Here is a 57,671-nt window from a genome sequence, read left to right on the forward strand (position 1 = left end):
GTTGTACCAGATTTCTATATATTCAAACACAATTAACGCTGCCTGCTCTTTATTGATGAATTTATGCTGATACACGCACTCTGTTTTCAGCGATTTAAAAAAACTCTCAGCAACTGCATTATCCCAACAATTGCCTTTGCGTCCATGCGTGATAGTGTTCTTTTCTATGAGAAATTGAGAAATGACCGCTTAGAAATGCTCCGAATAGCGACCGAACAAGAACATTCCGCCAAAGTTCTGAGGAAGAAAGCTGGTGGGATGGACCGGTAGGTGTCTGCACCGCAGTACCATTAAAACGGGAAGAAAAGTAGCGGTGATCCCGCCACTTTTCTTCCCGTTTTATGTATTCGTTACAAGCCAAAAGTCTTCTGCAGGCCCCACGTTATTTGGTAAGCTATAATCAATATAGTCCTTTAATACCTTATAGCAGATAATGAATATTACCGTCATAGCCTCTCCAGATCAAATTCAATACCATCCAGCGGTATAACCCTTTCTAACTCCGAATCATTATCGATGATAAGTACATATTTAAACTCTGGTTCCAGAGTATAAAATCCGTCTTTAAAACCTACAAGCTTTTCAAATGAAACTCCTTTTAAGATAACAACTTCGTCATTCAATACATCATAAACACCAGGTTTACTATTTGATCTTATAATAACTTTAAAATTTGGCAGTGCATTGGGATCTGTGATTCTACTGCTAGCGCCATTAAAGTCGGCACCTTCACCAAATACTTCTAAATACTCATTGAGCTTTAATACTTTCCGTTCTACAAGTATTTCCCAATTGCATTGTAGCCAGTCATTTATTGAATCTTCATCAGAAGTATAGTCTCTATCAATGAGCAATGGGTAAGCTACACTCCAACTTCTATTCAAGAAATCGGCGAATTCCCTAATTGCTTTATCTATATTCATATTCTATTCTTTATTTTAAGAAGTTTTTTAGAAAGTTAATTTCGCCCTCTGTTGGGGCACGTTTAAATCCTTTTGAACCTGGCAGGAAATTATCGAATTTAACTTTTTGAAGTATACCAGCTGGGGCATCAGGGTGGGACTTAGGAACCCATTCCTTTACCCTGGCTGAATTAATATCAATTTTACTACCGTCTTTGAACATAACTTCCACTGCCTTCCCATCTCTTCCGGTTCTAGTTGCGGTATTGGCGATTTCCTTTCCAAAGATATTTGTGGTTCCCTTCGCTGCTTGTTCAGCGATATTGACTCCCTCATTTGCAGCCGTTGGGCTTACTTCGGCAGCAAGCATCGGTCCATTCAAACCAGTAGCCTTTCCTGCTGGTGTTAAAGATGCGACAGCAACTGCACCTTTAGCCACACTCCAATTTAGAAATCTACCACTTGATCCTTTGTCAAAAGTAAAATTCTGAGAAATCTCGGCTGTTCTTGCTCCAAGATCATCAGTAGTTTCTTTTACACTATAGACGACACGAGGCCCCATTCCATTGATCGAAGTTATTTGACTAAATAAAGCAGAAATAAGATTTTTTATACCTGCTTTAATTTCGAGAATGGCTTTCCCATTATCATAGCCTCCTCTGTTTGTTTCCACAGTTAGAGGATCGCCTGGCCCGGGTCCAGGTTCGTCGCCAAGAAAGTCATTGTAGCGAATAGGATTATCATAATTCGAGGCAAACGGACTCCACATCTCCATATTCTCAATCTTGGGGTCTATCTGATTCCATCTCCCTATTTGAGGATCAAGATTCCTAAACTGGGCATCATACATGTTAAGATCCAGTTCAGTGGTGAATTCTATCCCATTATATTTCTTGCGATTTTCAGGATAATTAATGCCTTTCAGTGCATTAGCACTTATCCCAGCCATTGTCAGGCCGAACGGATAGTAATGAGTTTCCTCTAATAAAGGGCCTGGATTATGATTAACAACAATATTGTCAAAGAACACATCTTGTGCGCTTTCATTGCTGGTATATACATAGAAAAAGCCAGATTTATTAACGATTATCTTATCAGTAGCTAGTATTTGCAATTCATCTGGTGAACCCTGCACTTGTTTCACACCACTATTCTGGTCTACTAATTTAAACTGATCGTCGAAAAAAACAAAGTTTAGATACGACTTGGGTTTATCTGGTCTGTTCTGATCCGGATCTTTTTCTTTCAGCTGCTGATAATTAGCACTGGTGAAATTTGAAGTAATGGGAGAGCCCGGACCAGATCCACTACCATGCACTCCATCTGCAGCAATGCCAGGAGATGCAAATGTCTGTAGTAATGCTGTGAGCATATCTGAAGAAGATGCACTGGAAGTGTTTGTGCTAGTGGATTTATAAAATGCTTTGGTACCTAGCTGGATGGTGTCTCCTGCCATTACCCGCAATACAATCGATGGGCCAATTTTGGGGCCGTTACCTTGAGCATTGAGTTTCGATACATACTCATTAGGACTGGTAGTATTATCCTGTGGATAGCCTACGGGTTTAGGAGCACGGGTATTGTCAATATTACTGAAAAGGGCATTTTCCCGTGGAGATGCTACCGTTTCCATACTGGCACCATAGGAGTTCAGGGTAGTCTGATCACTGAGAACCATCCGAATATTACCCAGATGATCTTTTATAAAGTAGTCATATACATAACTCACAGGTTGTCCGGTTATATATACTGGACGGATTCGGCCTTCTTCATGATTTATATACTGGAGGGTATCGTTTACGTACAGGAAGCCACTACTATAGTCAGTAGTGGTTGTTTTACCACTGCCGGTAACATCGGTAACTTTCTTGCTTAACTTATTACCGCCTGCGTCATAAGTATATTCTATATATCCTATTCCTAGTATGGTTATGCTATCAGGGAGATTCAGGTGGTTGTAATGATTTACGATTAATTGTTTGTTCAGATCCCTAGTGAGGTTCCCGTTGGCATCATAAACATAGTCCTGCCCCTCATTATTGATCACCTCTTTAAAGTCACCTAATTTGCTTTGTGGGTCATTTGCTCGATCCGTTACAAAGAATAGCTTATTGGTGTTGGGAATGTATTGGTATTTTAGGCTATCAATTGTTTTAACAAGGGTACCATTTAAGCCGCGTTGATTCATAAAAAGGATATTCCCATTTGCATCGTAGGAAAGCCCTCTTACTGAAAAATCTGCCTGATCACTTGTCCAACCAGCATTATCAGTGTTTTGTTGAGTGAAATCGGCAACGGTAATACGATTAGCTTTGTCGTAACCATAGCCATAGGCACGAGAAATACCGTTACTCCGACTTTTCCATTTGGCACCGGCGATGTTCCCGTTATATTGATTGGTCTGGAATCCATAATCATAGCTTAAATCCTGCCCAAACCAATTACTACCACTACCGGGAGTAGTTACATAACTTTTATTGATACCCTTCAACCATCCCCTGATATTGTATTCATAATTCAATGTTTCGAGTTGGGATGTACCCACAACTCCTAAACGTTTATTTTGAAGCTGGCCCAACTCATCATAATTGTTGGCTGCAATAGTCCTTTCCTGACCTGGATTGCCGTTTATTCTTTTCTTTACATTAAAAAGTCTGCCGGCAGCATCATAGTTCATTACAGTCAGTATCGCATTCCAGGGCGTCTGACCACTACGCGGATTGCTATGACGCAGGTAGGTGCTAAGTGTTTTGCCATTGAAATCATATAAAGTAGTAAGTGTGTCTTTCCCTCCCGATATATTATCGCTGATCACCTGTATAGTCCGCCCCTTATCATTGTAATAAGTTGTAGTAGTCAACCATTGGTTAGTGCCGAGCACCCTTACTTTAGTACCAGTTATGAGCCCCTGTGTCTTATTCGTCGTTCCTGTAATGGGCTCTGCATAGAGGTTATCTCCTGCTTGAGGACCATTAAAAACATTGGAGGCCGGAGCTATTACGCCGTCATAATCATATTTATCATAGAATGTATAGGTAAGTGGGGTGAGATCCTGTTGTGCGATACCTGGTAATGGGTTGGAAACGGATATGTTCATTGTTCCACCTATTAATGACGGATCAATGAAGGCATCCCTGTCATTACCAGCCCCAGTATCAAAACCATCCACCATATCGACGCTATTGGTTGCCTTATAGGTACTGCGATCATCAACAGCCACTACCAGATCTTTAACGCCTGGGTATTGGTAGGAGGTATTTCCATCAGAAAGCGCAGCATCCATAGAAGCCTGTAGTGTTTCCCTGGATGCCCCTGAATTATATAATGCAGTTTCCACCGGCCTGTTTAGTTTGTCATAAAAGGTAACCAGCCAGCTATTTCCAATCGGAGGTCGCATATTACCATCGCGTGTGAATACCAGTCTGTCGCGGACATCATATATCATTTCAGTTGAATCTGCACCAGGAACCTTTTTCATAATTAGGCGGTTACGACTATCATACCGGTATTGAAAACAAAGTTCTGCCGCAACTGTAGAAATATTCCAGTCGCCAGTGATTTTCTCTACTGCCAGTGGAGGGATTACAAAGCGAACGTTATTCAAGTCATCATATACATAGTAAGTACATAGCCAGCCCATATGTGCAGAGCCTGAAGAGGCAGAAATTTGTACTTTCTTTAGCACCACCAGTCCTTCCTTGTCCTTAAATTCTATAATCTGATTACCTGTTTCGTCAGTAGTAACATTTTTGTAGAGCTGACCTGCGTCGTAAATAGCCGGGGTGATAACAGTATTGCCGGATACACTCCATAATCTCACAGAGTCATTTACTGTATTGATTTGATATTGCTGATTAATTCCATGATTGTTAGGTTTAGCCCACGAGTTACCAGCTGCATAAGTGTTCAATACGCGATTAAGTGGAGATGTCTCGTATTCGACCTGACTGTAAAAGATGTTCTCACCCTTTGCGCCGGGATTAAGCAGGTTATCTTCGTAAAATACTTTTTGGGACTGAAAAGGATCTGTCTTGAATTTTCCATCATTTGTATTGCCAGCCTTTGGTGTATAAGGGAGATACTTGTATTGCTCTCTTCCAAATTCATCATAGACCACTGGTGTAACCAGGTCATTACCGATAGGACTTATCCCTTTTATTACTGTCTGTAATGGCCTCCCCAAGCCATCGAAATACTGTGTGCTTTGTTTGACAGTCTTTACATCAGTCGAACTGATTATTGTTGCAGGATCATTGATTGGTCCTGCGGGTTCCCAGGTCCTCACGTAATTTACTGCAGGAACATTATTGACAGAAGGCAGGGCTACTGGAGAAGCTGGCAACTGAGTTCCTCCGGTGGGTATATTTTGAGCCACAGCATTGCTAAAGATAATGCTGCAAAGAAATCCAAGAAGATGAATACGCTTGATCATAACTATAATATCAGCGATGACAAAATAATTTTTTAAATGCCAGTTAGCATGCAGTTACACTGGTATAATACTTTGGACTGGTACTACCATCCGAGAAGCGATAGAAGTACCCATTTTTACATTTCCCGCCAGCCTGTGGCTCCTGGAAGTATTCTTTTGTACCCAATTCGCAGTTGCCATTGATCAGTTTATACCCTTCCTGACCACAGGTACAGGTACCATTCTGATTTGCATAATTCTGTCCATTGGCATTTATATCCGCTTGTGCCTGCTCATTGGCTTTGGCCACACTTTCGGTAGAAGTATATTTCCCCTTAGGAACGGTATACAATACATATCCACCAATGTAACCAGGAGAGCAGTTATTACGCGTGAATCCCTGACTCATGTTGTCATTTACATAGTATGTAAGACAGGAGCCATTTGTATTTGCATATTGCTGGCCATTAGTAACCATTTCATTGATTGCCAGCTGATCTGCATCTTGCTGCGAGTATGCTTTATACTTGCCTTGTGGTACTGTATATACGACTGCCGCCCCGGAACCACTCTGACAGTCATTTTTATAATAGGTGGCACTTTGTGCAGTGTTGTAATAAATGTAAAGGCAGGCGGCATTTGCATTTGCGTAGTTTTGTCCATTAGCTGTGACATCTGCTTCGGCCAGATTATCCGCTTCCTGCTGGGACTGAAGAGAGCCGTATTTGCCTTTAGGCACTGTATAAATAACAGTTAGAGGGTCGTATCCGGTGGAACAGTTATTCCTGGTAAATGCCCTGTTAATCTCGCTGTTATAGAACACCTGGTCTGTACACTCCGTCTGTTGACCAAGATAGTTGTAGCAAAACAACTTGAGGATTTTCCCGTCTATATCTCTTATCAGCCGCAGACGCCCCATTCCATCATACTCATAGTAGGTTGTTCTTCCATCCGGGGCTGTTTCACTGGTAATACCGATCAGTGGTAAATAAGTGTACCCGGAAATCTGCCATCCAGATGAATTGTCCCTTAACTTTTGTATTTCGTCTCTCAGCTGCTGATCGCTTGCGGGATTCTGTATTATACTCTGGTTAACAAGCGGTATCACCTGGTCATAAGAAGCACCAACCACCCTTGCAACAGGATATTGATTGCCATACCCCCAGAGGTATACCTCGTGAATGTCCTTGGTCTTTGATTGTTCCAAGATATTGTTTCTATTATCATAGCGATGGTATTCAAGCCTGGTATCAACATTACTACTCCCATTCTGTATCTGTATATTGGACGTGTTGATATTTCTCAGAGTAGCATCAGTGAAAATATAATTGCGGAAGGTCTTGAATATCTGTCTGCTGTCATGGTTAATAGTTTCAGTAACCCAATAGCTTTTCATATTCCGTGCCTGCATAGAGTCATAAACAGCCGTACCGCTAAAGTCGTAAGGAAATTGTTTGCTGATAATGACATTTTCATTCTTGCTGTTTATAGATGTCGTGCTCACTGCAGTCAGACTCTGGACATCATTATATGTATAGTTCAGGGTTGTTACCAGAGGAGTGCTATTTACCCCGTTATATTGTTTCGTCACAGTTGAGGTAAGCAATACTGGTACTGAGTTCAGAGCAATACTCACTTGTTCAATGTCATAGGGGGAGCATATGGAACCTATGCCTCCGCCGCATGCCGAGTGAAATCCATTTATTTCTTCCTGTCTTATGGAAAATGCAAGCCCCCAGGTTCTTGTAATGCGTGGATGGTTTACATCTGCGAACAGGTCACCTGGTTTTAAATTATCAAATTGGTTATAGGTATTTTCAGATGAGCTGACCAATTCAAAACCACTGTCAGTTTTTTTGTATGTCAGCTCTTTGGACAAAAGAACAGAGGTATTCCATAGCCCCACAAAATTACTTACCGCAGGTATGAGGTTGTAGTATTCTTTCTTTCCCTGTATGCTGTTAGTACCGAAATACTCGGTTACTTTCGGATACCCTTCTTCAATGTTCGTGTAATAATAAGCATCATATAGATCAGTGAAACATTCAGAGGTAGTTATTGTATAGAAACAGCGTCTGATCGCAGCGCTACTATTCTGGCAATAAGTACTACTGTTAAACATTCTCTTATCGAACCTGAACCGTTTTTTGAATGATAGCTGTTCCTCATACTCATAGCTTCTGATATTGAACTGTTTTCCATCTAATGTATAGTCAGTTATTGTTCTGACACGCAGTGGTGTTTTGTACCAAAGCCTGTTTCTTTCATACTCTATCTGCGTATAACCTCCTGTAGGATATGTTACTTTTTCCAGCATACATGCTTTCGGTTCCCGGGTATAATATCCGATGGTATCTCTTTCCAAAGATAATCTGCCAGGAAGGGGCATGGGATTGTAACCAAATTTATAATCTTCAGATTGAGTGGTTCCTGGTATTACTTTCTTTACTGATGTAAGCTTAAGATAACAGCCATTAGGAGCCGTACTATCCCCAAAATAACTGTATGTAAACTGTAGCTGCTTCCTGAGAGCATACCTATGGTCATACACCTTTACTTGGTCAAGCTTTTTTCCTGTATTGCCGCTGGAATAAGTATCAATCAAGTCTTTTCTGTCAGAATAGCTAAACTCTATTTTACCTTTGTTACCTGCCACTATTGAATCCAACAGCAGTTCTTTATACCGGTCTCCATTTGGTCTGTTGTCTTCTGGAGGCCAGGAAATATATCCAACACATCCGCCCACCTGACCCTCATATTCAATTTTCATCCGACGCCCTTCCGTCAGATACTGTAAATCGATAGCATTGTAATAAAACTTGATGCTGTCATTGGCAGCGGTTATGATTTTTGTCAGATATGCAGCCTTTCCCCAAAATTTATTAAAGAAATATACATTCCCATCGGTATCAGTAACTGTAAATCCTCCACTGGTTATATCCTCCTCTCCACCACTTCCGGTTTGGATGTCTGATAGTATTCTGAGGTCAGAGGCAGGTATGGTAAAGCCTTTTTTATCCTTCAGGAAAAATTTTTTGTTCAGAGTAGGCCCACTAGCTGTATAAATATCGGGTAGGTAATTGGAGAATTCCTGCATGTTTGCCATCAATTTGGCTGTACCAACGTCCTGAGAGTTGGTATAGGTGCAATAGCCTCCACATACTGAGCCACAGTTAGACAGCTGAAAATACTTTCTATAGCCCGGTGCGTCCGCATTATTAGTAACCAATGTGTAATCATTACTACCGAATCGTTGAAAAGTAATATTGGTGACTGCATTCAGATTCCATCCCAATCCAACTGTACCGGCCACGCTCCTCACCGGCATTCCCTTGGCTGTATAGGATAATGCTATCGGATACCTGAATCCCTTCAATTCGATTTCATAGATGGGAATGGATATATTCGGGCTACCTGACTGATATGACATTTGTATATTGCCAAATTTTTCGATGCCAGCGGCTACCGGCGTCTGACGATCTGTTAATACAGTAAGGGCATTGCTGAATTCTATTTTCTGGCTGCGGGCCTGACTGGTAATAAACAGCTGGATGAGCATCTGGCATAGGACCGCCACACTAATTCTGGTTGAAAACATTTTCTTATACGTTTATTTTTCATTGTCTGTAAGAAATCCAAATCTTCTCTCAGAATGAGCCGACATTGTGTGCTCTTCCGATGGAGGCTAATACAGGCAAAATTTAAAATGAACATCCCTTGTCTGAGACATAGGTATGATAGACTCTCTTGATTCACATTTAAGGCCGGGGTAACTGCATTTATTTCATATGGCCAGGATTTTGGGTCATTATCGATTACACAGGTAAAATACTCTGATTAAGGGATATTTTACTTTCTCCAAACAATAGTCATACGAAGGAAGTACATTTTTTTGAGATTTCAAATAGCTGAATATGAAATATTTATAAGCAAGATTACATTGTGAGTTGTAGTCTATTAAAGTTGATTGTTCACTGCGCACTCTATGTGCATACCTAGTTTGCTATCCTAAATGGGGGAGGTAAGCTCGCTTCCTCCGGAAATCACAGGACCAGCAGGAGAGAGCTGCTTGTCCTGTGATTTGTTCTGGAGGGTAACTTTATGATTAACCATTTAGGTCATTAATAGTCATGTTGCCCTTCAACAGGTGCAAGTTGTCTAATCAGGTATTCTTTTATTTCTTCTGCAACTTCAAGTATTTTATCCTTTTCAGCATTACTCAGTGCTGGGATTAGCTTACCATTGTCATTGGTCGTATCTATCCCTCTCATTTTTCGATAGAGAGTCGGCATGCTATAGCTGCATTCTTCACATATTCTGTTTCGGGAAGTAATATTGTTCCCTTTAGTTGACTGCTCCTTTATTTAGTCTGGCCTGTCGCCATTTTATAAGCTAATATAGTCTCGGAAATCGGTGTCATTGCGTCTAATAAAATACTGCTAGTTCCCTCGGCTGATATCTCATTGGCTACTTTTTTAATTAGGGCTAAAGTAGCTTTCATTAAACTTGATCCCAGGCTTAGTCTGGCAACACCCATATCTTGTAATTCACGGACAGAAGGGGGCACGCCTTCTCCAATTGTGGGATTTGAAAGAATATTAATTGGGGCATTAATCTCCTTCACTAGCATAGCAATTGTTTCTTTTTCCCATACAGGCTGAACAAATATGCAGTCCGCACCTGCTTCCCGGTATTTGTTACCACGCCGTATTGATTCGGATAATTTTTCTTTGGGTGAACCAAACGAAGTATAGAAAGAATCCGTTCTTGCATTAATTACTAAGTGAAAGCCCAGTGAGTCTGATAACGAACGGATAGCTGCTATTCTATCACAGAATTCCACCTCGTCAATTAATACCGGACTCATATTGATGCTGTCTTCGATATTTATTCCAACAATTCCTGTAGCAATTATCTTTTTAACTGAATCTATTATTTCATCCAAGTTGTTTCCGTATCCGGCTTCTATATCTACAGTTACAGGTGCTTGTACTCCTTTTACAATGCCGGTAATAATTTCAAGCATCTCTGATAATTGCATTATCTGGCAATCAGGGTAACCTAAAGAGGCGGCCATTCCCATACTTGTTGTTGCGATAGCTTTATAGCCACATGCTTCTATTAACCTGGAACTTCCGATATCCCATGAATTTAACAGCACCAAAATTTCGTCGTCATGATGAAATTTCAGAAACTTTTCAGCTTTTTCTTTTTGAATATTTGAAACCATAATCCTGATATTCTAATATAATAAACGAACTTTTTTCTGAATAGACATTGTCGTCCCGGATACATTAACAAGTTAACGTATTCCATTAAATAGAAAAACAGTACTGCGGATGAAAGGTTAGCATTCACCGATTAGGTTATTACAAACTCATCCCTTGCTTTTTAGCATCAGAAAGTAAATCAGGGGATGAGAGCAATCCCATCCCGAAGTATATTTCAGGATGGGATATTGTACATTTTCTTAATCATTATCTTCTCCGGATTTGGGGTCTGCTTTCAGACCGAGGGCTTTTAAGCCCTTTTGATGTGCGCCGAAATATGCTTTTGGGAAGGGTTTGTCGCCATGTATAGTAGACCATACATATTCACTAAATAGCAATGCATCCTTATCGATCAGATCGGGTCTGGAGAAATCCATTTTCTGTGTCAGCGGAGCTAACCTGGCGGTAGTTTTACTTTTGATCATGTCCCTACGGGGATTCAGCTCATTGATGGGGACGGAAGGCGTCAGGCAATTATAGGTCGTATAGTCAGGATCTTGTTTAAAGCACACAGTCATTAACGGAGCGGTAGCGACCAGTTGGTTCATAGGTGGTACGCCGAATATCTGGCAGATGGTATGCAATACGGATGATTGATTGTAAAAATGACTGATGATAGTGTCTCGCTTTACCTGAGGCCCTGCCACCATACATATAGAGCGGTGTCCGTCTACATGGTCTGTACCACTTTGGGGATCATCCTCATTGATGAAAATAGCCATATCCTTCCAGAAGGAGCTTTTCGAAAGCGCTTCCACCACTCTGCCTGTTGCCCAGTCATTGTCAGTTACATAGGCGCGTGGAGTAGGGTTTTCCTCACTATACCCACTGGTATGATCATTTGGTAAATAAACGATTATAAATTCAGGCAGATTACCCGCTGCTTCATATTCCTGCAATGCTTTGATAAATACGTCGGCTCTAACCTGATCGGTAATATTCATGTTCCAGCCGGGGTAACGCAAGTCACTGTATTTCTCCAGACTTTTCATTGCATATGAGCACTGGTACCGGGCAGAATCATTTTTATTTTTCCAGGCGTTATATACATCGGTCCAGGTTTTTCCTTTGGTTATTTCAGCGAGATCTGTTTCTCCAAAATTTCTGAATGAAATGCCTTTGCGCAGTAAGTGATTCCAAATGAAACCGCAACCTGCATAAGACAAAGGATCTGTGCCGAAATCATAAGCGCAATGCCCATTTGAAAAATCTTTTTCATGGTATGGAGTAGTAATCCCCTGGATAGCCCATTGGTGCCCATCGCTTGAATTGACACCGTTGCAATAGTAATTGTCCAGCAGCACAAATTGCTTTGCAAGTTCGTGTGTGTTAGGAGTTATCTCTTTCCCAAACTCGACCAATTTAGGGTCACAGTTACCTTTGCCAAAATCACCCAATACCTGATCAAATTTTTTATTCTCTTTAATAATATACACTACGTGTTTTATTGAAGATGGTTCGCCGATATTATCGGGGATTGGTTTAGGTCTGACATTTACATTGGCTCCGGCCTGTACTCTTAGTAATTCTATAAAATGAAACCCTTTGCTGGCTATGGTTGTATAGGTATCTAATTCTGCTTTATTGCCGGGAAGTGCCACTTTTTGGATCTGTCCTTTCAAGGCCGTTACGTTTCCAATAAATAAATTGTTTCCGGCAATACCTATAGCACCCGGAAAGCCACCCGCTGCAATAAAGCCATAAGGCGCTTTTTGCGGATGTTTCGGATCAATGAGCGCAATTGAATTGTTTCCGGCATTGGCCGCAAACAATGTTTTCCCGTCGGTACTAAAGGCCAGCGCTGTTGTCAGGCTGCCATAGGGGAGAGAGGGATCTGGTTTGGTGTTAATGGTATGTACGACTTTTAAAGTCTTTATATCTATTACACTAATGCCGTCGCCGCTCTCATCTGTAACATAAAGTAATTTACCTTCGGGAGACAATGTCATTGATTCGGGATGGATGCGTGTAGCAATCTCTGTAATCTTTTTTCTTGACTGAATGTCAATTACTGTAACGGAGCCTCGCAGTGCAACTGATCGTTCATCCACCGCAACGTCTGTTCCTGCCGATTTTTCCGTTCTATCTCCTTTCCCAGGATACGGGCCTCCAAAATTACTTACGAATGCGAGCTTTTTGTCTTTACTGATGATGACTGCATAAGGGCAAACACCTACCGGTATCCTGTCTAATACTTTGCCTTTAGAAAGGTCAACAACGGCAACTTCATTCGTAATGGCGAGGGCAACAAAGGCGATATTATTATTGCATAACCCGATTCCTAATGGGTTGTTTTTTTTATTATTAGCGGATAGATCGATTTTCTTTGTAAGCGTAAAGATGCCTGTTCTGCTAACATGGCCTACATATAAATTCTTTTGCAACCCGGTAAAATATAAAGTAGAATCGTTGTCATCTACGGCAAGGCCATTCATTGAGCCTGATTCCTTATCGGGATAGTCGAAGTTACTAAGTGGTTTAAAATCTTTTGCATCAATAAAAGTCAACTGCCCATTGTTTTTTGCAATGAGTATATGCTGTTGGTGCGCGAATTCCAGATTCAATATCCTGGTTCCTTTTGTTAAGTTGAGGCTTTGCCCTGCGGGACTCAGTAACTGGCCATTTGCCAGCAGTTTATCGCCTGCTAAAGAATGGCTCCAGGCGGTATCTACAGGTTTTCTGATATCCTTATGCGGTTCTGTTACCTGCGCTTGTATGGTTTGCGCAACCAGTAAAAAGCAAGCAAAGATGATTTTTGGAGAAAAAGGGTGCCCCGTCTTCATAATATTTTAATTGAAATGAAATGTTATCAGAGAACGTATTCCCGAATTGAGTTACGGACTTAAAAACACAGTAGCTGGATCAACTCCGGATGAATGAGATAGTACAAAGATAATTTTAGCAACGATAAGATATTGGTTAATTTGTAGTTATAACTTTTGTATCTGGAGGTAAGGACTTGTTTTTATTTACATCTATTTTTCTCACTTGTTCGATCTACCTGATAGTAAAAGGCTATAAAAGGACTTGATTATTATGAATACTGATAATAATAAATCATATGAGCTGGAGAAGAGCATTTGGACGGAGACGGATTTCGAATTAATGGACTGGCATGACTCCCAAATTTATAAAATGGCTTTGGCTGCTGATCTGGAGCTGGATATCGACTATATATTTAAATGGAACCAGCCGGATATAGAAGGTTTACCTTTTACCTTTTGGGTAGCTCCTGCTACTTTAGTTTTCAAAGATGTAAAGGTTCTTTCATTTGATTTCGATGTTTTAATGGCAGATGTTTTTGAAATTGATTATATCGAAAGACAAATAATTGAAAACCAAATCACATGGTTGATAGCCACCCAACGTGGTCATATTGAATTTTTCTGTCGGGGTTTTGATCAGTATATACGGCAGAAACCCTTGTTGCAATTCGGCCAGACTATTCCGTTTAAGGAGAGAAGGGGATGCTCCCTTGAAAGGGTCCAACTTTCCGACAATCCTTATTTATCAGGTAAAGAATATTTTACGGAGCAGGAGAAAACATTTGAGCACTATGAGAATGTTAAAAAGCGTCAACTAAAGCGGCTAGAAATGAAGCAGTTAGAGTTTCGTCGAGCTAACGACCAGATAAGTATCAAAGAATATCTTCTGAAGAAGAAGGAGGTAAACGAAATGATAGACTTCTATAACTATTGGCTAACGGGAACTCAATTTGAGAACTGGTGATGCGATTAAAAAGTTGTTTTGAATAATAATTAATAATTACTTCCCTGACCGGCAAATTCTGTAATGAGCCGCAGGTGATCACCGTAGCTGTAGCCTGCGTCAATGCGAGGGGCATATTTAAGCTGGAATGTCTTTAACAGGATGTGGGCGGCGGTCTCCGGATTGGTAGGATAAAATACACTACCGGGTTCGTCGAACAGATGCCAGTCGCCTTGCACCTGTTGACAGGTTTCGCAGTGATTATTCCAGTAGGAAGTACCGGTTGCTTTCGCATAGTCCTTACTGTAATGAGGGTAGTGATCGCGGAGAAGGGTCTGCAGATTGTCTGAAACGGTGGCTATCTGTTGGAATAAGGTGAAGAAGCCTTGTTCCAGCCATACTGGCTCATCCCGTTCATTTATATCTTTCTCATAAAAATAATTGCTGCCGATCGCAATCACTTTATTGGGATGACCACATTTCCAACATGGACGCTCGGCATGTGCTACTGTAACTTCGTTGGAAAGAATGATGGCCGTATCCTTTTCCGGGATCCATTTGTCCACCTCCATCAGCCGGCCATACTGATCCTGCGGGAGATACCATGTCTTTAAATTGGGGTCCCACAGGACTCCCCTGGCTTTTGCTTCATCGCTCTCTGTTAAAGGAACATTCAGTTGTAATGACATAACATTGAAGGGTAGATGAACATTTCTTACTGAATTTAAGAAAAATCCTGCAATGATCCTGCGGTATGCATAAAAAGAGATGCGCCGCGTCTATTCTCAGGAACAGGCGCGGCGCATCTCTTTTTTTATTTTTTAATAGGTATCGTCATTGATCTCTATCCAGTATCCATCAGGATCGCGGAGATAGATCTGCTGTACGCCATCCACCCTTTTGTTAATGGTGTTGGCTTTACCGGGCCAGTCTTCAAAAGGAAGCTGGTGCTGGTTGAGCACAGCAATAAAATCCTTCATGGAAGGCACACTGAAGCAGAGGTGCGTGTTTTTGTCGTGTGTGGTGGCTGTGGCTACACCAGAAATGATGTGCAGCTGACTATGTTCGCCCACTTTAAACCAGCTATGACGGCCATCCTTAAATGGTTCCTCCATAGTTTCCAGCTGGACCACATCTTTGTAAAATGCGGTGCTACGCTCCAGGTTAACCACATATAAGGCGATGTGGTTCAGTGATGTACGTTTTTTCGTTTGTGCGTTCATGTTCGTGGAAGTGCCGATGATCATTGCCAGTATAAGGCATCCGGCCAGTAAATATTTTTTCATATAACAATATACTTAGCCAGTGCGATAACTGCAATAGCTGAGGTGATCTTAATTACCTTTGAATGCTATGGACTGAATAATGACATCCAGCTTTTTCAGTACGGGGAGGTCAGATCGGATCTTTTTGTCGCCGGTCACCTGGTCGTAGAGTTTGGGATCGCCGGAATTATTAACTTTCAGCATGATGGTAACGCTTTTACCGTCGAGCGCGCCGCCCTGCCAGTCGTTTACGATACCGCCGTTGGTCCATTCGAAGCCGTTGATCTTAAAAGGACGTCCGTTTACTTTATTGAGTTTCTCCAGCGGATCGCCAGCCTTGATGCCATAGGGTGATTTCCACTTGGAGGGAAAATGCGAAAAGGTAAGGATATTACCGTTTTCACCATCGAATTGTATTTCCAGTTCATCGTCGGTATCAGGATAGATGACATAGGCTTCTCCATCTTTGGCGCCGGAAAGGTTGGTGGCGTCGCGTTGTGTAACGTTATTGGCGCCAAACATCTCTACCAGTTGTTCCGGAGTATGTACCTGGAAAAGCGGGCGTACTTCCCATGTGCGGGTATCAACGGCTGGCGAGGCAGTAGCTGTAGCTGCGGGCGCATTGCCTGTTACCACTTCGCTGGTGGTTGCCGTGGTGTTATTTCCTGCTGCCGGGTTTGCAGCCGCCGGTGAGGATACCGCTGCAACGCTGGGGGGCGGAGTTTTACCGGTTACGGGGCCGGTATATGTCTTCAGAAAATCTGTTTTGTCTTCTAAAAGCGCCTTGGTATCATTTTTAAATTTATTGGCTGTATAGGTGGCCAGCGGGAATACACTGTTGTTCTGCAGGTTCATGCTACGCAAGGTGCTGATAAAACGCTGCCGGTTACAGTCGCTGTACTGGTAGAGGTATTTCAGTGCTGCATCCAGTGCGGTAGGATCATTCTTCAGACCAAACATCGTAGTGTCTATATCCAGGCCCGCAGATCCGCTGCGGGTGAGCTGTTCGGCGATATAGCCGGTAATGGAATCATTTTTTAACTGGTAATGATAGGCTACCCTCGCGGAGAAATCATCGGCCACGGTTTGGGATAGCTTGGTCTGCGCGTTTAAAACCAACGGGAAGATCAGGGCGATCCATACGAAAAACCTTTTCATGTGCGCTGAATTGATGATAGTGAAAATTGACAAATGGTAACAATTTTGAGAATCACTAATTTATAGAATATTTAGTATAGCCGGTGAAAAACACAGGAATATCTAAAACGTACAGACACTAAAATATATTATTTTTAGCGTTATGAAATGCATTTTGTTAATGCCGCTGACTGTTGCATTCGTATCATGTGGTTCACAGCAGAAAAAATTTTTCAGGGGCTGGATAAGGGGCAGGTGATGGTACAAAGCCGTTCATCAGGAAGTTCTTCGTTATCATCGTATTCCTCCTTCAGCTCTCATCATCATCAGACTGGGGAGGAGGCTCTTCAGACGGTGGTGGCGCCAGCAGTGGCAGGTAGTATAGCACGGATTAATTGTCGGCGCTTATTTTTCCCACAATCTTATAACCGGAAGTATTACCGTTGTTCACCTGTTGGTAGTACATGCCATCGGGTGAAAGAAAATATTGTTGTCCATTGATCTCGACACTGCGGCATCCTTCCGGAAGTGCTGTAATGAGATCTTCCGGTTGAGTTGTGTTCTGGTCGTGCACAGTTGCATTCCCGATTTTTCCATTTTTACCTACCACTTTATAACGTCTGCCGTTATCAGTCATGATTTCCTGGTAATAGGTACCATTCAGTTCGTAGTAGGTGCTGCCATCCACGTTTATCTCCCGGGCTCCATCAGGCAGATTGGGGACAGCGGCGTCCATAGGCGGATCCACCACTTTGTAGCCTTTGTTGTATTGCCGGTAATAAGTACCCCCAGAATAGAATACGGGACCAAACGTAGGACCCAGCGCAAAGTAACCATAAGGAAGTGTGGATACATAAAAACCTATCGGCGGGAAGAATAAGCTGACTCCATAATAGGGCCGGTACCACGGACGGTAATAGCCATGAAATACAGGACCGCGATATACATGATAAGGAGCTATTACCCTTGGACCGTAATAGCGGGGCCCAAATCCGTGCGAGAAATGCACGCCTCCTCTGATATGTACTCTTTGTGCATAGGTTTGTGTGGCAGTGCATATCAGCCCGATCAACACAAACAGTATAAAGCATCTGTTTTTCATCTTCTCTCAATTATAACGGTTAGACTTGAATCCAGTAAAGAAGTTTAAGCGGAAACAACCGGATTTATTGGGGGCTGGCGGTGCTGATGGCCGCGCCGAAGCGCTCGCTCAGCTGCCGGATGGCTGTAGCTTTGGCTACTTCGCTTGCCCATTGGGCAGGAATACCCGTTTCCCGGTAATGTAACCCAGCAGCGGCTCCTGCCACGGCGGCGGTGGTATCAGTGTCTCCGCCGAGGTTGACTGCTTTTAATACGCAGCTGCTGTAACTGTCGGTTGTCAGCAGGCACCAGAGTGCACTCTCCAGCGTGTGTATTACATAGCCAGAACTGAGGATCAGCTCTTCTGAAATGGCAGAAATGTCGTTCTGGAGAATGCGTTCGAAGTGCTTTATCTCAGTAGGGTTGAATTGGCGGTTACGTACAAAATTATTAACAGCGCTCTGGATCTGTTCATAAGCTTTGCGAGGGTCACTGCTGGTAGTGAGCAGATTGCGGAGATATTCCACATAAATGAAGCAAGCCAGCACGGAGCGGAAATGGAGGTGGGTAATACCGGAAATTTCTTTTACCAACTGGTAGCGGGTATTGATGTCTTTTTCTGCAGCAAGGTAGAAGGCAAGGGGCATCATGCGCATGAGCGAGCCGTTGCCATTTTCAAATTCCTCGAAGCCACCTGCCAGGAGGGGAGAGGTGCCGGTTGCTATTCTTTGCAGTGCCAGCCTGGTCGTGTTGCCGATATCAAATACCTGGTCGTGCGCACCCCAGTAACCATGCTGATACCATTGGAGGAAAGTGTTGGCGAGGTGATCAATGTTGTAGCCCAGTGCGAGGCTTTCAGCAGTGCAGAAGGAAAGGGATGCATCGTCTGAAAAGGTACCTGGTGGCTGGTTCCAGCTACCGTATCCTATCATGCCGGTAACGGAATTTTCGGAAAGGTAACTCCGGGTTTTAAACTCCACAGGCACGCCCAATGCATCGCCGATGGCAATACCCAGGAAGGCGCCTGTTATCTGGTGTTGCATATGAGATGTATTTATGATAATAGTAAATTTCCTGTTTTTTATGATGTCGTATACAAATTTTTTCAAAAAAAAAGATATTCATTTTATTCAGTGAATAATTGGTCCGTTCATTTTCATTCATCAGGGTATCAGTGCATTTGGAGTGATATTCGGATGTATTGGCTTCTTATCTTTGCATTGTAACATTAACCCTGTTACACACAAATAGCCATAATCTTCTTGATTGCTTTGATCTGTTGCACTAAGGAATTTTGTTATTCCACTGTTTGTTATCCATAACACGAAACACCAACCCAATATGCAGACTATTCTATTCAACAGATACTTCCAAACATGTAGGTTCCTGAGTAAATATCATTACCAGCTGTTTTTCCTGGTTGTGCTAAACTGACACCATCCTGGAATGATACGGTGGGCTGCAGCGTATCTGCGCCTTACTTTACCATGATATTACATATCATAATGGAAATGCATTGCGTGTAAGATTTTACAGCATTGTTTGTTAGCCCTCTCACATGATGGGAGATCGTTGAAAGATTGTAGCATTAACACAGCCTCAAAGGCACATTTATGGGGTAAATCAGCGCAAAGGACTGTTTGTCAAAGCAGTCCGATAGTAAGGAATTGTAAGAATCCAAATGCAGGTATATAAGATGAATGCTGATGGGGACTGCTTTTCAAAGTGGTCCCACTCTGAAAGTTGTCCTATATCCCTTGCACAAAGATTCATCTACATAAAGTTCTGGAAAGCCAGGTAATAGGGAAGAAAAAAGGGACCGTTTGTCGAAATGGTCCCGCTTTTTCCACCTCCTGACTTTACAACGTAACCAGGAACAATGAAAAGAGGGTGATTATACAATGTTAACAAAGACAAAGAAGACGCCATATGAGAAACCAACAGCTACCTGTTAATCACAGGACTTGTTACGATTAATTCCCCGGACTGTCTTTCCAGACGGTCCCTTTACGGAACAATTCAGGCCTGAAGAGGTCTTCAACATATATTTAAAACAACATTCATGGCTGCCTATTCATAGTGTGAGTTGATAGAACCGGAGAACCCACGGGCTGTTCAATATTGGCAGCCCGTACTTTCCGGAATATGACACAGTAGAACCTTACAGGATTCGGAACGGTAATAGAGCAAGCAATCAACGGGGCTGCTTATCGAGGCGGCTCCCTCTTAATGAAATTTATCAGCCTGTAATCTCATGTGACAGGAGATTTACAGACCGACAGTCATATCTCACGAGCAGATGATAAGCGATGCAGGGGCTGCCTGTCCAGGCAGCCTATATTTCGCGTATCTCACAGCATGAAATGGATAGGATGTGCTAAAGGATTTCTTCCTTGTACAAGTTGAAAGAATAGACGTTAACTTCGTAAGGAATGCTCATACAGAAAGTGTGGAGCGTTATCGCAAAGTAACCTAAACTATCCAATCATGCTATACCATCAGCTCGGAAAATCAATACTGCGTGTCAGTGAAATAGGGTTCGGCTGCATGTCCCTTGGAACTGACGATGCAGAGAATGCCCGGTTAATCCATTATGCCACTGACTGCGGCATAAATTTATTTGATACCGCAGATCTGTACAATCACGGGCAGAATGAAATAACTGTAGGTAAAGCCCTGAAGGGCAAAAGAAAGGATGTAATTATCGCCACCAAAGTGGGTAACCAGTGGCGGACAGATGGCAGTGGCTGGGATTGGAATCCCCGAAAGGAATACATCCTTGCTTCTGTGGAAGAGAGCCTGAAACGGCTGCAGACAGATTACATCGATTTGTACCAGTTGCATGGCGGGACTATCGAGGACCCTATTGATGAAACAATTGAAGCTTTTGAAATATTGCTGCAACAGGGAAAGATCCGCTACTATGGTATCTCATCCATCAGGCCGAATGTAATACGTAAATACGTGGAACGTTCCGGCATTGTGAGTGTAATGATGCAGTACAGTTTGCTGGACCGGCGGCCAGAAGAGGCTTGTCTGGCGTTGCTCCGGGAAAATAAGATCGGCATATTGGCCCGTGGAGCCATTGCAAAAGGACTACTTGCAGGTAAAGCGCCGGAACCGTATCTTAACTATTCGAAAGATGAAGTGGCCACAGCTGCCGGGGTAGTACAGCAACTTTCTGCAGATGGAAGAACATGCGCGCAGACTGCACTCCGTTTCGTATTGCAGCAACCAGGTATCACTACTGCAGTAGCTGGCATGCGCACGCAACAGCAACTGGAAGATGTGCTGTCAACGCTGTCGTCACGTAGCCTGTCTGCTATAGAGATACAGTCGCTGCAGCGATCTTTGCCTGGTAATACCTATGACCAGCACCGTTGACAGCTGCCGCATATCATTGACAAAACTATTGAATTTGATTTTTCACCGTTAAAGGATCCAATATGAAACCTTTGAAAACAGGCATGCTCCTTTTCCCGGAGTTGACCATTCTCGATTTTACAGGTCCATATGATGTATTCATCAAAGCGCCCTGTTTTGATGTGATTGTTATTGGAGAAACGACGACTCCGTTGAAAGCAGAAGGAGGACTCACATTACAGGCTGATGTGGCATTCCGGGATTGTCCGCAGCTGGATATAATTTTTGTACCGGGCGGCAGAGGGATCAACGCGTTACTCACGAATAAGGTTGTGTTGGGTTTTCTGCAACTGCATGCAAGACATGCAAAATATATCACTTCTGTATGTACAGGATCGCTGGTACTGGCTGCTGCTGGCTTGTTGGATGGTTACAGGGCCACTACACACTGGCGCTCACAGGAGTTGCTGCGCATGTTTGATGTAAAAACGGTGGAAGAGCGGGTGGTGCGTGACCGTAATCGTATTACCGGCAGCGGTGTTACATCCGGTATAGATTTCGGCCTTACACTCACAGCCATGATTGGCGGCGAGGAAATGGCAAAGATCGTGCAGCTGCAACTGGAATATAATCCTGAACCCCCTTTTACAGCCGGTTCTCCACATACAGCAGGCATTCCGATTTTGCAGACTACCAAAGAAAAGACAAGGGCAATGTTTGACTCCCGCAAAAAGATCATACAGGGGTTGCAGCAGCGAACTTTTTCTGCGCATCAACCTTAAGGGCAGAAGCCTCTCTTATACTGATCATTCTGTTCAGTGCCGGATCCCACATTTTAAGGCGGAAACATGCCCTGATGTCGCGTAGGCTGAGCGAAGTAGTTTTGGCTATCTGCAGTTCAGGGAAATGCTGCATTACCTCCGGTAACCGGTAAAACGGTATACGTGCATTAAGATGATGAATGTGATGAAGACCGATGTTGCCCGTGAACCATGCCATAACCGGGTTCATTACCATGTGGCTGGAGCTTTCCAGCGCAGCTGTGTGATAGCACCAGTCTTCGTTATCACTGAAGGTCACACCCGGGAAATTGTGCTGTGCATAGAAAAGATAGGCACCGGTTCCACAGGCGATTGTGAAGGGGATTACAATGAAAAGTAACCAGCTTTGCCAGCCCAGGAAATATACAACAGCAATGCTGCCCCCGATATGTATAAACAATGCCAGCAATGAGTCCATATGTTTGCGCGGGCTGCACGTGAAAGAGCGCAGACACATGCCAATGAGAAACATAAACAGGTATCCGGCGGCTATAGTGGCAGGGTGGCGGGTAAACAAATAGGTGCGTCTTTCTGCGGGCGTCATCATTTCAAACTTCTGCCTCGTAGCAATCGGATAGGAGCCGATGCCCGCACTGAAGAGTTTCGAGTTATTCTTATGATGATAATCGTGCGAACGTTTCCAGATGCTCACAGGGGCCAGTACATAAATACCGAATACCGTCATAATCGCTGTTGCCGCCCACGAATTATGTAATATAGCATGATGCTGATGATCATGATAGATAACAAACATTCTTATAATAAGGAATCCTGATAATATACTGCAGATCACCCTGAAAAACGGGTGTGGCAGTACCAGCGTGCCGGCGAGCGACAGTGCCAGCAGGAATAGTGTAGACAACGTATATAGCCAGCTTTTTGTTCTGGTCTCACATGCAAATGGCTTGGTAGCCAGGATCAGTTCTTTTCCCTCCAGCATAATTTTTCAGGCTAAATGGTCAGGTGAATTTTAGTGTCAATTAGTTAGTCATTACTTCACGGCGATGCTTCCACCTTTTGTGTGACCAAAGCCAGGTTGCGGGTTGTGCAATAATGTCTTCTTCAAGTTTTCGTGTATGTGATGCTGTAATATTTCCTTCTTTTTCTGTCGCGGGTGATGCTGTGAGCATTTGTGCCTCCACCGTATAATACCCCCTTTTTACACGTTGTACAGTTACATATACAACGGGGTAGTTCATTTTCTGGGCAATTTTTTCGGTGCCCTTGAATACGGGGGTATCCTGGTGCAGGAAGGTAAGCCACTGGGCTGTTTTAGGATGAGGCGCCTGATCGGCAATGAATGCCGTGGCATTTACCTCGTTACGGTGCTGTACCATATCGCGGAAAGTATCCTGCATGGCGATAAGCTTAGTCCCAAATCTGGTGCGCATGCGGTACATAAGGCCATTGAAGTGTTTGTTGGCCAACGGATGGTAGATCACATAGAGCTGTTGTGGACACAGGATACTGAATGTATTACCGGCCCATTCCCAATTGCCTTTATGTCCCATAACCAGAACGGCGCTTTGTTTTTCTTCCGCCAGTTGTCTGAAGAGAGCCAGCGTGTCATCGGTAAAGCTGCAATGCTGTAACATAGCATCTTTGCTGATAGTAAGCGTCTTGAATGTTTCCAGGAACAGATCGCACAGGTAATGGTAAAAGTCCTTACAAATGCGGTTGATTTCTTTTTCGCTTTTATCAGGAAAGGAATTACGAAGGTTTTGCAATACCACTTTCTTGCGGTATCCCAGCACGTAATACAGAATCAGGTAGATGCCATCGCTCAGTAAATACAATAAACGGAATGGCAGTACGGATATCCCGTATATTACAGGTAATAACAGACTGTAGGCGACAAATGACAAGCTGGTATAGTTTTGTAATACTCCGAAAAGCATTAATGAAAACGTAAATATATGATTTGACGGACACTTTTCATAGTATCAATGAAAAAAACGTAAGACTGGCACATTTATTATCTTTATCTAGTTGTTCACCAAACAATAACACATGGATATAAGATCTTTCAGGCGCTTCGGGAAATGGGGCACTTTTGCCATAATACTTAGTTTTTTCATGTATTGTGCCCGCGGGCCATATGCCACTACCAATAAGGTTTACCGGCAGAAAGCAAAAGAATATGCTCGTGTTTTAAGGACGCAGCCCGCTATTGTGCGGGGTGAAGGCGGTGTTGCACCCTCATGGTGGGCAGGGACCGTCAACTTCAATATGCGTAAGCCTAACCTCGTTATCATTCATCATACGGCACAAAACTCCTGTGAGCAGACACTTAAGACCTTCACCATAGAGCGCACGCAGGTGAGCGCCCATTATGTGATATGCCGTGATGGCGCCATACATCATATGCTCAACGATTACCTCAGAGCCTGGCATGGCGGCGTGGCAAAGTGGGGAAACCTTACTGATATCAATTCGTCTTCCATCGGTATTGAGCTGGATAACAACGGGGCGGAACCCTTTTCGCCCGAACAGATCAACAGCCTAATTATCCTGTTGGACACACTACAGCACCGCTACAATATTCCTGTTGCCAACTTCATTGGTCATGGTGATATAGCACCCGGGCGCAAAGTGGACCCCAGCGCCTGGTTCCCGTGGCAGGAGCTGGCGCAGAAAGGCTTCGGCTACTGGTATGACGACACCACTGGTGTCGCAGTGCCCGCTACTTTCAACAAATGGCAGGCACTCCGTATCATCGGGTATGACATCAAAGACACTATTGCCGCTATGGGCGCATTCCGGCGTCATTTCATGCCACAGGACACCCTTGCCCCATCAACAGACGCTACGCAGAAAGTACTGTTCAATGTGCTGAAGAAGTACCAGTAACACTATTATCGCAGCAGGCGGTTTATTTTGTAGTGTGCGTTAAATAGAGTATTTTAATAATGAGTTAGAAAGAAGAAAAACCAAAATCGGACGAGATCAACCATACGACATTTGATATATACCTAATCTCCATCGTTATTAATTTCTCTTACTATGAAACGCACACTCAAATTCCCGTTACTATTGCTGGGCGCCAGCTTGCTGCTATTGGCGCTGACCCGGCAGAAAACAACAGCTGCAGCCCACCTTCCCCGGACCATTACTGATACCACCTGCCTCGTAAAATCAGAAGCCAGTTATGATTTTGCAGACAGCCTGCGAAAAAAAGTAAACGCCATCATTGAAGATAAGATAGCCGGCGGTATTGAAGAAAACGGGAAGACCACCTGGGAAAACTCCCCTGATGCTCCGGAATACTATCAGATTGTTCTGCGCAGAAACAAGTTGTCCGTTAAATACAAAGGTACCGCTTGCCAGGACCGGCTTATCTGGGAAAATGTTGAAGATTGTAAAAAAGAACTGAAAAAGCTACTGGGTAAGTAAACTGATTTTTGATTTGAAAGATTATGCCTGACAGACTTTGATTGTCAGACATATTCTTTCAAATCAAAAAAAATATAATCAATCATCCCATATAGTCTATAATATTTGTAGAATATTATTACTTTTGCCCCGACGTCACAATCATGCACCACCAATAACCAAATCAGAATCGATAATAACGGGAATCATTATGGGTTGCCAACGGGTCTGCAAACAATAAATCTATAGTATATAATGAAATGCATAGCAAGGCTGCTCAGCCTGCTGCCGGCCATACTATGGCTGCAGTTGGGTTTTGCCCAGGAAATAAGGGTAAGCGGGGTAATCACCTCCCGCAATGACGCGCAACGTATACCTGGCGCCGTTATAAGGGTGAAGGGTACCGGCCGCGGTACCCAGGCCGATGCAGACGGAAAGTATTCCATTTCTGCTTTGCCGGGAGACTCTCTCCAGGTGTCTTCACTTGGCTTCCAGCAGGTAGTGTTAGCGGTGAATAACAGTCACACCCTTAACATTGCACTGGACAACAACGACAGCAAGCTACAAGAAGTAGTGGTGACTGCTCTTGGTATTTCCAGGGAGAAAAAATCACTCGGATATGCTGTACAGGAGCTAAAATCAAAAGATTTCTCGGAAGCGAAGGAAACTAACCTTGTAAATGCGTTGGCTGGAAAAATAGCAGGGGTACAGGTTACAAACAGCCAGGGTAACCTGGGGTCGTCCCGTATCGTGATACGCGGTGAAACGTCCATCGCAGGTAACAACCAGCCACTCTTCATCCTCGATGGTATCCCGGTAGATAACAGCCAGCTGGGAGTCGGTACCGGTCGTGATTTTGCTAACGCAATCTCCGATGTGAATCCCGACGACATTGCGTCCATCAGTGTGCTGAAAGGGCCTAACGCCGCTGCATTGTATGGTTCCCGCGCTTCCAATGGCGTCATTATCATCAAGACGAAAACAGGTAAAGACACCAACGGAGGTCTGGGTATCAGCGTCAACTCTGGCGCTACTTTTGAAAAAGTACTGATCCTGCCGGACTTTCAGAACGTCTATGGTCAGGGCACCGGAGGACAGTTTTCCTATAAGGATGGTAAAGGTGGTGGCCTTAACGACGGCGTGGATGAAAGCTGGGGGCCTAAAATGGATGGCCGTCTCATCCCGCAGTTCTTTTCAAATGGCCAGCCAGCACCGTTTGTACCTCATCCCAACAATGTAAGGGACTTTTACGTTACCGGCTATACGTTAAATACCGGCTTGTCTGTAGGCGGTACCAGCGAAAAAATAGATTACCGTTTCTCTTATAACAATACCAAACAAACCGGTATTTTGCCCAATACTGGCATTACCCGTAATACTTTTACTACCAGCAATACTTTCCGTATCGCGCCAAAACTAACACTCAGCACCTATGCGAATTATGTACGCAGCGAAGCGGACAATCTGCCGGGCGTAGACGGCAGACGTGGCAACAGTGTTACCCTGCAGTTCATATGGTTCGGGCGTCAGGTGGATGTCAGCCAGCTGAAGAATTACAAGAATCCTGATGGAACAGACTACAACTGGAATCACAGTTACTATAGCAACCCTTACTGGATACAGAATGAGAATACAGTGGGGATGCTCCGTAACCGGTTTTTCGGAAATGCAAGACTGTCCTACGAAATACTGGACTGGCTCACTGCCAACCTCCGCATCGGTACTGACTACTACAACGACCGTCGCAAATACAAAGTGGCTTATTATACCAATGGTACACCTTTCGGTTCTTATACTGAAGATGCCTATGGTGTCAATGAAACCAACGGTGAATTCACGCTTAATGCCAGGAAGAAGCTTAGCCCTGACTTCAGCCTCGACGCATTGGCAGGCGGCAACCTCCGCACCAACCGCTTTGAGCAGAACTATCAGCAGGCGCCAAGGCTCGCTGTAAAAGATGTATACACACTTACCAATTCGCGTGATCCGCTGTTATCTACCAGTTACCTGACAAAGCAGAAAGTATACAGCGTATTCGGTTCTGTACAACTGGGTTTCCGCAACTATGCATTTCTGAATGTTACTGCGCGCAACGACTGGTCTTCCACATTACCACGCGGCAGCAATTCCTATTTCTATCCTTCCGTGAACGGAAGCCTTGTATTGTCTGAAGCATTGCATATCAGCAGCAATACACTCACCCTGCTGAAACTGCGTGGCGGCTGGGCACAGGTGGGGAAAGACACTGATCCATATCAGCTCGTTAATACCTATCCATTCAACCAACCTTTCGGGTCGTTGCCCCAGCTCACGGTTTCAGACAAGTACCTGAAAAGAGACCTGAAGCCTGAAATAACCACGGCCACAGAGGTCGGTCTGGAGGCAGGTTTTATCAATAACAGAATTCGTCTTGACTTCACTTATTACAATTCCAACAGCCGCAACCAGATACTGCTGGCCGATGTGAGCGCTACCACCGGTTATCTGAAGAAGCTGCTGAATGCTGGTGAAATCAATAACCATGGGATAGAAGTGATGTTGGGACTAACGCCCATCACTACACGCTCAGGCTTCCGCTGGGATGTGAATGTTAACTACGCACGTAATGTAAGCAAGGTAATTGAACTGGATAAGGAAGGCTTCCTGAATGACTATGTATTGGGCAGCTCCGGCAACATACAGGTGTTGGCCAGCAAAGGAAAGCCTTATGGCGCACTTTATGGGAAAGCATACCAGAGAGATTCAGAGAACAGGATCATTGTAAATCCTGATGGAACACCGGCTATCGCGCCGGATAAAAAAATCCTGGGATATTATACTCCCAAATGGACCGGCAGTATCAACAACAGCTTTTCTTTTAAAGGCTTTAACCTCAGCGTGCTGATTGATACCAAACAGGGTGGCTCCATCTGGTCAGGCACTAACAGTACCGGTATGCAGACGGGTGTACTGGCTAATACTTTGCCAGGGCGTGATGCAGAACATGGTGGATTACCGTATTATTCCGACGGTTCGAAAAATGTGCAGCTACCTGATCATAGCGCTACGGCTCCTGGTGGCGCCACTGTGTACCATGATGGTATGATCTTCGACGGATATACTGCTGACGGCAAGAAGAATACAACTGTTATTTCTGCACAGAATTATTATAAGAGCGTTTACAGCAGTAATCTCAATGAGAGTGCTGTATACGACGCTTCGTTCATCAAGCTGCGTGAAATCAAATTGGGTTATGCATTACCTAAAACTGTAGTCAACAGGTGGGGGCTACAAGCTGCAACTGTTTCGCTGGTGGCCAGAAACCTGGCATACCTACAGCGTAATGCCCCCAATATCGATCCGGAAACTGCATTCAACACCGGCAACGGTCAGGGCCTGGAAACGCTCCAGATACCCACTACGCGCAGCTTCGGCATTAACCTGAATGTTTCATTTTAATCACTGACCAGACATGAAAAAGTTGCTGTTACCTTTATATATATTATTTGCTGCAGTACTGCTAGCGGGCTGTCAGAAAGAACTGGAACGAATCAACAAAAATCCGAACGAACCTACTTCTGTTCAGCCGGACTATCTGCTTACCAATGGTATCAAATCCAATGTGGATACATACTGGGGTAATGATGCCGCTATGGAAACATCCCTGCTGTACGTGCAGTACTGGGCCAAGATTCAGTATCCGGATCCGGACCGTTACATTCCCGCAGCTACCAGTATTCAAACCATCTGGAACAATTTCTATGCACAAGGCGTACAGGATTTTACTACGCTGGCACAGCTGGGGGATAGCCTGCATAATCCGAATTACAAGGCTGCCGCGTTGATCATGCGCTCCTGGATCTTCCAGGTGCTCACAGATCTGTATGGTGATATTCCCTACAAACAGGCTGCGAATATTGAAAAGTACCTGACACCGGTTTACGACAGCCAGCAGGATGTTTATAAAGGATTGCTTTCAGAGCTGAAGGATGTATCGAAGATTATTAGCCCTGCTGATAATCCCATCCTCGGGGATTCCCTGATGGCAGGTAAAATGCAGAAGTGGCGCAAATTTGCCAACGGTCTTCGTCTGCGTATAGCGCTTCGTATTGCCGACAGGGATTTTGCCACCGCGAAAGCTGTGTTTGATGAAGTTCAGGCAGAAGGAAATATTCTGCTGACGAAGGACGATGGAGATGTAAGACTGATATATATGGCCTCTCCCAATCAGAATCCGGTGGGGCGAAATCGTGAGACGCGCAATGATTACCGTATCAGTAAATCAGTGGTAGATAAGCTGAAATCATTGAATGATCCACGGCTGAGCATATACGCAACGATGCCGAAAGATACCAACACATACATTGGCGTCACCAATGGACTGAGTGCTGACTCCGCATCAAGGCTGGGTTTCACAAAAACATCCGATGCGGGCGCGGCTTTTACTGCTACCCAGGCGCCTGCTTACCTGTTTACTTATGCGGAGCAATTATTTATACTGGCAGAGGCAGCACAGCGAGGTCTTACCAGTGGTAATGCGGCGGATCTGTATGCACAGGCAATCCGTGCTTCTTTTGCACAGTATGGTCTTTCCGCCAAAGCTGCTGACGATTATATCGCGCAGCCGCAGGTTGCCTATGATGCAGTCAATTTTAAAAAATCAATCGGAGAGCAGAAGTGGCTGGCACTTTTTGGTGAAGGGCTGGAAGGGTTTGCAGAATGGAGAAGGCTGGATTACCCACAGCTAAAGCCTGCTTACACCGGGGCGTTGAATGGTAAGATCCCGTTGCGTCTCACCTATCCTGCCAGTGAGCAGGCATTGAACGGAACCAATTACAGACAGGCTGTAGGCCGCCAGGGTGCTGACTTACTTACTACACGTCTGTGGTTTGATGCGCAGTAAATGTTTGTTTCATATAAAAACAGAAAGGGAGTAAAGTACGTCTTTACTCCCTTTCTGTTTTTATATGAAAATCTTACATCACGGGTGTTTTTCCGCCATCTACCGCGGTGCTGGTGCCTGTAATATAGGCTGCAGCTGGTGTTGCGAGAAATGCTGCAAACGAAGCTATTTCATGCGCTTCTCCAAAACGTTTCATCGGAATTTCGTTCAGCCATTCCTGTTGGACTGTTTCTACAGGCACATTACGCGCAGCCGCACTGCTTTTGAAGAGGCTTTGGAGACGCGCGGTGGTAGTAGACCCTGGCAGTACGTTATTCACAGTAATGCCATGTGGGGCCAATTCTGTTGCCAGCGTCTTGGACCAGGCGGCAACTGCCCATCGGGTGGTATTGGAAACACCCAGGTTTTTCAGTGGTGTTTTTACAGATGTTGAGATAATGTTGATAATGCGTCCATATCCTGCGTTGATCATGCCAGGTACCAGTGCCTGTGCTATAACCTGGTTGCAGAGCAGGTGTTGTGCGTAAGCGTCAGTAAATGCTTTGGCTGATGCTTCTATTATCGGGCCGCTGGCGGGGCCACCGGTATTGTTCACAACAATATGTACAGTTTCTTTCGCCGCCAGAGAGCTTACTACCGTTGTTACGGTGGCTATATCGGAGAAGTCGGCTACCGCATAGGTGTGTTGTTGGCCCTGTGATGTGCTAAGCTCCGCTACGGCCGTTTTTAGCCGGTCTTCATTCCTTGCCATCAGGGTACATCGCGCGCCAAGTAACGCCAGCTCTACAGCAGTGGCGAATCCTATGCCCTGTGTACTACCACAAATAAGCGCTGTTTTGCCTTGTAATGAAAGGTTCATGGTTCCTCGTTTAATTTATACCCTCACGTATATGCGTTTTTTGTCCATTACATATCCTACTATCCAACATACAAGCATATAAACTACGGAGAACAACAATGACCCGAATTTTCCGGGCGACATCGGCTGAAATACCTGTTCATTGATCCAGTGATACAGATCGGTACCATTTACTTGTATGAAGTATAGTAGTATAGCAAGGATTTCGGACAAAAGATACAGGAACAGCGGATTTTTACCAAATACAGTAAAGAAGCCGGTGCCTGCAGTAATACCTGCCACATCAATGATCAATATCAGAAGAGATAGCAGCAATAGGTCGATACCAATGGTGAGCAATACATAGGAGCTGGTCCATAATTTTTTGTTGATAGGAAATGCGCTGTTCCAGAGATAAGCCAGGGCAATGAGTACGATACCGGTGAATATCATGCGAAGCAGACCGGGAGTGGTTTTTCCATTACGTTGTACATACAGGCCGGTATAATATCCGGCGATCACATTCACCACAGCAGGGAATGTACTGAGCCATCCTTCAGGATCAAAGGGGAAGCCTTCGCCATGATAGAGATGGTTGTCGCCCATAAGAAGTTTGTCAAGCGCAAGGCCGGCATTGCCATGGATGCCGTACTGGTCGCCTGGTGTACCGCAACACCATAATATGGCCCAATAGCCAAAGAGAAATAGCGCACTTACGCCCCATACCCATTTTTTAGGCAGGTAATGTATTAATAGTGACGCGATACCATAACAGAGTGCAATACGTTGTAAAACGCCAAGGACGCGGGTATGACTGAATGGTTTGAAAGCGGGACCGTTGCTGGTATGTTCCACAAAAGGGAACCAGTACATCAGATAACCCAGCAGGAATATGATGAGTGTGCGTTTGAATATTTTTCCGAGAACGGCGGCATTGCCGAGCTGCGCATATTTTTTCATGCTGAAGCTCATGGCATTGCCTACTGCAAAAAGAAAGGAAGGGAACACAAGGTCAGTTGGCGTCCAGCCGTGCCAGGCGGCATGTTCCAGTGGCCAGTAAGTGCCTCCGGTTCCTCCTGTGTTAACGATGATCATAAAACATACCGTCATGCCGCGGAATACATCGAGCGGTAAAAAGCGTTGGGATGGCTGTGTCATTTTTCCCAGGTTAATAAGGTTGATAAGATGGTAAGGAATGCGGTTCGCATGAGAGCGAGCTACAATATAGCCATCTAAATCCCAAAATCCAAATTAGCTTTTTACTCATTATTGTCCTGCGGCGGGATAGCACCTGTGTTTCTATATATTAGAAGACTTCCCCCACCAAAAAAAGATGCTATGAAAAGCGCCCGTTTATTACTGATAGCTATCTTGTTAATAACGCCTACCGCCTGTACGAAAATAGACCAGGAGAGGGGTGTATGGCCGCGAAAGACAGCCGCAGTCTGGTATGCACAACAGGGTTGGCTGAGGGGATGCAACTTTATTCCCAGTACTGCTGTGAACCAGCTGGAGATGTGGCAGGCTGCAACGTTTGATACAACCTCCATCAGCAGGGAACTCGGCTATGCCGCCGGCATTGGCTTCAATTCGGTAAGAGTGTACCTGCATCATGTTGCATGGCAGATTGACCGTGAAGGGTTTAAGAACAGGATACGTACCTATCTTGCCATTGCAGACCGTTACAAGATTTCTACTATCTTTGTTTTTTTTGATGACTGCTGGAAGGGTGTTTACCGCAGCGGCCCACAGCCTGCTCCACTGTCTGGAGTGCATAACTCCCGCTGGGTGCAGGATCCTGGTCGTGCTATTTACTCCGATGTAACGTTAATGGATACACTGGAAACTTATGTAAAAGATATTCTTAACGCTTTCGGAAAAGACAGCCGGATTGTCCTATGGGACCTTTATAACGAACCAGGTAACGGCGTTTATACAGACAGTAGCCTGGCATTGCTGCAACGGGCATTCAAATGGGGAAGGGCTGTCAATCCGCAACAGCCATTATCTTCCGCTGTATGGACGTTGGAGGCGCCAGAAATCACCAATACACAGATCGCCAATTCGGATGTGATCACCTATCACAATTACAGTGCACCTCTCTATCACCGCTGGATGATTCGCAGGCTGCGCTCTTATGGCCGGCCGCTTATTTGCACTGAATATATGGCACGTACCCTTGGCAGCTGCTTCCAGAATATTATGCCTATACTGAAGGCGGAAAATATCGGCGCCTACAATTGGGGACTTGTTGCAGGAAAAACAAACACGATATATGCCTGGGAAACGCCTATTCCTGATGGATCTGAACCTGTGTTATGGTTTCACGATATATTCAGAAAAGATGGCACCGCGTATGACCTGGAGGAGATAAAGGTGATTAAACAGCTGTCTGGAAAATGATGTAGGGATTTTAAAATGGCCTTTATCAGGTAATTTCAAAATCCCTACAACAAATAAAATATCAAAATAAAAAATAGCTACATAGAGAACCCTCTTCCCAGTACTTCATGCACTTCGTGTATTACCACGAAGGCCTCGGGATCTGTTGCTTGTACGAGGCTTTTGAGTTGCATCAGTTCCTGTTTGCCAATGACCACATAAAGTACTTCTTTCGGCGTCTTGGTGTAAGCGCCGTGGCCATGCAATACGGTTGCTCCGCGCCCCATTTCGCCAGTGATTTTATCGGCAATAATCGTGGTATGTGAAGAGATAATGGTGATAGCCCTTTTGGTATTAAGACCATCTACAATATAGTCCACTGTTCTGGCGCCAATGTAAACGGCAATGAAGGTGTACATGGTTTTCTCTATCCCGATGATAAAGGTAGAGACAGCAATTACGATGATGTCGAAAATGAGCATGGCATTGCCGAGGCTCCAGCCCAGATATTTCTGGCAAAGTTTTGCTATGATGGCAGAGCCGCCGGTTGTGCCGCCGGAAAGAAACACGAGGCCAATACCGATGCCTACCAGCAGGCCCGCAAAAATTGCAGCCAGCAAGGTGTTGGTGGTGATAGGCGTCAGGTGGTTTTCTGTAAGGTAGAGGAACAATGAACAGAATATAATACCCAATATGGTATAGAACGTACCTCGTTTGTCCAGCAGCTTATAGCCGGTAATGATCAGGAAAGCGTTGATCACCAGATTGGTGATGCCAGGAGACCATCCGAAATAATAATAGGTGACGATAGTGATACCAATCACGCCTCCCTCCGATAATTTGTTGGGAATAGCCAGGTAATTGATACCGATAGCAAAGATGAGTGCCCCCAGAATCAGCAGGGATATATTCTTCAAATGTGACTTCATGCGGCAAAATTCCACCTATTCCGGGGCAAGACAAAATATTTATGAAAAAAAACAGCCCGGCTATTTGGAATTATTAAAAGTCGATGTATATTTGTCTACCAAATCAGTAGACTATTAAATGTCTCTGCCACCAGGGAGTATAAATATAAGGCTACACTCCCGGCATCCTTTGATCCACCAGCAAGATGCAGCCGTCGTATTTTTTAAATGTGTAAATCAAGATACACTATGAAAAGGCATATGCTGGATTGTGGAATGCGCGCTGACGCGCAAGGATCATTGGATCATTATACCTGTTCCCGTTACATAAGATTGGTTTGCTGCTATAGCAGTATGTGTTGTTAGATGAAAATCTTGCGTTCTGTAAGCTGTAAATAGAATGCCTGGTCTGGATTGCGGGGATGGTATCCTGCAAATTTATTGGTGGTAAATTTTTCAGTAACATACCTACCCGCACCTCCCGGCATTTACCTGAAGAGATCTTTATTGCTCTGCCCAAAAAAACCTGATATGAAATTATTATCCTGCTATATAATCATAAACTCACTATCAGCCGACAATGCTGAACGGAAACCAGTTGCTCCAGTTTTAAACGACAGTATAACTGTTGTGCCTATACGATGTATGTACAATATTCAATACTATCCTATAAATACATCTGCCTTTAATTGATGCATCCCTTTAGGTAGCATGATTACAGGTTTGTAAACGGAAACTCCTGACTCCGGTTGAAGGGGCATACCCCTGCAAATTTTGGTGGGTTTTATGGGGTATCTGCCCCGCTCACCGGAGTTATTTTTTCCGGATAATCAACAATATTTTTTGGAGGATGAAGGAAAGGTGCAAACCGTGTTAACGCCCATACTTTTTTCGGAAAGCCTAATCTATCTAAAAGGAACCACTTGTTTTCAGGTAAGGCTCCCAGTGCCAGCGAGTCCCGGTTATCTGCCGGGACTTATTTTATTTTGAGATTTTTTATTTCGCTATTTAGTTATTTAAAAATGCAGCGGAGATCAGCATAATGTTGATCTCCGCTGCATTTTTAAATAACTAAATAGCGAAATAAAAAATCTCAAAGTGCTATTGTTCTGTAAGGTACTGGTTGGAACAGTAACCTTCCACGCCGGCATCAGTTCTGATGAGGCTCCAGTCGTTGTTATATTTGCTCAGCAGCGTAACAATTTCAGCGTGCGCAGCTTTGCCAATGATCGGCTGATCAGTACCTGGTCCTTTCCTGATGTTCAGGTTGGAAGACTGGGTGGTTACTTTCAACTTGGTGGATGGTGCTGCTGGTGATACGTCAATATTTAACACCAGGTCGCCGGACGTGAAGTTAGGGTCGATGGAATCATAGCTGTTCCATATCTTATCCTTTACTTCTCCGGTTGGAGCAACACCGTCGATGTATAATACATTATCCTGCTCTCTTACCTGTAAGTTAGAGACGCCTGAAGCGTTTGCCAGGTCAATAAGTGGCTGGTATTTTCCTTGTAGTGCCATAATGTAATTATTCTGGGTTAAATAATTATTTTACTGTCAGTTTGTTTTCTACCTTTTTAGGGTGCAGGGCCATCAGAGCAGCCATCAGCTTGGGGAGCTCTGTTTTCTTGATCTCGCCAGACAATGAAATAACGCCTTCTTTTACATCAGCCTTAACGCCTGCAAACTGTTTGATCACTTCTGTTGCACCTTTGATCAGCGCGTCGTCTGCATTGATCACAACCGGTGCCTGTGCTGCAGGAGCGGCAGCTACTGTTGCATTATCTACTACATCCTTGATTCCTTTGATGCCTTTTACCTGCTCATCCACAGATTTCTTAACATCTTCAGACGGATAAGTACCGGTAATGGTGGCTACTCCTTCACTTACGTTGACAGTAACGTCGTTTAGTTGTAATGCCGAGATCTTTTGTTCAATGGCTGTTTTGAGGTCTGCATCTTTAGGCTTGCTTTTGCATGCCGTAAAGCTTAACGTTGTAGCTATCAAGCCACAGGAGAGAAGGAATCTTAATTTCATAGAACAAAATTTTTAGATTACTAAGATATATAAAATCAATATGAATACTTTAGGAATGAATTATTTATTTGTTATCACTTCCGGCAGGATTGCTGCCATGTTTTATGACTAATCTGACATTACCCTCCGGATTTGCACGTCCCCATATTCAAGAACCGTGCAAATTTTTCGTGTATACCTGCTTGTTATAATAAATCTTGTGCTACTACCCCCAAAGTGCCGTCCATAGCGGTGGGAAAAATTTTCAGTTTTTGTATGGAAAATATTTTTCTACCTCATCTAAATAAAAAAAATATTGCTTATGGACTCAACTAAAATCCCATGGAACGATTTCCTCGATGTCCTCTTCGACGGCAGGAACAAAGATTATGGGGCCTACGAGCTGCGCGCCCGCTACGATAACCGCGTACGTAACGCGATAATAGGCACCACTTCCATCGTACTTGTACTGATTGGCGGTTATGTAGTCAGCAACGGGCTGATGGCCGCCAACCACAACACACATCCCGTACTGATCACAAAAGAAACAGTGCTCAAAGACGTGAAGTTACCAGATCCTGATCCTGTGATTCCTCCGCCGCCAGCAACGCTCCGTACACCTCTGCCGCAGGCCGCTACCATCGATTTCGTAAGCCCGGTAATCACCGATCAGGATGTATTGCCTGATGAAGCCCCGCCACGCATCAAAGACACTGAAAGCCAGGTGGTTGGCTCCGAAAACAAGATCGGCATAGAAGACGGTGCAGGCGCCGAATTGGTAGACGTGGGCACCGGTACCAACCATGTGGTTGACGTTCCGCCGGCGCCGGATAACAAAGGCCCGTTAACTTTCGTCGAAATAATGCCCCAGTTTCCTGGCGGGCAGGATGCTTTGTTCAATTATCTCAGGAACCATATACGCTACCCTGCAATGGCCCAGGAGAATAACATCGAAGGTATCGTAACTGTTCAGTTTGTGGTAAACCGGGATGGAAGCATTTCAGATGTGAAGCTCGGCAGCATGCAGAAGGGAGGCGGACTTGATGAGGAGGCCATGCGCGTGGTGCGCAATATGCCGAAATGGAAACCTGGCCGGCAAAACGGACAGAACGTGGCAGTAATATTCAACCTGCCAGTCAACTTCCGCCTCTCTCATGAATAGTCCGGCCCGTCATCCATTCATTTGAATTATATCCTGATAAATAATAAGCCACGGCCATTCTAATCCCTGATACAAGCTCCGGACTGCCTTTGCAACCGGAGCTTTTTTTATTCTGTTTATTATTAACCTGATTAGAAAATATTCAAACATTTTATATTTATCAGGGAAAATAATCAAAAAATAATCAAATTCATATATAAACAACTAAACAGAATAATTGTTAATTTAACGGCCGCTTAGTTCTCTTCTTCAGCAATCATAAATGGATTAACAGTATGGAAGCGCCGGTAAATAACTCGCTGCAACAGTTTAAAAACCTCGTCGGTACAAAGTTTCAGCTGTATAACAGCCTCTTCACCTCCCTCCCTTTTCACAGGGTGGAAAAAACAGGGATCTTCCTGTCCCTCTTTTTGCTGCATTGTGAAGAAGGCTATGCCAAAGGCAGCAGCCCCCAGGCTATCATGGACTCTTTCTTTGAGCAGTATACCACTTACCGCGATGAGCAGCAGAAGACAGATCTGCTCTTCCGTTTTGTGCAGTATGCAGAAAGGCAGGTAGTGTTGTTTGATGCGCTGGAAGACGCCGCATTCCGCTATATACGTGACCTTCAGGGTACGGGTACCCTGCGCCATCTCCAATCTGAAGTAATACAGGAGCAGGCGCTTGAACAGCTGACAGATAAACTGAAGGACTTTTCCGTAAGACTCGTGCTTACGGCGCACCCTACGCAGTTCTATCCCAGCGAGGTGCTGGGAATTATCAATGACCTGTCTAAAGCATTGATTAGTGAAAATACTGCGCAGGTGAATATGTACCTGCAACAGTTGGGGAAAACGCCTTTCTTCAAAAAGGAAAAACCGACACCATACGATGAAGCCATCAGCCTCGTGTGGTTCCTCGAAAATATTTTCTACCAGGCAGCCGGCCGTATCCTCTCCTTTATGAAGGCGCAGTTTCCTGGTGCCATCAGCAGTGACAATGGAGTTATCCGTATGGGCTTCTGGCCTGGTGGTGACCGCGACGGTAACCCCTTCGTGAATGCGCCCACCACGTTGGAAGTGGCTGCTGCACTGCGTGGCTCCATTATGAAGTGCTATTTCCGCGAGGTCCGGACGCTCAGACGGCGTCTTACGTTCAAAGGTGTGGAAAACGTAGTGGCTGCGCTGGAATCCAAATTATACCGCAATCTCTTTATCCCTGGCCATATTGCAGATATCAGCAGCCAGGAGATAGTGGACACCTTGTCAGCCATACGAAAAACGATCATGGAAGAACACAATGGTCTCTTTGTGCACCTGGTAGATAACCTGATGAGCAAAGTGGAGATCTTCGGGTTGTTTTTCGCATCGCTGGATATACGCCAGGATAGCTCTGTTCATGAAGCTTTGTTAGATGCCGTTGCGCAGAAAACAGCTGCACTTCCGGATAACTATGCATCCCTGGATGAAGAAGCCCGGATCAGGGCGTTGCTGAGTATCAGGCAGGCTATTGATCCTGGTGAACTCGATAATCAGCTTCATCAGGACAGTCTGCGCACCGTGGCTACTATTAAGGAGATCCAGGCAGCTAACGGCGAAGAAGGTTGTCATCGGTATATTATCAGTCATACCACCAGTGTACTCAATGTGATGGAGGTGTATGGCATGTTCCTGTTGTCTGGATGGAAGAAGGAGGAGATGACGATTGATATTGTGCCGCTCTTCGAAACCATCGATGACTTGCGGCATGCGGGTCAGGTGATGAAAGCGCTGTATGAGAATGCAGAGTACCGCGAGCACCTGAACCGTCGCCACTGCAAACAGACTATTATGCTCGGCTTCTCGGATGGCACCAAAGACGGCGGCTATCTGATGGCGAACTGGAGTATTTATAAAGCGAAAGAGGAGCTCTCCGCCATTTCCAAGAAATATGATATTGACGTGGTGTTTTTCGATGGCCGTGGAGGTCCTCCAGCGCGTGGTGGTGGAAAAACGCACCAATTCTATGCGTCCATGGGCCGTAATATTGCCAACCAGGAAATACAGCAAACCATTCAGGGACAAACTATCAGCTCTAACTTTGGTACCGTGGATGCTGCACAGTTCAATATGGAGCAACTGGTACATGCAGGTATCAGTAACGATCTCTTCTCTTCCAGAGAAGTAACGCTGACCAAAGAAGCGGAAGATTTGTTGCAATCACTTGCTGATGCCGGTTATATGGCTTACAATAAATTAAAAACCCACCCTTATTTCCTGGAATACCTGGATCATGCCAGCCCGCTGCGCTATTATGCGGAGGCCAATATCGGGAGCCGTCCCAGCAAGCGCAATGCTTCTGCAAAACTGAATCTCAATGATCTCCGCGCAGTGCCTTATGTGGGTGCATGGAGCCAATTGAAACAGAATGTGCCCGGTTACTATGGCGTGGGCAGCGCATTGCAGCAGATGGACAACGAAGGAAAATGGGAGGCGGTGGACCATCTTTATCAGCACTCATTATTTTTCCGTACGCTGCTCGATAACTGTGAAATGGCCATGAAGAAAAGCTATTTCCCACTGACAGCCTACCTGGCCAAACATCCCCAGTATGGTGAAGTATGGCAGATGATCTATGATGAATTTGAACTTGCCAAAAAATACCTGTTACGTCTTACCCGTGCATCTGAATTGATGGGGAACAGTCCTATTGATCAGTTGTCGATACAGATGCGTGAGCGTATTGTTTTGCCGTTGCTCACCACACAGCAATATGCACTTACCCGTATCCGTGAGCTGGATGCTGTTCCCGGAAATGGTCATGGGCGTGAAACATACGAGAAACTTGTGATGCGCTGCTCATTCGGGATCATCAACGCCGGCCGCAACTCCGCCTAAACGATGATCGCGGAGATGCCGGGTGATTATGGTAATGAACGACGATAATGTTTGTTTAAGAGGGGCAGATGAATGTTTTGATGGAAAAGATTAATATATAGATTAAATAGATCGAAAGATCGATAATCATTATACAGGTATCTTTATATATCAAACATTGAATCTGCCCTGTTTGTTAGTGTACAAAACATCATTTTCGCTCATTACGAAAAACATACAAATCACATAAATCAGTTGAATTGTCTACTTTTACATCTCCTAAAGTATAACTACACAATATGGCAAACAGCTTATATGACTTTGGAATGATCGGGCTGGGGGTAATGGGGCGCAACCTGTTGCTCAACATGGCAGATCACGGCTTTTCTGTAATTGGCTTTGATAAGGACGCTGCCAAGAATGCTGCGTTGGAATCTTCCGCTACTCCGGGCACAACCGTAAAAGGAGTGGGAGAGCTGGCCACAATGGTACAACTGCTGGAACGTCCGCGCAAGCTGATGATGCTGGTACCTGCCGGGCAACCAGTTGATGATGTAATTGCTTCACTCTTGCCGCTGCTGGAGCAGGGCGATGTGGTGATAGACGGAGGAAACTCCCATTATACTGACACGCTGCGCCGGGTGAAGTATCTCCGCGAAAAAGGTATCCACTTTATGGGTATAGGCGTTTCCGGTGGAGAGAAGGGCGCACGTACAGGCCCGAGCATCATGCCGGGCGGCGACCAGGAAGCATATGCCAAGGTGAGACCGATGCTGGAAGCCATTGCGGCCAAAGTGAAGGACACTCCCTGTGTGGCTTATCTGGGTAAGGAAGGCGCAGGCCACTATGTGAAAATGGTGCATAACGGTATCGAATACGCGATTATGCAACTTATTAGCGAGTGTTATGCACTTTTACAGAAAGGGGCAGGACTGAATAACGATCAGTTGCATGAAGTATTTAAAAGCTGGAACCAGGGCGCATTACAGTCTTTCCTGGTAGAAATTACAGCAGATATTTTCCTGCAGAATGATGATAAGACATCGGCAAGACTGATAGACATGATCTCTGATAAAGCTGGTTCCAAAGGCACTGGCAAATGGACATCACAGGATGCGATGGAACTGCCGGTAGCCGTTCCGGTGATTGATACCGCAGTAGCTATGCGCACGCTCTCCGGCTACAAGGAGCAACGCCTGGAGGCAGAGAAATTATATGCTGCTCCCGAAACCACCATTCACAGCAATACAGAAATGTGGATAAAGCAGGTACACGATGCCCTGTATTTCGCTACCATCCTGAGTTATGCACAGGGGCTAGCTATGTTGCATGAAGCTTCCCGCGAACTGCAGATGGAGATCCCGTTGCCGGAAGTAGTGAAAGTATGGAGAGGCGGTTGTATCATCCGTTCTTCCCTGCTGGAAGTATTTACACAGGCATATCAGCAGAACACCGATCTGGCTAATATCCTGCTGGATAAAGGTGTGGCTTACCTCGTACAATCTGTGGAGACAAACACAAGAAGTGTGATTGCCCAGGCAGTACAGGCAGGTATACCTGTAGCCGGTTTGTCTTCAGCACTGACCTACTTCGATGCATTCCGCACCGGAAGGATGCCCACTAACCTGATACAGGCGCAGCGTGATTATTTCGGCGCACACACTTATCAGCGTACAGATATCGCCGGCACGTTCCATACTGAATGGCAGCAATCATAAAAAAAGTTCATTTTCAATCTAAGATATGCAGATCCATAAACGCCCTCCTGCTTCCATCCTTTTTATATTCGGAGGCAGCGGCGATTTGAATTACCGGAAATTAACACCTGCGTTATACAATCTCTTCCTGGACGACTGGATGCCTGAGCAATTTGCTATTGCAGGTCTCGGACGGAGTTCCTACAGCAATGAAGAATACCATAAACACCTGCTGGATGGTATCAGCAAATTCTCACGCAGGAAAGGAGAACAGAACGGACACTGGAAAGATTTCAGTGAGCATGTATCTTACCTCCAGCTGGATGCGGAAGATCCTGCAGCCTACGGAAGGATCACTGATTTTGTAAAAGAGAAAGAAGAAGCATGGGGAGTACATCCCAATGTGATCTTCTATCTGGCGGTAGCTCCGCAGCTCGTGCCCAATATCGCTACACAGCTGGGTAACCTGAATCTCTGCAGTGATAAGCATTGCACACGCATTGTCATTGAAAAACCATTTGGACATGACCTGCAAAGCGCACATGAACTGAATGAACTGCTCGCTGCAAAATTCACAGAAGAACAGATCTACCGCATAGATCACTACCTGGGTAAGGAAACAGTGCAGAATATCCTGGCATTCCGCTTTGCTAACGCGCTCTTCGAACCTATCTGGAACCGCAACTTTATCGATAACATACAGATCACTGCCGCTGAAAGCGTAGGGCTGGAAGGCCGTGGTGGTTACTTCGAAAGAGCGGGCGCCCTCCGCGATATGGTGCAGAATCATATTCTGCAGATCCTTTGTATGATAGGCATGGAAGCTCCGGTGTCGTTTGATGCGAACGAGATCCGCAACAAAAAAGTGGATGTGCTCAACGCTATCCGCCGTATCACACCGGATAAGGTACATGAATACGCTGTACGCGGACAGTATTCTTCCGGCTGGAAGAAAGGCGATAAGGTAGTGGGTTACCGCGAAGAGAAAGGAGTGGACCCTAAATCGAACGTGGAAACCTACGCCGCTGTTAAGTTCTACATTGACAACTGGCGCTGGCAGGGCGTGCCTATCTATGTGCGCACGGGTAAATACCTGAACCAGAAAGCTACCAATATTATCCTGCAGTTTAAGGAAGCACCGCACTATGCGTTCCCAATGGAGGCTACGCAGACATGGCGCCCCAATAGGCTTACCATCAGCATTCAGCCGGAAATGGATATCCGTATCCGCTTCCAGGCAAAACGCCCTGGTCAGACTATGACACTGGACCCGGTAGATATGACCTTTAACTACGATGCTGCCAACGGTGAGCATGCACCGGAAGCATACGAAACGCTGCTGCTGGATGTGATGGAAGGTGATGCTACCTTGTTCATGCGTGGTGACCAGGTGGATGCCGCATGGAAAGTGATTATGCCCATCCTGGATACCTGGGAAAATCGTACTCCGCAAGACTTTCCGAATTATGCACCCGATTCATGGGGGCCGGATGATGCAGATGCGCTCATCGCAAGGGATGGACATACATGGATTAATTTACCAACAAAATAATTCGGCTTCCGGCTATGGAATTACATATCGCAAAAGATTCGGCACAGCTGAGCGAAAACGTAGCTGCCTGGATCAGCAATTATATCCTGGAAGTATTGCAGCAACAGGAACAGTTTACCTTTGTACTTTCAGGGGGTAGCACGCCCAAGCTACTGTATGCGCTCCTGGCTAAGGCGCCGTACAATGAAATGATCCCCTGGGAGAAAATACATTTTTTCTGGGGAGATGAAAGGGCCGTGCCTTACGAAGATGAACGGAACAATGCCCGCATGGCGTTTGATGTGCTGCTGGATAAAGTGCCTGTAATTGCGGAAAATATCCACATAATGCGCACGGACATATCACCAGAGGAATCAGCCACTGAATATGAGAAGATATTGAAGAAGTATTTCAAAGGTACCGACACCACTTTCGATCTCGTGTTGCTGGGTATGGGAGATGATGGACATACCCTGTCCCTCTTCCCCGGAACAGAAGTGCTGCATGAAAAGAAAGCCTGGGTAAAGGCATTCTTTCTGCCAGCTCAGGATATGTATCGCATCACTTTAACCGCTCCGGTAGTGAACGATGCTGCCTGTGTGTTGTTTCTGGCTACCGGCAACGGAAAGGCGCTTACGCTGAAGAGTGTGATTGAAGGAACATTCGATGCAGAAAAATATCCGTCCCAGCTGATAAGGCCGCAGGATGGGGAACTGCACTGGTTTGTGGACGAAGCAGCAGCGGCAGCCATGAATATTTAGAAAATTTTTTATTTGGTTATTTAGTTATTTTAAATGCAGTGGAGATCAACTCCACTGCATTTAAAATAACTAAATAACCAAATAAAAAATTTTCTGTAGCTTGTGTAGCATAAGCTATAGCATATGTTTGAAAGGCCCATATTCGACGCACATCTCCATATCATTGACCAACGGTTCCCGATGAACCCCAATCAGGGATACCTTCCTCCGTCATTTACCACTGCCGACTATCTGCAAGAGGCAGCCGCATTGCATATTACAGGCGGCGCTATCGTGTCTGGTTCATTCCAGGGATTTGACCAGCAGTATTTGCTGGAAGCATTGAAAGTACTCGGTCCCCGCTATGTAGGGGTTACACAGATACCGGCCAGCGCCACAGATGATGAGATTATTGCACTGCATAACGCAGGCGTGCGCGCCGTACGCTTTAATGTACAGCGTGGCGGATCAGAAAGTGTGAAATACCTGGAACAGCTGGCGCTTCGCGTGCATGACCTGGTAAAGTGGCATGTAGAGTTGTATATCGATTCCCGCCAGTTACCAGGAATATCCACTACTTTGCATAAACTGCCGAAGGTAGTGATTGATCACCTGGGATTGTCACGCGCAGGTATTAAATACCTGCTGCCATTGGTTGAAAAAGGGGCTGTGATAAAGGCTACAGGTTTCAGCCGCTGCGATTTTGATGTACTGCCGGTAATGAGGCAGATAACAGCCATTAACCCGGCGGCGCTGATATTTGGTACGGACCTGCCATCTACGCGCGCTCCAAAACCATTTACTGTAGCAGATCTCAATATTATTCTCCGCAATTTTCCTGATGCGTTGGCACAGAAGATCTCTTACGATAACGCGGTGGCGTTGTATCAGCCACAAGAGCACTGATCAGGACGGCCATTGGTTTGTGGCAATTGCCTCCAGCTCTCGTTTCAGATGTTCAGATGTCTGCCCGTTCAGTAAAGTTCCCGGAGCAGTGCTGGGATATATGTCTTCAAAAGTACGTACCTGATTCATGAAAACACGGCGGAAGATGTGTCTGCGCGTGATCTGGTGCAGTTCCTGTAATCCGATGGCGGCAGCGAGTTCTACGGCGCTTTCAATAGTATCGCGGTGATAGTTGGCAACACGGTGTTTCTTGTCATTCACAACGAGGCCGGCTGCTAACCATTTGTCCTGTGTGGCCACACCGGTAGGACACTTATTGGTATTACAGAGCAATGCCTGTATACAGCCCAGCGCCATCATCATGGCACGTGCGCTGTTGCAGGTATCTGCGCCGAGAGCGAGTGCACGCAGGATGTGATAGCCTGTGAGTACCTTACCGGAAGCGATGAGCTTGATGTGATTTCGTATATTGAATCCCGTTAGTGTGTCGTGTACAAAGGCCAGCGCATCCATGAGAGGCATCCCCACGGAGTTGGAGAACTCTGGTGGTGCTGCACCCGTACCTCCTTCGCCACCATCTACTGTGATGAAATCCGGATAGATGTCTGTTTCGATCATGGCTTTGCATATTGCATAGAATTCGCGTTGCTGGCCTATACACAGCTTAAAACCGACAGGCTTGCCTTTACTGAGTTTGCGGAGCCGCGCAATGAATAACATCATCTCCTTCGGGCTGCCAAATGCAGTATGGTAAGGAGGGGAGAATACGGTGGTATGTGGTTTTACATGACGGATGGCCGCAATCTCAGGCGTGTTCTTAGCAGCCGGTAATATACCGCCATGGCCCGGTTTGGCGCCCTGTGACAATTTCAGCTCTATCATTTTTATCTGAGGTGTCGCACATTTCTCTTCAAACAGGCTATCGGAGAATTTTCCTTCTTCATTCCTGCAACCAAAATAACCGGTACCTATCTGCCAGATAATATCCCCGCCTTGTTTGAGATGAAAATCACTGATACCTCCTTCTCCGGTATTATGGGCAAAGTTGCCGATCTTCGCGCCGCCATTCAGTGCTTCTACTGCATTGGAGCTGAGTGATCCGTAGCTCATGGCACTTACATTGAAGATGCTGGCAGAATAAGGCTGCGCGCAATCTTTCCCGCCAATCGTTACACGCGGGTCTTTCTCCATCAATTCAAAATCACGCGGCTGTATGGAATGTGCCATCCATTCGTATCCTTCTGCATATACGTTGAACTGGGTACCGAAAGGCTGTGTGTCCAGCTCACGTTTGGCGCGCTGGTAAATAGTGGAGCGGTCTACACGGTTAACAGGGCTCCCGTCAATATCACTTTCCACAAAGTACTGGTAGATTTTAGGGCGCAGCGCCTCCATCCAGTAACGCATTCTCCCTACTATCGGGTAGTTGCGGATAATCGCATGTTTGGTCTGCATCATGTCCAGAATGCCCATGATAATTATAGGCAGCAATATGATCAACAACCAGAAAATCCACGGAAAAAATGTTCCTAAAACAATCACTGACAATAAGCTGATACAGGAAAACCAGATAAATCCCTTGGCCATAACAATCGATGTTTGATTAAAGTTAAAGAATAATCAGCAGCGAACACGTTAAATATACAAGCGACGGCACCTGATTGTTGGCTTTCCGTTTATCCTGTCAATTTGCATATTTGCGTTATACTTTCTATATTTCCAAATGCCATTGTAGCGTGGCGCCAGAAGACTTGACCGGGAATAGTATGCCATTGTCGGCCACCAGTAGTAGTGTCCTGGTAGTCCTGTTTTTTATCACATCGTATTTCTAATTTATCATCAACATGATCAGGCTTAATTTTTTAAGGAAACTGCTGGCATCAGGCTTGTTGCTGACCCATGCAGCCGGTGCTGTATATGCGCAGAAGGCGACTTCCTTTGATGTAGCTCGTCTCAGAACTAGCTGGCAGGTGGTGGAGAATCATTATCAGGGAAAAAATCGCTTCCTGTCTGAATTCACATTCATCAATACCTCCAACAAACCTTTCCCTGCCAAAGGATGGCAGCTGTACTTCAACTTTGTGCGCATGGTAAAAGCCGGCACTTTGCCCGGTAATGTGAAAGTGGAACATGTGAACGGAGATCTTTTCCGGTTTGTTCCGGCAGATAATTTTACAGGCATCGCTCCGGGCGATTCCATCAAACTCGGTATAGACGGGGAGGCATGGGCGATCAACTTTACGGATGCTCCTGCCGGTTTGTATATCGTGTGGGATGAACAGCCGGAAAAAGGTATTTCGTTGAAAGATTACAGTGTCCGTTCGTCCACTACAGCAAAGCAACTGATGCGTTACCCGGGCGATAAAACTGCAGTAGTAACGCCAACGGATATATTCAAACAGAATGCACTGATAAAGGATATTCCGGCACAGGAGCTCCCACTGGTATTCCCTACTCCCAAATCCTATGAAAAAGGAGAGGGCAGTATTGTGCTGGATGCGCCACCTGTTATCAATGCTGTACCTGAACTGGATTCCACCGCAAAATATCTCTCCGCTGAGATGGTAACGCTATTGGGCAAACGAAATCCCGGTAAGGTGACCATCTCCCTGAAAAAAGACAACAGCCTTGCTGCGGATGCCTATACACTGAATGTAAACAAGGGATCTATCGATATCACTGCCGGTAGCAATGAGGGTGCTTTCTATGCAGTACAGTCGCTGAAGTCTCTGATTGCGCCCAATGTCTGGGCTGCTGTGCAGAAATCAGTAACCATTCCGGCCGTGAAAGTGAAAGACTATCCCCGTTTCGGGTACCGCGCTTTTATGATCGACGTGGCCCGTAACTACCACAACAAGAGGGATCTCCTGCGCATCCTCGATGTGATGTCGCTGTACAAACTGAATGTATTGCACTTCCACTTCAGCGATGATGAAGGCTGGCGCTTGCAGATTCCTTCCCTGCCTGAACTGACAGAAGTGGGTTCTAAACGCGGACACAGTACGGATTGGAAGAATATGCTGCCTCCTTCCTATGGCTCCGGCCCCGATACAACCAATGCTGCCGGTACCGGTTACCTCACCCGCAATGACTTTATTGAGATACTCCGTTATGCAACGGAAAGGCATATACGCGTTTTACCGGAAATAGAAACGCCAGGCCATGCCCGTGCCTCTGTGAAGGCTATGGAAGCCCGCTACCACCGCCTGAAAGCGCAGGGCAAGGATAAAGAAGCAGAAGAATACCTGCTGACAGATTTCCAGGATCAGTCTAAATATCGTTCGGTACAAAACTGGAACGATAACGTGATGAACGTGGCATTGCCTTCCGCTTACCGTTTCCTGGACAAAGTAGTAGAAGAACTGCAGTCTATGTATAAAGAAGCCGGTGCGCCGCTTACTGCCGTTCATATGGGCGGAGATGAAGTACCCGGTGGGGTGTTTGAAGGATCGCCTGCCTGCAATGAGCTGAGAAAGCAACATCCGGAGATCAAAGACGTGAACGATCTTTGGTACTACTACTACACAAAAGTACGTGACCTGCTGAAGGCACGTGGTCTTGAAGTGGCGGCATGGGAGGAAGCTGGTATGCGTAAAACCACTATAGACGGTCAGGGACAGAGTATTCCCAACCCTGATTTTGTGAACGATAATTTCCAGCTGAATGTATGGAATAACGTGATCGGTGGTGGTCAGGAAGATCTTTCCTATCGTCTGGCCAACGCTGGTTATAAAGTGATTCTTTCCGGTGTAAGTAATTTTTATTTTGACATGGCTGCGATGAAATCATTTGATGAACCTGGATTTTACTGGGGAGGATTTGTAGATGTGGATAAACCTTTCTACTTCATTCCATTCGACTATTACAAGAATTCCAAAGTGGATGGAAAAGGTGATCCGGTGACGGCAACCACCTTTGTAGGGAAAGACCGGCTCACTGGTTTTGGACAATCCAACATCAGGGGACTACAGGGGCTGCTGTGGAGTGAAACAGTAACCAGCTCCGATCGCATGGAATATATGATGCTTCCAAAGCTGCTGGGCCTTGCCGAGCGCGCATGGGCACACGATCCCGAGTGGGCGAAAGAGAAGGATCCTGCTAAGGCCGATGCACTCTACAATGCGGCGTGGAGTACGTTTGCCAATGTACTGGGCAAGCGGGAAATGCCACGTCTTACTTATTACAATGGTGGTTACAACTGGCGTATACCTACAGCCGGAGCGGCGGTAGAAGATGGTACGTTACGCGCCAATGTACAGCTGCCAGGTCTTGTGATCCGGTATACTACTAACGGTGACGAGCCTACACTGAAGAGCGCGGTGTATACCGCTCCTGTTAAAGCCGGTGGTAAGACTGTTAAGCTGAAAGTGTTTGATGCACGCGGTCGCGGCAGCAGAACCACTACAGTAAAAGTTCCGCAGCCGGAAGTACAGCTGAAGAATAACAGGAACTAAATATTTTTTTATGTGGTTATTTAGGTATTTAAATTCTGGGATTTTAGAATTAAATAACTAAATAACCACATAAGAAAATAACAAAATAAAAAAATCCCGACTGTGCATATAATTCCACGTATATTATGTTGTTGCCTGCTTGCCACGCCGGTATGGGCGCAGCAGCAAAAGAAAAACGAATCCTATCATCTGCATATCCGCAAAGCAGCATCACCGGTAAAGATTGACGGCATCATTGATGAAGAGGCCTGGGCTCAGGCAGAAGCGGCTACCGATTTCCGCATGGTATTGCCGATGGATACAAGTGCTGCAAAACTACGCACGGATGTACGCATGACCTACGATGATCAATACATGTATGTGCTGGTGGAAAACTTTAAAGTAGGTAGTGGTCCTTACATGGTGGAATCATTACGTCGTGATTTTGCTTTTCTGAAGAACGATAACTTCATTTTCTTCATGGATCCTTTTGATGACCAGACCAACGGCTTCACCTTTGGGGCCAATGCTGCCGGCGCCCAGTGGGACGGACTGATGTACGAAGGTGGGAAGGTAGATCTCAGTTGGGATAACAAGTGGTATTCTGTGGTGAAGAATTATGCAGACAAATGGGTATTTGAAGCAGCTATTCCTTTTAAAACCATCCGCTATAAAAAAGGGATCACCAAATGGGGCATCAACTTCAGCCGTAATGACCTGAAGACGACAGAGAAGTCGGCATGGGCGCCGGTCCCACGGCAGTTTCCCACAGCCTCCCTGGCTTATACCGGCTCGCTTGACTGGGATGCACCGCCACCGGCAGCAGGCCCTAATATATCATTGATACCTTACTTGCTGGGTGGTGTCTCCAAAGACTACGATAAGGGCGTTTCTTCCAAGTTTCGCCGTGATGCGGGACTGGACGCCAAGATTGCCGTAACGTCTTCCCTCAATCTCGATCTCACCGTGAATCCTGATTTCTCACAAGTGGACGTAGATAAGCAGGTGACCAACCTGGATCGTTTTGAGTTGTTCTTCCCGGAGAAAAGACAGTTCTTCCTGGAGAACGGAGATCAGTTCTCCAACTTCGGTTACAGTACCATCCGCCCGTTTTTCTCACGGCGCATAGGTCTGGGTGTGCCCATCCATTTCGGCGCAAGACTGAGCGGAAAGCTCAACAGGAACTGGCGCCTGGGTATTATGAATATGCAGACAGGCAGACAGGAAGAAACAGGATTGCCTGCGCAGAACTTCACCGTAGCGGCATTACAGCGGAGGGTTTTTTCGCGCTCCAATATCGGCTTCATCTTTATCAACAAGGAATCGCTGAACTACGATCCTTCCAAAGTGGAAGACAAACCCGTTTACTCAAAATTCAACCGCAACTTCGGGCTGGAGTATAACCTGGCTTCTTCTAATAATTTCTGGACGGGTAAGGCACTTCTCCTGAAATCATATACGCCTGGCAGGAGCGGCCATGATATGGTACACGCGGCCAACCTGAACTACACGAGCAAGAAATGGAATATAGGATGGCAACATGAATATGTAGGCCGTAACTATAATGCAGAAGTAGGATATGTGCCGAGGCAGGGCTATATCAAGATGGCGCCACAGGCAACGCGCCTTTTCTTTCCGGGGTCAGGCGCTGTGTTGAGCCACGGACCACAGGTTACCACCACATGGTTTATGGACGAGCATTTCAACAGCACAGACAATGAAACCATGTTGAATTATGGCATTGTGTTCCGTAAACGCAATACGCTGAATATATGGGCTTCCAATACTTATATCCGGCTGTTGCAGCCCTTTGATCCCACCAATACGCGTAAAGATAGTCTGGCAGCGGGTACGCGGCATAACTGGAATACGATGGGCGCAGATTATGTATCGAAGCCGCAAAGTCTTTTTACCTATGCGTTCTCTGTACGCTATGGGGGGTATTATGCAGATGGTACCAGGTTTATGGCCAATACGGAGCTGGGGTATCGTTTCCAGCCTTATGTAAGCATAGCGCTCAGTGCTAACTATAACAATATCAATCTGCCCCAGCCCTGGGGCAATAATGCTTTCTGGCTGGTAGGCCCGAGAGTGGATGTCACAATGACCAATACCCTCTTTTTTACCGGCTTTATGCAGTACAACGGGCAACAGAAGAACATGAACCTGAACACCCGCTTCCAGTGGCGTTATCGCCCTGCTTCTGACCTGTTTATTGTTTACACAGATAATTATCTCCCTGAACCATTTTATGTAAAGAACCGGGCCCTTGTTGTAAAGCTGGTTTACTGGCTGAATTTGTAGACTGGTGGCTGGTTTGATGATGTGTTAACCGGGTGTCTGATGATGCCCGGGATGTTAAAATTTTGCCGTTTAGAAGTGATTAACCATTTCTAGAATTATTCCCGCTATTATTGTACTATGGGTTGTTGATTCTAATGGTTTTTAAGTTTTCATTTACTATCGTTGTGAATACTAAAGCTCCCTATGGTCTCTACCACGGGGATTTTTTCTTACCTTAATAGTATTGTTATCGTATGCACCCTGGAAAACTACTCTCATTGTTAATAGTGTCCCTTGGTATTTGCGGCACTTCATTTCCCCAGTCTATACTATTACTGGCAGGGCATGTACAGGACCATCATGGAGGAAGTATTTCTTTTTCTTCCTGGGAAGAGCCGGGTATTTCGCCCGCTGTTACCCGTGATGTTGTATTACAGAAAGATAGTTTTTATATAGAGATGCCTGCCGTTGCCGGCAGACGGATATTCTTTTATGCGGACGCCGGAGGAGAAAATAATTTTTACGGCATGCTGCACGGAGGTGATAATGTACAGCTGTTTTTCGGCGCAGATACATTGGTGTTCAGTGGCAAGGGAGCGGTGAGTTGCAGCGCGCAATACCTGGCGGAGAAGGCACAACGGAACATTCCCGCGCCTGCAGGCAATGATGCAGCATTGAGGGTAGCATGGTATAAAAAACAACTGGCTGCGGCAACGGCAATACTGAATGTATACCGCGACAGCCTTACCACCGCAGATTACACAATTATAAGAGCCAATGTACTAGGCGAAACAGCAGGCAAACTGATTGACTGTATGTGGCGGCTGCGTGCGGATAGCATACTCGCGGAAAGGCAGGCTGCCTTTTACAGGAATCATATATTACAAGACCTTCCTCATATAGAAATATCGGATACAACGGCTACGGCTATACGCTATTTACGGTATCTCCTGCGAAAAGCAGAAGCTGATTACTTTTCGCAGTATCATCGGCAGTGTAGTGACAGAGATATTTACGAATGGATTAAAGGGCATTATACGGGCGTGTTACGCGACAAGCTGCTGGCGCACCAGTTGTTGCAGGGGCTTGCAGCTGGAGGGCCGCAGGATGAACTGGCGGTATGTGCACGTGATTATCTTTCGCTGGTGCAGCATCCGGGCTGCAAACAGGCTATAGCAGCTACTTACGGCAATATACGCAGGGGCCTCAGCCGGGGAGCAGTGGCGCCTGTTTTCAGTTTGCCGGATAATACAGGGCATCAGGTGAGTCTTGGCCAGTTTGCCGGTAAAGTAGTGTTGCTGCATTTCTGCAATACCGATGATCCGTTGTTGTCATCACTGTCGGAGATCAACAAATGTTTTAAGAAAGATGAAGTCGTATTCCTGCATATTTCCTGCAATGATGCCGGTATCACTGATTATCCCGGTGTGCATTTGTATGCAGGTAGTCAGTTACAACAAGTGCGGGAGCAATATAATATCAACAGGTATCCTGCTTTAATCATTGTTGGCAGGGATGGAAAGATATATGCAGTACGTCCGCCTGATCCTGTAGCAGATTATGGCGCAGCCCTTGCCAACATTATCTATGCAGCATTATTGCAGTAGTATTTTTTTTATGAAGTTATCGCAAATATATATGGTAATCTGGCGTTATTAACTTAATATTACGGACGCCATTCGATCGCATAGATGTTATTAACCAGCAGCCGATTTAACGAAAACCCGTTTAAATCAGTTTACTAATATTTACAATTAAATATATATATGAGAAAACTGGTTTAATCTTACATATTGTTGTAAATTCAATTAATAACCGTTAAGCCCCTCTATGCCACATGCCAAAGCGTTATTTTGACCGACTACAGACCATTGATTACCTGATTAGGATCAAAGGGACCGGTAAGCCTGCACAGTTAGCCAAAAGGCTTCGTATTTCCGAAAGAACACTCTATGAATTCCTCAAAATGATGAAGGAGTTAGGTGCTCCAATTGAATACGACCGGTACAAAGAAAGCTATTACTATTCGGAGAAAGGCGGATTCAATATCCGGTTCTCAAAGAACCTGATTACCGTCGCGCCGGTAGTGTTGCTTTTATTCCTGATGAGCTTATGGTAACCTTGGACCGCGCCTGACCAGCCGGATGGCTGCTCCGCGCCTGCGCCGCTGTCTGCGGCAGAATTAACTGGGTTTATCATGACTGTACATAAACAGCTATCGTGAAAACCTTATTTTATTCACCTTTAAAAAGAGTGGACAGGAGTGCTATTGTTACTCCTGTCCATTTCTTATTCTTGTATTGTTAACTGCTGATTAACCAACGCCACTTTTATTTCCTGCAATTTTAAGGTTGGATTCAAAGAACGATCACTTCTCTGTTGTGATATTATCATAGCAGTGTTTCAAGGATATTTTTTTCTTAACGCGGTTTAGATTAGATTTTAGATTAGACGCGGGTTTCTATCCAGTTACCTGCTGTTTTCAGATAACTATGCCAGCCGGCAAGAATTTGTATTTCTGATCTTACCGCATAAATAACCATCTGACCCTATGACAATGAATTGTATCATGTTGGGACAGGCCCCTGAAGGTTTTGAGGCGTTAGAAAACTATATCGGGAAAATGCCCTTCGTCCGTTTTGATGGAAGCTTTGACTCAATGACAGCCGCTCATGATTACCTCAGTAACCATAAAGTAGATGTATTACTGATCGGTAACAAAGTGTCTGAAATGCAGCAGCCAAGGCTCGCTCTTCTTGAACCAACGGAAGCGCTGCCCGTCGTCGTCCTATGTAATGTGCCTGAAACGCCGCAACTAGTCAGTATGAAAGCGGTGGAACTCGTACGAAAGCCTTTCAGCTACAACCACTTTCATGATGTACTGCAACGTATTCATTATGCTATCCGTGACTCCCGCGACTTCACCCTGCTGGAGCCTCAGTACCACTACTTCGTCATCCGCAGTGATGATCGTCTTCTGAAAATTGATTACAACCAGTTACAATACGTGGAAGTAATGGACGATCATATCCTGCTGCACATGATCGATCAGCAGATTGCTACCACCGAAAAACTGGACTGGATTGTGTCCCGTTTACCAGCGGGAGATTTTCTGCGTGTACACAGATGGTACGTCGTGAACGTCAATCATGTTATTTACCAGCGTGATAACTATGTGGTGATAGGGAGAAACAAAATACCTGTCACCATACAGGCGGCTGCTGTGATTGCTGCGCGGCTGAAAGATGAACAGTAGTGTTTGCATTACCGCAAAGCCGCAATAATCTTACCTGCCACGCCGGATGCATCTTCATCGTAAGTATGTCCGCCGGGTAGTACCAGTTTTCTGTAATGTGGTATGGTGAGATCTTTGAGATTGAAATCTTTTTCTTCTTCTCCAAAAACAATCAGTAATGGTTTGTTCGTAATCCTGTTCATTTCTGCGGGCACGCTCATTCCCTTGTGGGCAGATTTGCCCAGCATATCAGAGATATGTACTTCCATATCCGTAAAACGCGATGGTGAAAGGCAGACCAGCTGCTGCACCTGGCTGGAGACTGCCGCCGGCAGCTGGTTATAAATGAAAGGTAATACATCTGCGCCCATTGAGTATCCAATCAGCACAATGCCATGATTGGTATTCCAGGCCGACTGATAATAGGTAATGAGGGAGGCTACATCTGCCGCTGCCTGTTGGGGTGTTTTTTTGTTCCAGAAGTATTTCAGCGCATTGAGGGCTACCACCGGGTAGTGCTGTTCATGAAAGGCATCGATCACATTGACGGAAAACTTCTTCATACCGCCATCTCCCGTAATATAAAATATCAACGGGGCTTCACTACCGGTTCCCGGCGCCCTGACCTGCACCGGCAGGTTATTAACTCCTTTCTGTGCATATATGTGCTGGATATTCAGACAAAATAGTAAGCTGACAATAATTCCTGCTATAAAAAATATCTTCTTCTGAAACATATATTGGTTTATCTCTCTACGCAGAAACAAAATGCGTTCCGTTATTGTTCGGCTGCAACTATGGCTGCATCACCTTATTCAGGGCCGCCGGTAACTGGATCAGGTCAAAATCATGCTCGTAGATGAGGTATTTATTAGTCCATTCCGTGGCGTATTTGTCTTTGAATTCGCGCAATCCCTGGTAATGACGGAAGAAACGCAGTTTTTCATAGGCATACTTCACCATTTTTTCTGCTGTATTTTCCGGATGGATGATGCCAGACATCGGTACCATACCAAGATTGAGATAGTACAGTCCTTTTTGCTGTGCGTCCTGTATCAATGCAATGATCAGTGCGTCCATCACCCCGCCGGGCGCATTGGTACGCTTGCGTATCAGGTCATAGGTACATTCGCCGGGGGCATAGTCAGGAATGATATTGAGGAATGCGGCAATGTTGCCCTCCGGGTCAGTAACAGTGATCACGTCCTGGTCTTTTATCACATCTTCCTCGAATAATCCCTGCGAGAAAGTCATCTCTTTCACTTCATATTGCTCCAGCCATTCATCGCTTACTGCTTTCATCGCAGTTATCATTTCCGGTGAATGAGGCGCTGTGTGGAAAGTTGTCACATAGCCTTTATTGGCAAGACTGTTCAGACCATTGCGCAGTGACTTTTTGTCTTTGCCACTCAGTGTGAAACTGCGCATATCCATGATCGCTTCCTGGCCTATCAGCATTTTCTTTTTACGGAGCTGGCTGAAGTAGTAGGTACTGTCTTCATCCACCCGATAAAATGCCGGCCGGAGGCCCATTTTGCGGCATTGCTGTTCAAACTCCATCAGCATGGCCAGTTTATTGTCTTCACTGCACACTGGTTCTTCTAGTACTATTGCAAAGCTGCCTGCAGCACGATAAGCAATGAAGCCTTCATACTGTTGTGATACAAAAAGCAATTTATCTTGTCCTACTTTGAAGTAATCCATAGGAGAGTCGCCATACTGGCTGAGATAGAACCGTGCTTTCTCCAGTGCGGAATTGGTCTGTTGTGCTACATGCAGGTAGGGTCGGATCACAGTATAAAAAAGAAACGCCCACGCACTGACACCCAATACCCTGATGGCCGACATAAACTCCTTACCAAAGCGGGTGATGGGCTGTAGACCGTCGTCCTCCAACAGCATAAAGCAGTGAAATGCATGACGCAGTGATTGTTGCCAGCTGAAGTCGATACCAAAGTGACGCACATTAAGAAAGTAAAATCCAATAGTGCCGAATATGAGTACCAGCAGGAATGTGGCCACAGCAGTCACCACACCTATATTCACCAGTTGCGGATTGCTTTTCACGCGATACTGCCTGGCTGTGGCAATGAGAATAATACTGGTCACCAGTGCCAATGAAGCCTCTTCATAGTCTAATGCCTTGCTGATATGACCTACTACCGACAGCAATGATACAGACAATGCCACGATCCACGCGCTGCGCAATCCTCTGAAGAGGAAGGTGGCCGTTACCAGCAGTATCAATCCCAGGAATACCACCAGCAGATTGGAGGCATGGATGGAAGTACCGGGGATGTATGCATGAAGCAGGTGCATGCGGTTGGCCAGTGGAGGAGTGAGCACTGAAAAGATGTTCACCATGCCCAGCAGGAATATCAGGATGGGAGGTAGCAAGCGCAATACCAGTTCACGGCCTTTGAGGGCAAAGGCAACCATACCGGCGCTCAATGGCAGCCAGAATTCGAACAGGCGGAACAGTAATGTTATTTCA

The 57,671-nt window shown here is 45.3% G+C and carries 41 protein-coding genes (1 of these 41 running past the window's edge); 19 read left to right on the top strand and 22 right to left on the bottom strand.

Features of this window, described 5'->3' with window-relative positions:
• From VM802_RS17910 to VM802_RS17940, 7 genes are all read right to left on the bottom strand, one after another.
• Positions 1–183 (bottom strand): IS3 family transposase (locus VM802_RS17910; protein ID WP_414647102.1); only part of this gene is annotated, 183 nt, incomplete at its 3' end.
• A gap of 263 nt (positions 184–446) precedes the next feature.
• Positions 447–923, bottom strand: coding sequence for a hypothetical protein (locus tag VM802_RS17915; protein ID WP_325533004.1), 477 nt, complete (start codon positions 921–923; stop codon positions 447–449).
• A gap of 10 nt (positions 924–933) precedes the next feature.
• Positions 934–5,334 carry a DUF6443 domain-containing protein gene (locus VM802_RS17920; protein ID WP_325533006.1) on the bottom strand — a complete coding sequence of 1,467 codons (4,401 nt, stop codon included), beginning with the start codon at positions 5,332–5,334 and terminating at the stop codon, positions 934–936.
• A gap of 43 nt (positions 5,335–5,377) precedes the next feature.
• Complete coding sequence (locus VM802_RS17925; protein ID WP_325533008.1) at positions 5,378–8,911, bottom strand: DUF5977 domain-containing protein; 3,534 nt, start codon at positions 8,909–8,911, stop codon at positions 5,378–5,380.
• Between the two features lie 523 nt (positions 8,912–9,434).
• Positions 9,435–9,605, bottom strand: coding sequence for a hypothetical protein (locus tag VM802_RS17930; protein ID WP_325533010.1), 171 nt, complete (start codon positions 9,603–9,605; stop codon positions 9,435–9,437).
• Positions 9,606–9,673: 68 nt separating this feature from the next.
• The gene (locus VM802_RS17935; protein ID WP_325533012.1) at positions 9,674–10,543 is read right to left on the bottom strand and encodes an isocitrate lyase/PEP mutase family protein; all 870 of its coding nucleotides are present in this window, start codon (positions 10,541–10,543) and stop codon (positions 9,674–9,676) included.
• A gap of 240 nt (positions 10,544–10,783) precedes the next feature.
• A complete protein-coding gene (locus VM802_RS17940; protein ID WP_325533014.1) occupies positions 10,784–13,366 on the bottom strand; it encodes a bifunctional YncE family protein/alkaline phosphatase family protein in 2,583 nt (860 codons plus the stop codon).
• A gap of 253 nt (positions 13,367–13,619) precedes the next feature.
• Here VM802_RS17940 and VM802_RS17945 point away from each other — a divergent pair, with 253 nt between their 5' ends.
• The gene (locus VM802_RS17945; protein WP_325533016.1) at positions 13,620–14,312 is read left to right on the top strand and encodes a hypothetical protein; all 693 of its coding nucleotides are present in this window, start codon (positions 13,620–13,622) and stop codon (positions 14,310–14,312) included.
• Positions 14,313–14,341: 29 nt separating this feature from the next.
• On the opposite strand, the gene VM802_RS17950 is transcribed toward VM802_RS17945, so the two are convergent.
• The 5 genes from VM802_RS17950 to VM802_RS17970 all read right to left on the bottom strand — a co-directional run bounded on the left by VM802_RS17950 (position 14,342) and on the right by VM802_RS17970 (position 18,816).
• Complete coding sequence (locus VM802_RS17950; protein WP_325533018.1) at positions 14,342–14,980, bottom strand: DUF5710 domain-containing protein; 639 nt, start codon at positions 14,978–14,980, stop codon at positions 14,342–14,344.
• 132 nt (positions 14,981–15,112) lie between these two features.
• On the bottom strand, positions 15,113–15,577 hold the full coding sequence (locus VM802_RS17955; RefSeq protein WP_325533020.1) for a VOC family protein: 465 nt from the start codon (positions 15,575–15,577) through the stop codon (positions 15,113–15,115).
• Positions 15,578–15,625: 48 nt separating this feature from the next.
• A complete protein-coding gene (locus VM802_RS17960) occupies positions 15,626–16,714 on the bottom strand; it encodes a hypothetical protein (RefSeq protein WP_325533022.1) in 1,089 nt (362 codons plus the stop codon).
• A gap of 370 nt (positions 16,715–17,084) precedes the next feature.
• Positions 17,085–17,795, bottom strand: a complete 711-nt coding sequence (locus VM802_RS17965) for a DUF6515 family protein (RefSeq protein ID WP_325533023.1) — start codon at positions 17,793–17,795, stop codon at positions 17,085–17,087.
• A gap of 64 nt (positions 17,796–17,859) precedes the next feature.
• Complete coding sequence (locus VM802_RS17970) at positions 17,860–18,816, bottom strand: ADP-ribosylglycohydrolase family protein (protein WP_325533025.1); 957 nt, start codon at positions 18,814–18,816, stop codon at positions 17,860–17,862.
• Positions 18,817–20,260: 1,444 nt separating this feature from the next.
• Here VM802_RS17970 and VM802_RS17975 point away from each other — a divergent pair.
• Positions 20,261–21,157, top strand: a complete 897-nt coding sequence (locus tag VM802_RS17975; protein ID WP_325533027.1) for an aldo/keto reductase — start codon at positions 20,261–20,263, stop codon at positions 21,155–21,157.
• Between the two features lie 62 nt (positions 21,158–21,219).
• On the top strand, positions 21,220–21,918 hold the full coding sequence (locus VM802_RS17980; protein ID WP_325533029.1) for a DJ-1/PfpI family protein: 699 nt from the start codon (positions 21,220–21,222) through the stop codon (positions 21,916–21,918).
• Here the strand turns inward: VM802_RS17980 and VM802_RS17985 are convergent.
• Complete coding sequence (locus VM802_RS17985; protein WP_325533031.1) at positions 21,872–22,897, bottom strand: fatty acid desaturase family protein; 1,026 nt, start codon at positions 22,895–22,897, stop codon at positions 21,872–21,874. The two genes, VM802_RS17980 and VM802_RS17985, sit on opposite strands and share 47 nt — an antisense overlap.
• 40 nt (positions 22,898–22,937) lie before the next feature.
• Positions 22,938–23,822: a lysophospholipid acyltransferase family protein gene (locus VM802_RS17990; RefSeq protein WP_325533033.1), complete on the bottom strand. Its 885-nt coding sequence runs from the start codon at positions 23,820–23,822 to the stop codon at positions 22,938–22,940.
• Between the two features lie 145 nt (positions 23,823–23,967).
• Here VM802_RS17990 and VM802_RS17995 point away from each other — a divergent pair, with 145 nt between their 5' ends.
• The 4 genes from VM802_RS17995 (at position 23,968) to VM802_RS18010 (ending at position 30,211) form a co-directional block, all read left to right on the top strand.
• Positions 23,968–24,807: an N-acetylmuramoyl-L-alanine amidase gene (locus tag VM802_RS17995; protein WP_325533035.1), complete on the top strand. Its 840-nt coding sequence runs from the start codon at positions 23,968–23,970 to the stop codon at positions 24,805–24,807.
• Between the two features lie 153 nt (positions 24,808–24,960).
• Complete coding sequence (locus VM802_RS18000) at positions 24,961–25,350, top strand: hypothetical protein (protein WP_325533037.1); 390 nt, start codon at positions 24,961–24,963, stop codon at positions 25,348–25,350.
• A 234-nt stretch (positions 25,351–25,584) separates the two neighbouring features.
• Entirely contained in the window at positions 25,585–28,767 is a 3,183-nt protein-coding gene (locus tag VM802_RS18005; RefSeq protein WP_325533039.1) for a SusC/RagA family TonB-linked outer membrane protein, read from the top strand.
• A 13-nt stretch (positions 28,768–28,780) separates the two neighbouring features.
• Positions 28,781–30,211, top strand: a complete 1,431-nt coding sequence (locus VM802_RS18010) for a SusD/RagB family nutrient-binding outer membrane lipoprotein (RefSeq protein ID WP_325533041.1) — start codon at positions 28,781–28,783, stop codon at positions 30,209–30,211.
• 73 nt (positions 30,212–30,284) lie between these two features.
• On the opposite strand, the gene VM802_RS18015 is transcribed toward VM802_RS18010, so the two are convergent.
• A complete protein-coding gene (locus tag VM802_RS18015; protein WP_325533043.1) occupies positions 30,285–31,070 on the bottom strand; it encodes an SDR family oxidoreductase in 786 nt (261 codons plus the stop codon).
• A gap of 15 nt (positions 31,071–31,085) precedes the next feature.
• Entirely contained in the window at positions 31,086–32,207 is a 1,122-nt protein-coding gene (locus VM802_RS18020; RefSeq protein WP_325533045.1) for an acyltransferase family protein, read from the bottom strand.
• A gap of 180 nt (positions 32,208–32,387) precedes the next feature.
• Between VM802_RS18020 and VM802_RS18025 the strand changes: the two genes are divergently transcribed.
• Positions 32,388–33,452 carry a glycoside hydrolase 5 family protein gene (locus VM802_RS18025; RefSeq protein ID WP_325533047.1) on the top strand — a complete coding sequence of 355 codons (1,065 nt, stop codon included), beginning with the start codon at positions 32,388–32,390 and terminating at the stop codon, positions 33,450–33,452.
• Between the two features lie 77 nt (positions 33,453–33,529).
• On the opposite strand, the gene VM802_RS18030 is transcribed toward VM802_RS18025, so the two are convergent.
• From VM802_RS18030 to VM802_RS18040, 3 genes are all read right to left on the bottom strand, one after another.
• Positions 33,530–34,360 (bottom strand): YitT family protein, encoded by an 831-nt coding sequence (locus VM802_RS18030; RefSeq protein WP_325533049.1) that lies wholly within the window; start codon positions 34,358–34,360, stop codon positions 33,530–33,532.
• A gap of 1,080 nt (positions 34,361–35,440) precedes the next feature.
• Positions 35,441–35,860: an SH3 domain-containing protein gene (locus tag VM802_RS18035; protein ID WP_325533051.1), complete on the bottom strand. Its 420-nt coding sequence runs from the start codon at positions 35,858–35,860 to the stop codon at positions 35,441–35,443.
• A gap of 25 nt (positions 35,861–35,885) precedes the next feature.
• Positions 35,886–36,377, bottom strand: coding sequence for a BON domain-containing protein (locus VM802_RS18040; protein ID WP_325533053.1), 492 nt, complete (start codon positions 36,375–36,377; stop codon positions 35,886–35,888).
• A 301-nt stretch (positions 36,378–36,678) separates the two neighbouring features.
• Here VM802_RS18040 and VM802_RS18045 point away from each other — a divergent pair, with 301 nt between their 5' ends.
• The 6 genes from VM802_RS18045 to VM802_RS18070 all read left to right on the top strand — a co-directional run bounded on the left by VM802_RS18045 (position 36,679) and on the right by VM802_RS18070 (position 45,226).
• On the top strand, positions 36,679–37,518 hold the full coding sequence (locus tag VM802_RS18045; protein WP_325533055.1) for an energy transducer TonB: 840 nt from the start codon (positions 36,679–36,681) through the stop codon (positions 37,516–37,518).
• A 275-nt stretch (positions 37,519–37,793) separates the two neighbouring features.
• Positions 37,794–40,373, top strand: coding sequence for a phosphoenolpyruvate carboxylase (locus VM802_RS18050; RefSeq protein ID WP_325533057.1), 2,580 nt, complete (start codon positions 37,794–37,796; stop codon positions 40,371–40,373).
• Positions 40,374–40,651: 278 nt separating this feature from the next.
• A complete protein-coding gene (gene gnd / locus VM802_RS18055) occupies positions 40,652–42,070 on the top strand; it encodes an NADP-dependent phosphogluconate dehydrogenase (protein ID WP_325533059.1) in 1,419 nt (472 codons plus the stop codon).
• Positions 42,071–42,095: 25 nt separating this feature from the next.
• Complete coding sequence (zwf, locus tag VM802_RS18060) at positions 42,096–43,601, top strand: glucose-6-phosphate dehydrogenase (RefSeq protein WP_325533061.1); 1,506 nt, start codon at positions 42,096–42,098, stop codon at positions 43,599–43,601.
• A gap of 14 nt (positions 43,602–43,615) precedes the next feature.
• Positions 43,616–44,341, top strand: coding sequence for a 6-phosphogluconolactonase (gene pgl / locus VM802_RS18065; RefSeq protein ID WP_325533063.1), 726 nt, complete (start codon positions 43,616–43,618; stop codon positions 44,339–44,341).
• 123 nt (positions 44,342–44,464) lie between these two features.
• Positions 44,465–45,226: an amidohydrolase family protein gene (locus VM802_RS18070; protein WP_325533065.1), complete on the top strand. Its 762-nt coding sequence runs from the start codon at positions 44,465–44,467 to the stop codon at positions 45,224–45,226.
• Here VM802_RS18070 and VM802_RS18075 read toward each other — a convergent pair whose 3' ends face one another.
• Complete coding sequence (locus tag VM802_RS18075) at positions 45,227–46,813, bottom strand: FMN-binding glutamate synthase family protein (protein WP_325533067.1); 1,587 nt, start codon at positions 46,811–46,813, stop codon at positions 45,227–45,229. It lies immediately after the preceding gene.
• A 257-nt stretch (positions 46,814–47,070) separates the two neighbouring features.
• Between VM802_RS18075 and VM802_RS18080 the strand changes: the two genes are divergently transcribed.
• The 5 genes from VM802_RS18080 to VM802_RS18100 all read left to right on the top strand — a co-directional run bounded on the left by VM802_RS18080 (position 47,071) and on the right by VM802_RS18100 (position 55,198).
• Entirely contained in the window at positions 47,071–49,680 is a 2,610-nt protein-coding gene (locus tag VM802_RS18080) for a family 20 glycosylhydrolase (protein ID WP_325533068.1), read from the top strand.
• Positions 49,681–49,782: 102 nt separating this feature from the next.
• Complete coding sequence (locus tag VM802_RS18085) at positions 49,783–51,963, top strand: carbohydrate binding family 9 domain-containing protein (RefSeq protein WP_325533069.1); 2,181 nt, start codon at positions 49,783–49,785, stop codon at positions 51,961–51,963.
• A gap of 257 nt (positions 51,964–52,220) precedes the next feature.
• Positions 52,221–53,549, top strand: a complete 1,329-nt coding sequence (locus VM802_RS18090) for a TlpA family protein disulfide reductase (RefSeq protein ID WP_325533070.1) — start codon at positions 52,221–52,223, stop codon at positions 53,547–53,549.
• A 230-nt stretch (positions 53,550–53,779) separates the two neighbouring features.
• Complete coding sequence (locus tag VM802_RS18095; RefSeq protein ID WP_325533072.1) at positions 53,780–54,061, top strand: HTH domain-containing protein; 282 nt, start codon at positions 53,780–53,782, stop codon at positions 54,059–54,061.
• A 432-nt stretch (positions 54,062–54,493) separates the two neighbouring features.
• Positions 54,494–55,198 carry a LytR/AlgR family response regulator transcription factor gene (locus VM802_RS18100; RefSeq protein WP_325533074.1) on the top strand — a complete coding sequence of 235 codons (705 nt, stop codon included), beginning with the start codon at positions 54,494–54,496 and terminating at the stop codon, positions 55,196–55,198.
• A gap of 8 nt (positions 55,199–55,206) precedes the next feature.
• Here VM802_RS18100 and VM802_RS18105 read toward each other — a convergent pair whose 3' ends face one another.
• Positions 55,207–55,914 carry an AcvB/VirJ family lysyl-phosphatidylglycerol hydrolase gene (locus tag VM802_RS18105; RefSeq protein WP_325533076.1) on the bottom strand — a complete coding sequence of 236 codons (708 nt, stop codon included), beginning with the start codon at positions 55,912–55,914 and terminating at the stop codon, positions 55,207–55,209.
• Between the two features lie 58 nt (positions 55,915–55,972).
• Positions 55,973–57,671: the 3' portion of a phosphatidylglycerol lysyltransferase domain-containing protein gene (locus tag VM802_RS18110; protein ID WP_325533078.1), read on the bottom strand. Its footprint extends 887 nt past the window's final position; the window shows 1,699 of its 2,586 coding nt (coding positions 888–2,586); its start codon lies beyond the right edge, outside the window; its stop codon occupies positions 55,973–55,975.

It is taken from the genome of Chitinophaga sp. (assembly GCF_035538455.1).
Taxonomy (GTDB): Bacteria; Bacteroidota; Bacteroidia; order Chitinophagales; family Chitinophagaceae; genus Chitinophaga.

Bases quoted from the DNA above. Each gene is read 5' to 3' on its own strand.
- VM802_RS17915 (WP_325533004.1), bottom strand. From the start codon at position 923: ATGAATATAGATAAAGCAATTAGGGAATTCGCCGATTTCTTGAATAGA.
- VM802_RS17920 (WP_325533006.1), bottom strand. From the start codon at position 5,334: ATGATCAAGCGTATTCATCTTCTTGGATTTCTTTGCAGCATTATCTTT.
- VM802_RS17925 (WP_325533008.1), bottom strand. From the start codon at position 8,911: ATGTTTTCAACCAGAATTAGTGTGGCGGTCCTATGCCAGATGCTCATC.
- VM802_RS17930 (WP_325533010.1), bottom strand. From the start codon at position 9,605: ATGCCGACTCTCTATCGAAAAATGAGAGGGATAGATACGACCAATGAC.
- VM802_RS17935 (WP_325533012.1), bottom strand. From the start codon at position 10,543: ATGGTTTCAAATATTCAAAAAGAAAAAGCTGAAAAGTTTCTGAAATTT.
- VM802_RS17940 (WP_325533014.1), bottom strand. From the start codon at position 13,366: ATGAAGACGGGGCACCCTTTTTCTCCAAAAATCATCTTTGCTTGCTTT.
- VM802_RS17945 (WP_325533016.1), top strand. From the start codon at position 13,620: ATGAATACTGATAATAATAAATCATATGAGCTGGAGAAGAGCATTTGG.
- VM802_RS17950 (WP_325533018.1), bottom strand. From the start codon at position 14,980: ATGTCATTACAACTGAATGTTCCTTTAACAGAGAGCGATGAAGCAAAA.
- VM802_RS17955 (WP_325533020.1), bottom strand. From the start codon at position 15,577: ATGAAAAAATATTTACTGGCCGGATGCCTTATACTGGCAATGATCATC.
- VM802_RS17960 (WP_325533022.1), bottom strand. From the start codon at position 16,714: ATGAAAAGGTTTTTCGTATGGATCGCCCTGATCTTCCCGTTGGTTTTA.
- VM802_RS17965 (WP_325533023.1), bottom strand. From the start codon at position 17,795: ATGAAAAACAGATGCTTTATACTGTTTGTGTTGATCGGGCTGATATGC.
- VM802_RS17970 (WP_325533025.1), bottom strand. From the start codon at position 18,816: ATGCAACACCAGATAACAGGCGCCTTCCTGGGTATTGCCATCGGCGAT.
- VM802_RS17975 (WP_325533027.1), top strand. From the start codon at position 20,261: ATGCTATACCATCAGCTCGGAAAATCAATACTGCGTGTCAGTGAAATA.
- VM802_RS17980 (WP_325533029.1), top strand. From the start codon at position 21,220: ATGAAACCTTTGAAAACAGGCATGCTCCTTTTCCCGGAGTTGACCATT.
- VM802_RS17985 (WP_325533031.1), bottom strand. From the start codon at position 22,897: ATGCTGGAGGGAAAAGAACTGATCCTGGCTACCAAGCCATTTGCATGT.
- VM802_RS17995 (WP_325533035.1), top strand. From the start codon at position 23,968: ATGGATATAAGATCTTTCAGGCGCTTCGGGAAATGGGGCACTTTTGCC.
- VM802_RS18000 (WP_325533037.1), top strand. From the start codon at position 24,961: ATGAAACGCACACTCAAATTCCCGTTACTATTGCTGGGCGCCAGCTTG.
- VM802_RS18005 (WP_325533039.1), top strand. From the start codon at position 25,585: ATGAAATGCATAGCAAGGCTGCTCAGCCTGCTGCCGGCCATACTATGG.
- VM802_RS18010 (WP_325533041.1), top strand. From the start codon at position 28,781: ATGAAAAAGTTGCTGTTACCTTTATATATATTATTTGCTGCAGTACTG.
- VM802_RS18015 (WP_325533043.1), bottom strand. From the start codon at position 31,070: ATGAACCTTTCATTACAAGGCAAAACAGCGCTTATTTGTGGTAGTACA.
- VM802_RS18020 (WP_325533045.1), bottom strand. From the start codon at position 32,207: ATGACACAGCCATCCCAACGCTTTTTACCGCTCGATGTATTCCGCGGC.
- VM802_RS18025 (WP_325533047.1), top strand. From the start codon at position 32,388: ATGAAAAGCGCCCGTTTATTACTGATAGCTATCTTGTTAATAACGCCT.
- VM802_RS18030 (WP_325533049.1), bottom strand. From the start codon at position 34,360: ATGAAGTCACATTTGAAGAATATATCCCTGCTGATTCTGGGGGCACTC.
- VM802_RS18035 (WP_325533051.1), bottom strand. From the start codon at position 35,860: ATGGCACTACAAGGAAAATACCAGCCACTTATTGACCTGGCAAACGCT.
- VM802_RS18040 (WP_325533053.1), bottom strand. From the start codon at position 36,377: ATGAAATTAAGATTCCTTCTCTCCTGTGGCTTGATAGCTACAACGTTA.
- VM802_RS18045 (WP_325533055.1), top strand. From the start codon at position 36,679: ATGGACTCAACTAAAATCCCATGGAACGATTTCCTCGATGTCCTCTTC.
- VM802_RS18050 (WP_325533057.1), top strand. From the start codon at position 37,794: ATGGAAGCGCCGGTAAATAACTCGCTGCAACAGTTTAAAAACCTCGTC.
- gnd (WP_325533059.1), top strand. From the start codon at position 40,652: ATGGCAAACAGCTTATATGACTTTGGAATGATCGGGCTGGGGGTAATG.
- zwf (WP_325533061.1), top strand. From the start codon at position 42,096: ATGCAGATCCATAAACGCCCTCCTGCTTCCATCCTTTTTATATTCGGA.
- pgl (WP_325533063.1), top strand. From the start codon at position 43,616: ATGGAATTACATATCGCAAAAGATTCGGCACAGCTGAGCGAAAACGTA.
- VM802_RS18070 (WP_325533065.1), top strand. From the start codon at position 44,465: ATGTTTGAAAGGCCCATATTCGACGCACATCTCCATATCATTGACCAA.
- VM802_RS18075 (WP_325533067.1), bottom strand. From the start codon at position 46,813: ATGGCCAAGGGATTTATCTGGTTTTCCTGTATCAGCTTATTGTCAGTG.
- VM802_RS18080 (WP_325533068.1), top strand. From the start codon at position 47,071: ATGATCAGGCTTAATTTTTTAAGGAAACTGCTGGCATCAGGCTTGTTG.
- VM802_RS18095 (WP_325533072.1), top strand. From the start codon at position 53,780: ATGCCAAAGCGTTATTTTGACCGACTACAGACCATTGATTACCTGATT.
- VM802_RS18100 (WP_325533074.1), top strand. From the start codon at position 54,494: ATGACAATGAATTGTATCATGTTGGGACAGGCCCCTGAAGGTTTTGAG.
- VM802_RS18105 (WP_325533076.1), bottom strand. From the start codon at position 55,914: ATGTTTCAGAAGAAGATATTTTTTATAGCAGGAATTATTGTCAGCTTA.